Consider the following 48,840-nt stretch of genomic DNA (forward strand, 5'->3'; position numbering starts at 1 on the left):
AGAACAACCAACCATTGATTGAAGACATCACTCGTGAATTCAACAAAGGCATGTGGACGATCGGCTATACAGGCCAAAGCCCAGAGCGTTTGAAAGAGCACCAACAAAACTGGCACACGTTCCACAAAACCACGCTTGCTGCAGAAGGCGGCCCAGCGAATGGCGAAACTTACGGTCTGCCTTGGCCATGTTGGGGCAACCCAGAAATGAAACACCCAGGGACGCATATCCTTTACGATACGTCTAAACCTGTTGCTGAGGGCGGCGGTAACTTCCGTACTCGTTTCGGTGTGGAATTTGAAGGTCAAAGCCTATTGGCTGAAGACAGCTACTCGAAAGGCAGCGAAATCAAAGATGGTTACCCAGAGTTCAGTGACAAACTGCTGAAACAACTGGGTTGGTGGGACGATCTAACAGCAGAAGAGAAAGCCTCTGCTGAAGGTAAAAACTGGAAAACCGACGTTTCTGGTGGTATCCAACGTGTTGCTATCAAGCATGGTTGTATTCCGTTTGGTAATGCGAAAGCGCGTGCGATTGTTTGGACATTCCCAGACCGCGTGCCACTGCACCGTGAGCCACTTTACACACCACGTCGTGATCTAGTCGCTGACTACCCAACGTGGGACGACAAAGAAGCGATTTTCCGTGTTCCTACGTTGTACAAATCCATTCAAGACCAAGATAAGTCTGGTGAATACCCGATTATTCTTACGTCTGGTCGTCTGGTTGAGTACGAGGGTGGTGGTGAAGAAACACGTTCTAATCCTTGGCTAGCAGAACTACAACAAGAAATGTTTGTTGAAGTGAACCCGAAAGACGCAAACGACATTGGCTTCAAAGATGGCGATGATGTTTGGGTTGAAGGTGCAGAGAAAGGCCGCATCAAGGTGAAAGCGATGGTCACTCGTCGTGTGAAACCGGGTTTAGCGTTCTTGCCGTTCCACTTCGGTGGTAAGTTTGAAGGCGAAGATTTGCGTTCTAAATACCCTGAAGGCACTGATCCTTACGTTATTGGCGAAGCAGCCAATACAGCAACCACATATGGTTACGACCCTGTCACGTTGATGCAGGAAACGAAAGTAACCCTTTGTAATATTCGTAAAGCGTAAGGAGTCTTAAAATGGCTAGAATGAAATTTCTTTGTGACACCAAACGTTGTATCGAATGTAACGGTTGTGTCACTGCATGTAAGAATGAAAATGATGATGCTCTGGAATGGGGTATTCAACGTCGCCGCGTTGTCACACTGAACGATGGCGAACCGGGTGAAAACTCTATCTCAGTCGCATGTATGCACTGTACTGATGCCCCTTGTATGGCAGTTTGCCCGGCAGACTGTTTTGAACATACGGAAGACGGCATCGTACTTCACAATAAAGATCTGTGTATCGGTTGTGGTTACTGCTTGTTTGCTTGTCCGTTTGGCGCACCTCAATTCCCTAAACAGGAAGCGTTTGGTGAGCGCGGTAAGATGGACAAGTGTACCTTCTGTGCTGGCGGCCCAGAAACAGAGCCAGGTTCTGTTGAAGAGCGTCAAAAATACGGTGCGAACCGTATTGCTGAAGGCAAACTGCCAATGTGTGCTTCGCTTTGTTCAACTAAGGCACTGCTAGCGGGTGACGCAGAGAAAGTTTCTGATGTTTTCCGTCAGCGTGTTGTTGAACGTGGTGCGAAAGGTGCAGGTTGGACAGACGGCAACGACCTTTCTTACGATGCGACTAAGAGCTAAGTAGGAGAGACATATGCTTACAATGTTTAAGCGTCTCTTCCTTGTAGTGCTGCCAATGTTGGCAGCACTAACAATGCTTTCTCCTATGAGTCATGCATCTGAGACGAACTCATCACAAACTCAATCGAGCTCTGCTCAACGAGAAATCACACAACTTGCTGGCGCCGATTTTTGGCGACAAGTGAGAAACGGTGAGGAAGGTTACACCACATCTCAATCAGCTGAGCATGGTGTGTTGATCAGTACTCCAGGTCAAACGTGGTACATATTGAAAGAGAAGTGGATGTCACCAGCCGGTGCCGTCGCTATCTTTGGCAGTATTGCTTTCGTGACTTTGATGTACGTTGTGATTGGCCCGCTAATGCTAAGCGCGCCAAGAACAGGCCGTAAGATCAAACGTTGGTCTCGACTAGACCGTGCCTTGCACTGGAGTATGGCGTTTACCTTCTTAACACTGGCGTTCAGTGGTTTGATGTTGGTTTACGGTAAGCACTTCTTGAAGCCGTACATTCCAACAGACCTTTGGGGCTTCATCGTTCTATTGGCGAAGCAATACCACAACTACATCGGCCCGATTTTCTATGTGCTGTTGATGGCTGTTCTCATCAAGTGGTGGCGCAAGTCTATTTTCAAGATGGTCGATGTACAGTGGTTCATGAAACTGGGCGGTATGGTTGGGAAACATAAAGGTTCTCATCCATCTGCAGAGTTTTCGAACGCGGCTGAAAAAGCGCTGTTCTGGCTATTGATTGTAATGGGTAGTGTGGCTGCGATCAGTGGCTTGGTTTTAGACTTCCCAATCTTCGGTCAAACGCGTCGTGATATGGAGCTTTCAAACCTAGTCCACATGTTGGCTGCTTTGATCCTTATCTGTGGCTTTGTGTTCCACATCTACATCGGCTTGTTCGGTATGGAAGGGGCACTAGAAGGCATGGTAACAGGCGAAGTTGATGAGACTTGGGCTAAAGAGCACCATGATCTTTGGTACAAAGAAGTGATGGAACAAGAGAAAAACGGCGTTGAACAAAGCGCTAACGCAGCAACAGAGAAAACGGAAGGGGTGAATAAGAATGAACAAACCTCATAAAGGTATTTGGGTCGCTTACATACTAAGCTGCTTTACGCCATTTACTTGTCTTATCTCTGGTGTGATTGCGATTATCTACGCGGGTTATCGTTTAGACAAAGGCGAAGATGGTGAAGTAGTGGATACTCATTACTACGGATTAATTCGCTCTTTCTTCTTGAACCTGACGTTCTTCGTCGTTCTTATCGTAACGGTAGCGACCTCTAACGGGGTGTTAATCGGTGTGAACGATTACTGGTATCAAAACCATATTATCGATGACATCGCTTACTACATTCCGTATGTAGGCATGCTGTTTGGTGGTGTTGCGATTGTGGTCTGGTTTATCCGCATGTATCAAGGTATGCAGCGTTTAAGTCAAAACCTACCGCAAAACCCGACAACAGGTCCAAACTTGTAGTCGAGTATCGGCTCACTAGATAGCGAATTATCTAGCACAATAGTCCTTTTGAAAGCCCAATGATTTCGGTCATTGGGCTTTTTGTTTCTAATCAGCAACGAAACTTAATGAAGCATAGTATTGACCGCTTCAATATGGTGCAACTCCCTTAATTGGTGCAATTCTTGTTTCCATTTTCACGCTCATTAAGAACCAAGAAAGTGCACCGATAAATTTATTATCAATTAATCAGTAAGTTAAAAGAAAAACTGTTGCACGAAAATTACACCACACACTTGGAACGCATCTTGCGTTCACTGTTGAGTCTTTAATTAATTACAACATTGAATCGCACGATATCAGTGCAAATCAGATAAAGCGAAGGAGAATGCTTTAATGAGTGAAACGGTGACTCAAGTTCATAGTGCAGTACAAACCCTTACCCAAAGTTCAGATACTTTATTCCTATTACTCGGCGCAATCATGGTCTTCCTGATGCATGCTGGCTTTGCGTTTCTCGAAGTCGGTACCGTGCGAAAGAAGAACCAAGTCAACGCGCTGGTTAAGATCCTTTCCGACTTTGGTGTCTCCGCCATTGCTTACTTCTTTATCGGTTACTGGGTTGCTTACGGTGCACACTTTTTTGCAGACGCAGAAACACTTTCGCAAGGCAACGGATATGAACTGGTTAAGTTCTTCTTCCTAATGACATTCGCAGCGGCAATTCCTGCGATTGTTTCTGGTGGTATCGCAGAGCGTGCTCGTTTCTATCCAATTTTGATTGCGACACTGTTTACGGTTGGTTTCATCTATCCATTTTTTGAAGGCATCATTTGGAACGGCAACTTTGGATTCCAAGATTGGCTAGAAGGTCAGTTTGGTTACGTGTTCCATGACTTCGCAGGCTCGGTAGTGGTTCACGGCGTAGGTGGTTGGATTGCTTTGGTCGCAGTTTACTTCTTAGGGATGCGTAAAGGTCGAATCCGTGCAGGCAAACACACCAACTTCGCACCATCGAATATCCCATTCTTAGCACTAGGCTCTTGGATCTTATGTGTGGGTTGGTTTGGCTTTAACGTGATGTCAGCTCAAGCGATCAATGGCATCAGCGGTCTCGTGGCAATGAACTCTCTCATGGCCATGGTTGGCGGTATTCTTGCGGCTCTAATTGCAGGTAAAAATGACCCGGGCTTCATCCACAATGGTCCTTTGGCTGGTCTCGTCGCTATCTGTGCGGGCTCAGATTTGATGCACCCACTTGGCGCTTTGGTGACGGGCGGTGTGGCAGGTGCGCTGTTTGTTTACCTATTTACTTATATGCAAAACAAAACACAGATCGATGATGTACTGGGTGTATGGCCTCTACACGGCGTATGTGGTGCCTGGGGTGGCGTTGCTGCTGGTATCTTCGGCCAACAAGCTTTCTGGGGTCTAGGCGGCGTGAGCTTTGCTTCTCAGTTGATTGGTACAGTCGCAGGTGTTGCTGTTGCTTTCGTCGGCGCGTTAATCGTATACGGTGTGTTGAGCAAACTAACAGGCCTACGCTTAAGTGAAGAAGATGAATTCAACGGTGCGGATCTTTCTATCCATAAGATCTCTTCTATCAACGAAGACTAACGTTGTTCACTTGGTGGGGTAAAGCACATCAAGTAGACAACTGTTGAACAGAACTAAGCGGCTTCGGTCGCTTTTTTGTTTCTATGGATAGCAAAACAGAGAATTTGAGTAACAACAACCACAACTATCAAGCGAGTTATGTCACAAATAGCCAATGAATTCAGTTGCCTAAGACTATGGTCTAATCCCCAAAACTATTGTTGGAATTTGAACAGTGCTAAGCTGTTACAAAGTGACATATCTAAAAGGACGTTATATGCATTTCCCATATCGAAATATCGTAATTCTTACTGGCGCTGGCATCTCTGCAGAGTCGGGGATACAAACATTCCGAGCACAAGACGGGCTATGGGAAAACCACAAAATCGAAGATGTAGCGACGCCTGAAGGGTTCGCAAAAGATCCTGACTTGGTACAAGCCTTCTATAACAAGCGTCGTCACGGCCTGCAAAGTGAGAGCATTCAGCCCAATTCAGCCCACAAGGCGCTAGGAGAGCTCGAAGACAAGCTTGATGGCAAAGTTACCATCATTACTCAAAACATCGACAATTTGCACGAGAGAGGCGGTAGCAACAACATTATTCACATGCATGGTGAACTTTTAAAAGCGCGTTGCAGTGAATCCAATCAAGTTGTAGAGCACAAAGGCGATATTGAAACGGGTGAACTTTGTCATTGCTGCCAAATCCCTGCACAAATGCGTCCACATATTGTTTGGTTTGGCGAAATGCCACTAAGAATGGGCGACATTTATTCCGCACTGGAAGAAGCGGATCTGTTTATCTCTATCGGAACTTCAGGTGTTGTTTATCCAGCGGCAGGCTTTGTTCACGATGCGAAAATGCATGGTGCACATACTATCGAGATAAACCTCGAACCAAGTGCGGTTGAAAGTGAATTTGAAGAGAAGCGCTACGGCAAGGCGAGTATCGAGGTGCCCAAACTGGTTGGCGAGTTATTATGTACAGAGAAAGGTTCTTTAACGGCCTAAGCCTTGTCTTTAATAACACACATCAGTTTCTGAATCTGAAAAAATAAAGCGGCTTACGCCGCTTTATTTACTTAACTTCTTAACTAACAATAACTTAGTTGTTTACTTTAAGTTTTTGGAAGTACTCGTCATAAATAACGCTCGCTTCACCAACTTCATCTTGCCACACACCGTTATCCATCACTGATTGTGGTGGGAAAACGTTCTTGTCTTCAGCAAATTCTTTAGGAAGAAGAGGGTAAGCGGTTTTAACTGGTGTCGGGTAACCGATCTCTAGAGCAATTTTCGCAGCGTTCTCTGGGCGAAGAAGGAAGTCGATCATCTTATGAGCCGCTTCAGTGTTCTTAGCGCCTGCTGGAATTGCTAGGCTGTCCATCCAGAAGATAGCGCCTTTTTCTGGCCAGATAATGTCAATCGTTGCGCCTTCTTGGCGTGCCATGTAAGCAGAACCATTCCAAAGCATACCAAGAGACACTTCACCTGCTAGGTAAGGGTTCGCTGGGAAATCTGAGTTAAATACCAATACGTTTGGCATTAGCTTACGAAGTTCTTCGTAGGCTTCTTTGATTTCTTCAGGGTTAGTCGTGTTTGGAGAGTAGCCCAGTTTAGATAGAGCGATATGGAAAACCTCACGAGAGTCATCCATCATCATCAGTTGACCTTCCCACTGCGTATCCCACAGATCGCCCCAGTTTTTAACTGAAGACTTGTCTAGCATGTCTGAGTTGATACCAATACCCGTCGCACCCCAGATGTATGGGATTGAGTAGTTGTTATTTGGGTCAAATGGCTTATCTAAGTAATTTGGATCCAAATCTGCAAAGTGGCTTAGCTTGGTTTTATCAAGCTCTTGAAGCATGCCTTCTTTACGCATCTTAGAAACGAAGTAAGTAGAAGGAACCACTAAGTCGTAACCCGTACCTTGAGTTTTTAACTTAGCGTACATGCTTTCGTTAGACTCATAAGTTGAGTAGTAGACTTTAATGCCCGTCTCTTCTGTGAAGTCTTCTAGTACTTCATTTGGAATATATTCAGACCAGTTGTAAAAATACAGTTCTTGGTCAGCTGCGAAAGAGGGTGTAGAAAGTAAAGTAGCAGCACACAATGCGCCGGTATACAGTGTTTTTTTCATTACTGTTCCGTTCATTTGTTTGATTTGGAGCTGGGTAGTGAACCCAAGGTAAAGGATTTCGAAAAATCGCGCTATATTATAGCAGCGATATAATAAAATAGGCAGCCTAAGCTGCCTATTCATTGATATTCTTATTTTTAACTTATTGATTATCTACGTTGACCTGTTAAGTAAACTGGTTACTTAGCCACAGTTAGATAATAAGCTAAATTACTGACCTGCTTTAAGTTTCATGAAGTAATCTTCGTACTTCACTGTCTTATCGCCAACCGCAGCTTGCCATTCAACACGATCAAGGTCTTCTTGCGATGGGAATAGCGCAGGGCTATCTTTGAACTTCTCGTTAGACGCTTTAACGGCCGTTAGGTAGCCTGTGTCACGAGAAATTTGCTCAGCAATTTCAGGGCGAAGTAGGAAATCAATCATCTTATGAGCTGCTTCTACGTTTACCGCACCAGAGCTAATCGCAAAGTTATCAACCCAACCGATACCGCCTTCTTTAGGGAAAACCAGTTTGATTGGTAGACCTTCGTTTTGCGCTGCAGCAGCAGAACCGTTCCACAGCATACCAAGACCCACTTCACCAGACATGTAAGGCGCGCCTGGGTTGTCTGAGTTAAATACTAGAACGTTTGGCATAAGCTTTTGTAGCTCAGCGTACGCTTCGTCGATCTCTTTTTCGTTGGTTGTGTTACCAGAGTAACCTAACTTACGCAGTGCGATGTGGAACACTTCACGAGTGTCGTCCATCATCATCAGTTGACCTTCAAGCTCTGGCTTCCATAGATCAGCCCAGCTTTGGAAATCTTCTGGATCGTACATGTCAGTGTTAACAGCAAGACCTGTGATCGCAACTACGTGTGGAATAGAGTAGTCGTTGCTTGGGTCGTACGGCTTATCTAGATAGTTAGTATCTAGATTCTTGAAGTTGTTCAGCTTAGTTTTGTCGATCTTTTGTAGCATACCTTCGTCACGCATCTTAGATACGAAGTAAGTCGACGGCACAACTAGGTCATAGCCTTTGTTGTGTGTTTTTAGCTTTGCGTACAGGGTTTCGTTCGACTCGTAAGTCGAGTAGATCACCTTGATACCAGTTTCATCAGTGAACTGTTCTAGAATCTCACTGTTGATGTAAGGTCCCCAATTCATGAATACCAATTCTTTGTTATCTTTTGCAAATGATGGTGCAGATAACATTGAAAGCGCACATGCACTACCAGCTAATAGAGTAGCCCATTTTTTCATTGACGTTAGCTCCAAACTAAACGTTGCCCTAAGGCAGTAGATAGAAAAACAGAATGGCAATTTACCATTCTGTTTATGATTAACACTTTTTGTAAACTTCTTATCAAGTCAGCCTCATTAAAGAGTAGGAGACTTACTTGATTTTTTCTCTCGCTAATGACTGAGAAATGATCACCAGTATTAACGACACCACTAACATCACTGTTGCTAGGGCGTTTACCTCAGGAGAGATACCCACTTTAACCATTGAGTAAATCTTCAGTGGTAAGATTTCATACGTTGGGCCGGTTACGAAAGAGCTAATGATTACATCGTCCAAAGACAGAGTGAAGCTCAATAACCAACCCGCAGCAACCGCTGGCTTAGCAAGAGGCAGAATGATCTGTTTTAGAATCGTCCATTCACTTGCACCTAAGTCTTTTGCTGCTTCTAGCATCTTCACATCAAAGCCATTCAAGCGACTGTATACCGTTACTACAACAAACGGTAGACAGAAGGTAATGTGAGCAGCAAGTAGGGTAAAGAACCCAAGTTGAACACCCATTACCAAGAATAGCGCAAGAAGCGAAATCGCCATTACGATATCTGGAGACATCATTACGATGAACAGCATGCCATTTACGATGCCTTTACCTTTAAATTGGTAACGGAATAGGGCTACTGCTGTAAGGCTCCCGACAATCGTTGCGGCTGTTGCTGAGAACACCGCTACGTTGATCGAGTGCCACGCAGCCTGCATTAGGCTGTCGTTGTTAATAAGCGCGTCATACCATTTAGTGGTGAAGCCACCCCATTTCATACCAAACTTATTGGCATTAAACGAGTTAGCGATCAATACGATAATAGGTAGGTATAGAAAGGCGTATACCAGCGCCATAAAGCTGAACTTAACTGTGCGCCCCATTAGTCTAGCTCCACTTTCTTGTTCAATAGCTTACCTGCTCGGTAGTAGGCATACAGCATCACAGCCATTGCCATGGTCAGTGCGATACTCGTCGCTGCGCCAAACGGCCAGTCTCGAGCGTTGAGCACTTGGCTCTTAATCACGTTACCAATCAATAGGTTCTTAGCTCCGCCTAATAGGTCAGAGATGTAGAACATACCTAACGCTGGCAGTAGCACTAACAAACAGCCGCCAATAATGCCCGGCATTGTTAGTGGTAGTACCACTTTCAATAGCGTTTGCAGTTTGTTCGCACCTAAATCTTTAGCCGCTTCTAAATACGTATCGTCCAGTTTTTCAATCGCTGAATACAGCGGCAGAATCATAAACGGAAGTAGGATGTACACTAAACCGATCATTACTGCGGTTTCTGAGTACATGATACGTAGCGGTTTATCAATGATATCTAACGCTAACAAGCTTTTGTTCAAGACACCTTGCGTACCCAGTACAATTTTCAATCCGTATGTACGAATCAAAGAGTTCGTCCAGAATGGTACTATCACTAGGAACAACATGATTGGACGCCACTTCGCCGGCATTTTTGCTACGATGTAAGCGAATGGGTAACCAATAATCAAACAAAGTAGGGTTGCGACAATTGCCATATAGAAAGAGTGCATCAACACTTTAAAATACAGCGGGTCAGCCAAACGCACGTAGTTATCGAGAGTGAAGGTCATCTCGATCAAGTTCGCTTCATCACGAGTTAAGAAGCTAGTACCAATGATCATGATGTTTGGAATCATCACGAACAACACTAACCAACCTGTGATTAAAGCAACAATTGCGTTTTGTAAATTAAACTTCTTGCTCATCTTCTAATACCACTTCCCAGCTCTCAACCCAAGTTACTGCAACTTTTTGGCCCAGTGAGTGATCAACATCAGGGTCATCTTCGTTGAAGAATTCGCTAACCATGACACGCATACCAGATTCAAGTTCTACGACTGAATCTAATGTCATGCCTTTATAGGTTCGCTCGACAATGTGGCCAACAATACCGCGTTGCTCTGACTCTTTAATTTCTTCGATTCGAAGATCTTCAGGTCGAAGCAATACTTGCAGTTTTTGACCCGGTGTTACGTCTTTATCGTGATAGATAATGGACTCTTCACCTTCGATTGTCGCAACAATGCGTTTTTCATCTTGACGAGATTTCGCTGTCGCTTCGAATACGTTAATTTCACCAATGAAACGCGCTACAAATAGGTTCTTAGGCTCTTCGTAGATCTCTCTTGGTGTTCCGTCTTGTTCAATCACGCCATCACGCATAACAATAATACGGTCAGACATAGACAGCGCCTCTTCTTGGTCATGCGTTACAAAAATGAACGTGATACCAAGTTGGCGTTGTAATTGTTTCAGCTCGATTTGCATCTGTTTACGTAGTTTGTAATCCAGAGCAGATAGAGATTCATCCAACAAAAGAACTTTAGGCTTATTAACGACAGCACGAGCGATTGCGATACGTTGCTGTTGACCACCAGATAGCTGGTGTGGCTTTCGTTGTGCCATTTGTTCTAGGCGCACCATTTTCAAAGCATCCATTACACGAGGTTCAATCTCGCTGTTTGGAACTTTCTGCATGCGTAAGCCAAATGCCACATTGTCGAAAACGGTCATATGCGGGAATAGGGCATAGCTTTGGAATACAGTGTTTACATGCCTTTGTTCAGCAGGAACTTGGGTTACGTTTTGTTCAGCTAATAGTATTTGACCACTATCTGCCGTTTCAAAACCCGCAATCATTCTTAGCACGGTTGTTTTACCACAACCTGATGGGCCTAAAATCGTGAGAAACTCACCATGATTTACGTTTAAATCCAGATTGCCGATGACTTCCTTACCATCGAAACTTTTACTGATGCCAGTTAGCTGTACTACTGGCTTTCCTACTGATTTTTTAGCGTTCAACGTCTGTTTTTCTCCACCTTGGTTCTATTTGAGACCTGTTGCTATACACCTTTAAGGCGCGCATCATAATCACCAAAAACGTGAATTCAAAGCATTTTTTACCTTTCGAAGATAAAAAATTTCGCAGGTAAAAGTAAACATCCTTTACCATACTGTTATTTACTGGGTTTACACCCTAACAAGTGTCTAATTATTAACCATCAAGACGCAAAAGCAAGCCTTGTTACAGATTCATATTTTAGTTTGTATCCGACATATGAGTATAATGAAGGTAATTTTTTATCAATAAGTTAGGTGGCTTCGCTTAATCGGCACACCTAGGTATCAATATGAACAACGACATCGAAAAAGATTTTAATTTGGGCGGTAGTATCAACCGTGCACTTTCTGGCGATTATGAGCTCAAAGCAACGGCTGTATTCCAAGAAGCTTGGAAACATACGATAAGTCACTTTCTTTCGTTTTCCCCAGCGATTATTGCTTTGATGTTTGTGCAGCTCGCTATCTTTTATATCGCACTAAAACTACAGCTTGGTGATCCCGCGGTTATCTTAGATGCAGTTATCGACCCAGAGTCGTTTACGCCACAAATCGTTGAATCGATTTTTATCGCGAACTTTAGCTATGAAGTGATCAGTGCGCCTATCTATGCGGGTATCTGTTTAATGGCAATGAGTCACGCCGCTGGCCTACAAACCAAAGTACGCCACATCGGTAAAGGTTTGCAGTTTACGGTTCCGGTTATTCTAGTGACTTTGTTTAGCCTAATGCTTCAAGGCATCGCAGGTATGATTCTGCCGTTCTTGTCTATCTACTTCTCACTGGCGTTCAGCCATTCGATTCTGCTGATTTGTGATAAGAAAGTGCCGCCAATGCAATCGCTGCTGCTTTCTCTGCGTGCTGTCAACAAAAAAATCTTCACCGTTGCTTCTATCTACCTATTAGTAATGCTGATGTTCATCGTCGCGGCAATGATGTACGGCATTGGCTTAATCTTCGTTCTTCCATTCTTCTTCCACGTGAAAGGTATCCTTTACCGTGAAATGTTTGGCATCAAGTTGAAACTGATTGCTTCAGATCGTCCAAAGAGTGATGACGATAACAACGACAGCAATAACGACGACAATAACAAAAACCCACAGGTGTTCGATGCATAAAGAAACACAGACAAGCGCAAGCAAATCACTTGCGCTTAAAGTGACGGCACTGGCTCTTGTTGGCTCTATTTCACTAATTGGTCCTTATATTTACCAAGAAGAGGAGCGTCGACGTACGACAGAGCAGAGCGCCAATTCCACTGACCAATTTGGTGACTTGACGGTTTCTTCGAGCACACCAAACTTTGCGGCCATCGAAGATGTGAACGAGAAAAAGGACACATTTTTTTCGTTCCTACGTCCAAGCATCAATATTGAAAACAAACGTATCACCAAAGAGCGCGCGTTTTTAACTAAGCTCTCTGAGTCTGGTTTAAACAAAATTGATTCTGAAGACGCATCTTATGCGAAAAGGTTAGGGAAGTTATACAGCTTACCTGTGCCTAGTGAAGGTTTAGATCAGGCATGGCTGACAGAGATGCTTAATCGCGTCAATGTACTGCCAGAAGCGCTCGTACTGACACAAGCAGCGAATGAGTCAGCTTGGGGAACGTCGCGTTTCGCCACCAAAGCGAACAACTATTTCGGACACTGGTGTTACACCAAAGGTTGTGGCCTTGTTCCGCTACAACGTAACGAAGGTAGCTCGCATGAAGTCGCAACATTCTCTTCAAGCCAAGAATCCGTACATCGGTATTTCATGAACCTTAATCGTAATCGTGCTTACGCCGATCTAAGAGTGATTCGTGCAAAGCTTGATGCGCAAGGTGATGATCTTTTAACAACCGCAACGGCGACAGAGCTCACCAATGGCTTGTTAAAATATTCTGAGCGAGGTTCCGACTATGTGACTGATTTACAAGCTATGATCCGTCACAACGAGGTATACTGGAAAAAGTAACTCGATTTGATAGTCATTTGGCGAGCTTAAACGGTAAGTTTGACCAAATAACATCACATAAAGAGCAGCTCATTGGCTGCTCTTTCTATTTATAAACGCTCAACTTCGACAAGACTATAACAATGAAAAAGACAGCACTCGCTTTATTAGCTTCTCTAAGCCTAGGGATCTCTTTACCTGCTGCAGCGCAAGAATACATGTTTACCTATTCTAAGCTTTACACACAGCTTAAAAACAACACCAAAGAAGGGCATGATGACGTTAAAGTTGCAGTCTTCTTTGTCGATCAGCAAGCCCAAACAACCTGTCATATCAGCAAAGCTTGGATGGAAAAAGAAGAGCACTACGAGGAGCTGAAAGTCTCTCCAGCTAACGAGCTACTTCTACCTGTTGACCAAAACCTTCGTTCAGCAAACCCGCTTATTTTTGTGCAAACAAAAGAACAAGAGTGCGCATACTCCTTGGTTGTTATGACTAAAGCACCTTTAGCCGGAACGGTTGAGGTTGTACAGCTGGAAAACCTGTTACCACAGATGCAAGCAATGTTAGAAGACGTAAGCGGCATGTTCTCAAGCTGGTTCACACCGGACATCCAAGGGTTAACGCTTGAGTTTGCAGACAAGCTTGAAGGTAACATCACGCTTTCTAACGGCAAGCAGATCCCAATTACCCAAGGGCGCGCTAAGTTCACACTGGAAGAACTAGATGGAAGTGACAGCATCACGTTACCAGAAGCGACAACTCGTGTGTTACCTTACATTCCGGCTCAATACCTTGGGTTAGGCGACTGACCACACGGCGTTAATCTAAGCAAAACATCGTAAAGCAGCCAACTCAAACCAAGTAAGGCTGCTTTTCTTTTCCTACAACCAGCGTGGTTTGCGCTTTTGACGCTCATTTTTTATGAAAGATGAGCGGTTATCATTAGATAAAGTGGCATCTTTCAACCAGTCACCTTGTTTATCCTGCCGTTACTATTTCAACATCAAATAAAAATCCGTATAATCCACGCCCTAAAACAGTCCCACTAGCAATCTACAGTCGGTAATACGACGGTGTGAGAGTCGCAATGAACCAAAACGATAATAGAAAAGAAGTACTAGAATTCAACAAACTTCAGAAACGTCTGAGAAGAAATGTTGGAAATGCCATCATCGACTACAACATGATCGAAGAGAATGATGTGGTAATGGCATGTATCAGTGGCGGTAAAGATTCATTTGCGATGCTAGATATTTTGCTACGTTTACGTGAAGCAGCACCAATCAAATTTGATGTTGTTGCGGTAAACCTAGATCAAAAACAACCTGGGTTCCCTGAGCACATTCTTCCTGAATACTTTGAGACGCTGAACATTCCTTACTACATCGTAGATAAAGATACGTACTCAGTAGTGAAAGAGAAGATTCCAGAAGGTAAGACAACATGTGGTCTATGTTCTCGTCTGCGTCGTGGTACTTTGTACTCGTTCGCTGAGAAGATTGGCGCGACTAAGATCGCTCTTGGTCACCACATGGATGACATCGTGGAAACTATGTTCCTTAACATGTTCCACGGCGCTCGTCTAAAGGCTATGCCACCTAAGCTACGTTCTGATGATGGTCGTAACGTTGTTATTCGTCCACTGACTTACTGTCGTGAAACAGACCTAATCAAATACGCTGAACACAAAGAGTTCCCAATCATTCCTTGTAACCTATGTGGTTCGCAAGAAAACCTACAACGTCAAAGCATTAAAGCAATGCTGATTGATTGGGACAAGAAAACACCAGGCCGTGTTGAAAAGATCTTTAAATCAATTCAAAACGTTAGCCCAAGCCAACTGGCTGACCGCGAACTGTTTGACTTCGTAAACCTTCCACTAGACCGTAGTGGCGAGCGTGAAGAGTACGAATTCCAAGAAGCTGAAATTTCATCTTCTAACATCGATGAGTCAATGTTCATCGACGTAACAAACGTATAATAAGAATATTCGTTGTGGCGCAATAGATGCGCCTACAACAGACAAATAAAAACGCCTCAAGCAATGCTTGAGGCGTTTTTTTATAAGTTGAACTCGCCGTTAAGTTCGTCTGCTTAAACGCATTAACCTTTCGAAAGGTTAGGGTCGAGTGGGCTCACGTAACCAGATGGCTTAAGCGCCAAAACATCACAGTTAATCTTATCGATAACATGCTCCGCAGTATTACCGATGAACACCGCAGATAAGCCGGTACGACCGGTTGTACCCAAGATTACCATTGCAGCGTTGTTTTCAGACGCGACACGTGGAATCACATCTTCTGGTAAGCCTTGCTCAACAACGGTCTGCTCTTCACACATACCGTGCTTCTGACGCAGTGCCTTCATCGCCGTTAAGTGATGACCACGAACTGCATCGGTGTAAGACGTAGGATCGAACTCAGGCAGTTCGATAGTGATATTCGCCGGAGTGACTGGGTAAGCGTTAACTAAGAAAGGTTCCGCATCCAAACGACCAGTAATCTCAAGTAATCGATCGACCATAGTATCGTTAAGTTCTAAATGCGCTTCCGTCTCTGAGCCTACGTGAACGGACGCATAAATTTTTGCGTGCTCTGGCCAGAAATCGTTTTTAACGAGCAGTACAGGGCTAGGGCATTTTCTCAATAGGTGCCAATCAGTCGGCGTGAAGATAACCGACTCCAAGGTGTCGTGCTTGCGCGTGCCCTTAATCAAGATATCGTGACCACCGCTGTATACCTCTGCAATGATGGCTTCGTAAGGGCGGTTATGCCAAACCACTTGTACATTAAATTCAATAGAATCATCTAGGTAAGGTTCTGCGACTTTATTCATCCAAATTTCGCGTTGATGAATTACGCCTTTGCGCATTGCGTCTCTTTCATCGATAGAGAGCATAGATGTCATTTCATACGAGAAGTCGTATATCGACAAAAAGAAAGTGATGTGGCTTGTTGAGGTGCTTTTCTTAGCAAGTTGGATAGCACGAAATAGAGCAGGCTGCTCATCGTGATTAATGTCTGCGACAACTAAAATTTTGTTATAGATACTCATAACTAAGCCTACTTTTCAGACCGAACATATAAATAATGTAGCGTAGTTATGGAGAGATTAAGAGAAATATAAGAGGTTTTAAGAGAGAAACATGATGTAGCTCATTATTGAACTACATCATTGATATCTAGACTATTCTTTTGAAACGCCAGCAAGTTCCATCAACGCATCGTGATCTTCGATAGTGATATATTTGCCTTTAACGCTCAAGATGTCTGCTTTCTGGAAACGGCCTAAAAGACGGCTAATCGTTTCAACCGTTAAACCTAGGTAATTACCAATATCACCACGAGTCATCGTTAGGCGGAACTCACGCGGGCTGAAGCCACGTTGAGAGAAGCGAGTAGAAAGGTTGTAAAGGAATGCAGCAAGGCGCTCTTCCGCGTTCTTCTTAGAAAGAAGCAGAATCATTTCTTGGTCACCTTTAATCTCGTTACTCATCAGGCGCATAATTTGCTGACGCAATTTAGGCATTTTTCCTGATAGGTCATCAAGAATCTCATATGGGATTTCACATACCATAGAAGTTTCTAGCGCTTGTGCGAAACTAGGGTGTTGGTCACCAGTAATCGCATCGAAGCCAACAAGATCGCCCGCTAGGTGGAATGCAGTAATCTGCTCATCACCTTGCTCGGTAATCGTGTAGCTCTTGATCGTTCCAGAGCGAATAGCATATAGAGACTTAAGCTCGTCACCAGCTTTAAATAACTCTTGGCCTTTTTGAATAGGCTTTTTTCTCTCAATGATCTGATCAAGTTGGTCAAGCTCAGATTCATTCAAAGTAAACGGGATACAAAGCTGGCTAATACTACAATCCTGACAATGGATTGCACAGCCACCAGATTGGACACGTTTCGTTACAGGCTTTTCAGAAATCATAACAATCTTTCACTATTTGATATACGTCAATATTTTAGCATTCCTTTATCCAGTTGGGTAGTAAAAAAACCGGATTTAAAGAATGGCTATACGGTATAAATAATGAGCTGCAGCGCCATATATCCAGTGTAGAAACCGTAAATCAGGATTAAAATTGCTCCGAGTTGACGAAATAAGTCAGCTTGTTGCAATTTCTTGAGGAAATTAGCGCCCATACCAACCGTCAGCATCGCAGGAAGTGTGCCTAGACCGAATGCGAGCATAATTCCAGCTCCATTGTACCAACTTCCTGAAACCGCAGCCCACGTCAACATAGAGTAAACCAGACCACACGGTAACCAGCCCCATATGAAGCCAAATGGCAGAGCATGGCTTGGGCGCTTGAGTGGAAGGAAGGATTTACCAATTGGAGAAATATAACGCCATAGCCTCTGACCTACTTTTTCAAAGAACAATAAGCCGAACCACCACTTACCGATATATAGACCCAGAATGATCATAAAGATGGCAGCGAACAAACGTAGCCAATTAAGTAGCGCGTTGAAATCGCTAAGCTGGCCAATTGAAGATATAGCACCGCCAATCACGCCACCAATCACAGCATAGCTGAGGAGGCGACCAAGGTTGTAAAGTAGGGGAATAAGCGGGGAAGGTTTGGTATTGCCTATTGAAAGGAGCGACGCAATGCCACCACACATTCCCATGCAGTGGCCCGCGCCGATCAAACCGACAACAAAGGCTCCGAACCAATCAGGCGTCATCGGTCTTTTTATCTAAGTTAGTTTGGCTTTCTGTATTGGCTTTATCATTCTTAACAGGCTTGCTGTCAGAGTGATTGTGGGCCTTTTCGTCTTCATCAAACAAAATATTGTGACCTTGACGCTCCAGGTCTTCAAACTGTTCGCTCTTAACGGCCCATAGAAAGATACCAACAGCGATACACACGAGTACGATCGCAATGGGAATCAGAATGTATAAACTTTCCATTATTTACCTTGCTCTTTTAAAAGCCTTAACGAGTTAGACACAACAATAATAGAGCTTGCAGACATGCCAACAACGGCAATGTACGGAGCAACCAAACCAGCGACAGCCAATGGAAGGATGAGTAGGTTGTAACCCAATGACCATGCTAGGTTTTCGCGGATTATCTTACGCGTTTTTAGCGCCAATGTACGCGACTTAAGTAATCTATCAAGCTTGTCGCCCAACAAAACCATATCAGCCGATGCTTTAGCTACATCTGTACCACCGCCCATCGCAACAGAAAGGTGAGCCCCTGCAAGAATAGGCGCATCGTTAATACCGTCGCCGACCATCATGGTAATGTCCTTTTCGTCACGAGAATTAAGGTAAGCAAGCTTATCCTCTGGTTTCGCGTTCGCGACAATATCGGTGATCCCAATTTCTTCAGCCACAGGCTTCGCGTTAATCAAGGAGTCGCCAGTCAGCAGGGTAGTTTTAATACCCGCTTCTTTAAATTGCTTAATAAACTCGATGCTTTCTTTACGGATTGGATCTTCATAAGTAAATGTAGCGATATGACGACCCGCCATCGACAAGTAAATGCCGTTGCTTTCCGATGGTTGAGCTTCACCTAGAATGAATTCACTACTACCAATCGCAACTTCTTGGCCATTCCACTCACCAGTGATACCTGAACCAATCACGTTATTAACTGACTCTACTTCGATCTCATCAGAAAGATGAGTCTTGAACGCTTTAGCGATAGGGTGGTTAGCGTGTTGTTCCAGGCTCGCCGCTACTTTGAGACAAGTGTCTTTATCAAGTTCAGCGAAGGTTTCAACTTGGCTGATACGAATATCACCCTCAGTCAATGTACCTGTTTTATCGATGATCAAGTGATTCACTTTGCACAAGGTTTCGAATACGTGGCCTTTGCGCAGCAAAATACCGAAGTTACCCATGCGAGACGTTGAACAAGTAATCGCCGTCGGTGTTGCCAGTGACAGAGCACAAGGACACGTTGCTACCAATACCGAAAGCATGATCCAGAAAGCGTCTTCTGGTCGTGTTTGGTGCCAGTAAAACCAAGTACCGAATGAGATGATTAAGATCACCGCAACAAAGTATCGAGCCACAACATCAGCAATTTCTGCAATGCGGGGTTTAGACAATTGCGCTTCGTCTTGCAGGCGAACGATATTGGAAATAACCGAATCCGCTTTTGACGTCATTACTTCCAATTCAAATGATTCATCACCATTCAATGTACCAGCAAAGACGGTATCGCCTTCGTTTTTGACCACATGGATAGATTCGCCAGTCAGCATCGATTCATCGATATGAACTCTGCCAGACAATACTTTGCCATCGGCAGGAATGTGCTCACCCGGTAGAACGCGAATTTGGTCGCCAACTTTTAAGGTTTTGACTGGAACTTGTTCGCCATCTAACGTTGTTGCCATAGCAGGAACGAGCTTAAGCAGGTTACCACTAGCAGCGGCGGCTTTACGACGAGCGCGCATTTCAAGGAAACGACCAAGCAGAAGGAAGAAGGTAAACATCGAAATAGATTCGAAGAAAACTTCTCCTTTCTCTGTCACGGTTGCCACCAAGCTCGCAACGTAAGCAAACAGCAGCGCAATCGAGACAGGCACATCCATACCCAGCGTTCGCCCCTTAATACTGCGCCATGCATTGATGTAGAACGGCAGAGCAGAATAAAGCAATACCGGCGTTGCAAAGATCAAGCTTACCCAGCGGAAGTAGTTTTTAAACTCAGGCTCAAGATTGCCAAATACTTCAAGGTATAGTGCGACCGCCAGCATCATCACCTGCATGGTTGCTAAACCAGCAACGCCAAGGCGATAGAGGTAGTTCTTCATTGAGCGGTGATAGGCTGCTTCTTGTTGGTCAGCCTCGAAAGGCGCAGCTTTGTAACCTAAGGTATGGATCGCCGATAACAACTCACTCAATTTAACTTGCGTGTTGTCCCAGCTAAGTAAAGCGCGGTTAGTGGTGGTATTCACCCGAATACTACCCACACCTTGTTTTGAAGAGACTTGTTTCTCGATTAGCCATGCACAAGCTGCACATGAGACACCTTCAAGTGACAATGTCACCTCAGAGACGTTCTCAGAGTTTCTTACAAACTCCAGTTGAACGTCTTCATTATCATAATGACTGAGTGCCAGAAGTTGCTCTGGCACCAGATCCGCTTTCTCAGCAGGGGCGGTGCGGTACTGGTAGTAAGAAACCAAACCGCTATCAACGATTGTCTGAGCTACGGTCTCGCAGCCCGGACAACACATCTTACGAGGCGATCCTAAGATCTCGACTTCAAAATCCGTTTCCGCTGGTACATCTTCACCGCAGTGATAACAGGATTCACACATAAGCTTTAGTTCGTTAGTTGAGTAGGAGTTTCAATCGGGAAGTTCATGCGACCTTGCACTAGCCATTCTTCGTCATGTGGCGTCAGTTCAATGAACCACGGGCCTTCTAAGTAATGATCCAGAGTCAGTGTGTAGTTGCCTCTCGCATCAGCGGTTAGTAGCTGAGTGAAATCGCGATCTGGTAGTGTTCTGTGAACAAACATTGCGCTGATAGCAGGGAAGTGATCAAGTTTGCCTTTATCTAACGTGATGATAACTGAGTTACCTTTCTCATTAAGCGAAGCTGATAAACCCAGCTCTTTAGCGATATTTACTTTTGAAATGTCGACATTAATGCCTTTTCCTTTTTTATAGTAATCCTCAGTCACTAGGTCTACAGAGTTCTGTGTAAACACAATAACCGTCATAATGGTCCAAATAACTACTGTCGCTGGCAACGCGATTAAGAACCACGGCCAAAACTGTTTATACCAAGGCTTTACCATAAAAAAGATCTCAAAAAAGAATAAAAAGAAGAGGTTATAAAATAAAGGAAAGACAGCCTCTTAGAAAGAGGCTGTTATTGAAATGTTACTTATTATCTGAGTTGCTTAAGCTCCACACGTAAGATGAAACCAGTTGTACTTTGTCTTCGCCTAGAATGTCTTTCCAAGCAGGCATTACGCCAGAACGTCCGTACATAACTGTTTCAGTTACGTCTGCACGAGAATCGCCAAACAACCAATCGCGGTCAGTCAAGTCAGGTGCGCCAACAGCAGGGTTACCCTTACCATCAGTACCGTGACACGCTGCACACACAACAAAGCGAGCTTTACCAGCTTCTGCTTCACGTGCGTTTACGCTACGACCAGAAAGGCTAAGAGTGTAGCTAACTACTTCTTTTACGCCTTCTTCGCCAAGCGCGTCTTTCCAACCTGGCATTTGGCCAACACGACCGTGCATAATTGTTGTAACGATAGCCTCAGGTTCACCGCCATATAGCCATGCGTCATCAGTTAGGTTAGGGAAACCTTTCTGACCACGTGCATCAGAGCCGTGGCACTGAGAACAGTTTTGCAAGAATAAACGTTGACCCACTTTGATTGCGTCAGCATCTGATGCAATGTCAGGGATTGAACGTAAACCGTTTTCGTCGTGAGCTAGCTTTCTGAATGCTTCACCGAAGTAGGTGTCTGCATCATCAAGCTCTTTCGCGTACGCATCTAACTGTTTGTTTGCTTGCGCAGCAGCAATTGCAGAGCGAGACTCTTCTACGCTACGTACCGTTTGGTCTGAACTTGTCCAACCTAAAAGGCCTTTGAAGTTACCTAGACCAGGGTATAGAGCAAGGTAAACCGCTGCAAAAACAATCGTACTGATGAAAAGGTATGTCCACCATTTTGGTAGTGGGTTGTTAAGCTCACGAATACCATCGTATTCATGGCCCATATCTTGACCTTCTTCTACGCCTGTTTTGTCTTTAAAACACCAACGAAGTAAGACAGCACAACCAATTAGGGTACCAATCGTAATCGCACTAACCCAGATACTCCAGAATGTACTCATTACTTTGTCACTCCTTCATTTTTAGAACTTGTTGCTGGCTCGTCGTCAGCAAACACTAGGTTCGCGTCTTCGTCGAAACGTGATTTACGGTTCTTGCCATATGCCCACCAAACGATACCGATGAAGCAAGCAAAAACAGTCACAGTCCAAACACTTTGAAATGTAATAATGTCCATAATTATTCCTTATTTCATTGCGTGGCCAAGCGATTGAAGGTAAGCGATGATTGCATCCATCTCTGTTTTTCCTTCAACATCTTGTTTAGCGTTAGCAATTTGTTCGTCTGTGTAAGGAACACCAAATTGATTACGGAAGAGTTCAAGCTTCTGTTGAGTCAATTTGCCATCAAGTACATTCTCAGCAAGCCATGGGAAACCAGGCATATTTGATTCAGGAACAAGTTCACGAGGGTCGATAAGGTGAACACGGTGCCACTCATCTGAGTAACGATCACCAACACGCGCTAGATCAGGACCAGTACGCTTAGAGCCCCATAGGAATGGGTGTTCCCAAACACTTTCGCCAGCTACAGAGTAGTGGCCGTAACGTTCAGTCTCAGAGCGGAAAGGACGAATCATTTGGCTGTGACATACGTTACAACCTTCACGAATGTAGATATCACGACCTTCCATTTCCAAAGCAGAGTAAACACGTAGGTTTTCTACAGGTTCAGTTGTCTGCTTTTGGAAGATAAGAGGGGTAATCTCTACTAAAGCACCAAAACTGATAGCAATAACGATCAAGATCGCTAGTAAGCCAACGTTCTTCTCTACCAACTCATGGCGATTATTTGAATTTGAGCTCATTCTAAATCTCCTTAAGCCGGTTGAGGGATAGCTTTAAGGCTATCTTTAGGTGCAGAAACAGTTTTGTACGTGTTGTATGCCATTAAGAACATACCAGATAGGAAGATGAAACCACCTAGGAAACGTACAAAGTAGAACGGGTAAGACGCTTCTACAGATTCAACGAAGCTGTAAGTTAATGTACCGTCAGAGTTAACTGCACGCCACATCAGACCTTGCATCACACCAGAGATCCACATTGCAACAATGTAGAAAACCGTACCAATCGTTGCTAACCAGAAGTGAACATTGATTAGAGATACAGAGTACATACGCTCTTGACCAAATAGCTTAGGAACTAAGTGGTAAACCGAACCGATAGAAACCATTGCAACCCAACCTAACGCACCAGAGTGAACGTGACCGATAGTCCAGTCCGTGTAGTGAGATAGTGCGTTAACCGTTTTGATTGCCATCATTGGGCCTTCGAAAGTCGACATGCCGTAGAATGATAGAGAAACGATTAGGAAACGTAGGATAGGGTCGTAGCGAAGCTTATGCCACGCACCAGACAGAGTCATGATACCGTTGATCATGCCACCCCAAGAAGGAGCAAACAGAACCAAAGACATAACCATACCTAGAGACTGAGTCCAGTCTGGAAGTGCAGTGTAGTGTAGGTGGTGAGGACCAGCCCAGATATACAGAGACACAAGTGCCCAGAAGTGAACGATCGACAAACGGTAAGAATAAACAGGGCGACCAGCTTGTTTAGGAACGAAGTAGTACATCATACCTAGGAAACCAGCTGTCAATAGGAAGCCTACCGCATTGTGTCCGTACCACCATTGCACCATTGCATCAATTGCACCTGAGTAAATCGAGTACGACTTAAACGCAGATACAGGAACAGCTAGGCTGTTAACGATGTGCAACACGGCAACCGTGATGATGAAGGCTCCGAAGAACCAGTTTGCTACGTAAATGTGAGATGTCTTACGTTTAATCATGGTTCCGAAGAACACGACCGCATAAGCTACCCACACAAGAGTAATAGCAATATCGATTGGCCATTCTAGTTCTGCGTATTCTTTACCAGAGGTCAAACCTAACGGTAAAGTAATTGCAGCGGACAGGATAATCGCTTGCCAACCCCAAAAGGTAAAGGCTACGAGAGGGCCACCAAAGAGACGCGTCTGACAGGTACGTTGCACAACATAATATGATGTTGCAAACAGCGCACTTGTACCGAACGCAAAAATAACCGCATTAGTATGCAGGGGACGTAAACGACTGTACGTCAACCACGGCGTATCAAAGTTTAGCTGTGGCCAAACTAATTGAGCGGCAATCAAAACACCAACGCCCATACCGACAATACCCCACAAAATTGTAACCAGGGTAAATTGACGGACGACCGTATAGTTGTAGTTTTGTTCAAGCTGCTTTTCTTGGCTCATTTGCATGCTTCCAATTTCTTATTTACTACACTTTACTTCCAACACGACTCACGTCGTAATGCCACCCAAATTAGAAAAGGAAATTCAGCCTATTCAGGACCTTATTTCCACTTGCTGATTTTAAAAAAAAGTGGCATTTTCAACGCGACACTATACTTGAATTAACAAATCAATGACAGAGTAGTAACCTTACGCTTGGTCTGGAATTGGATTTTTATTTAAAAACTTTGAACTTTGTAACAAGGAGTAAAGATTATAATGGCGGCACAAAAGCTAACAAAAGGCAGGCTTGTTCAAATTATCGTCATGTTGGTTATTTTAATAGCTGCATTTACTTGGAGAACAGTGACATACGATAATAACGAGACAATAACCTGTATCGTTTCAAAACCTTGTGAATTTGGTATTGATAATAATAATGTTTTGATTTCAGACGATAGCCAGGGGTATTCGATCGAAACATCTAAAACTGGCAAATTTATCATTAGCTATGAAGGAAGCGGAGTTTTAGAATCGAAAGGGGCTTCATCTTGGCTTTTACAAACCGATGATAAGAGCGCCTCAATAACGGTTACATTTCCACAACAGGTCATGACGTATACAGTAAACCTATCCAAAGAATAAAATGGAAAACTGAGCAACACCTCGCTCTTTGATAGAAATGTTGACTAAACCAGTGAAACCTTGTGCATTAAAGTGTTATAAAGAAGACATTAATAAAGTTTCCAGAAATCTATGAAATTTCTATCAAAAGTCTCTTATTCCCTCGACGATAAAATCGCAGTAGATGAGTTGCTCAGCGGGGTGGAAAACCCTGACGATATTGCTTGTCTTATTTGCTACTGCACAGAAGAGTATTCGACACTCGCTGTGCAGAGATATTTCGTAGATGCTCTCCCGAACACTCCCATACATGGCTGTACTACTTGTCACGGCATTATGACCGAAACTGGTTTTCATTCTGGTCCGGTCATTGGTGTCCTCATTATTTATGACTCGGGGATCAACGCCTATGGTACGGGAATCGAACATTTCAGCGACTCCATAGGCCGCAGTACCTTCATCGCGATCGACAAGGCACTCAAGAACGCCAACCGAGAAGGTGAAATCCCTGATCTTATCTTATTGCATTCCACACCGGGTAACGAAGAAAAGGTGATGGCGGCTATCGATAAGAAATTTGGTACTGAAGTGCCAATTATTGGTGGCAGTGCTGCAGACAATCAGGTTTCAGGAAACTGGAGTATCTTCACCGAAGAGTCGCTGTCTATAAATGGCGTATCTTTAACGGTAGTGTTTGCGTCTCAGTCCATCTATTCCTCTTTCAGCGCCGGTCATACACCTACGCGCTATTCAGGCACCGTGACCAAAGTAAGAAACCGAATTTTGTTGGAGATAGACCACAGGTCAGCCGTCACCGTTTACAACGAATGGACAAATTTCCACTTAGGTGGCAGTGATGATGGTTATATCTTCGAAAAGTCGTCTGTCTACCCACTAGGCAGGAAAGTCGGCTCTTCATACGATTACCCATATTTCAAATTGTCTCATTCGATCAGAGAGACAGAATGTAATGGGATTGAGCTATTCACAGACATCAGTGAAGGTGACACCATCTACTTGATGCAAGGTTCTAAGCAGCAATTGATTAGCCGCGCCGCGAATATCATTCAGTCCTCATACTACAACGACATGGATCTTGAAGAGAAACTAGGGGCGATCAATATCTTTTGTGCAGGCCCAATGTTGAACCTTAAACAAGATATGGATGAGGTTTGTGAGCAAATAAATCAAGCACTTAATGGGCTTCCGTACATATGTCCATTTACGTTTGGTGAACAAGGCAGGCTCTCTGGTGGTGAGAATGCACACGGGAATTTAATGGTATCGTCTGCAACGTTTTATAGGTTGAAAAAGTAATGGGTTCTGAAGGTCAAGAAGCGCTGCAAGAAGCTCGTATTGAACTGCAAAAACTAAAAGCCCGTGAGCGAAAACTGGCTGAAGAGAACAGGGTGATCTTATCAACCATCTCTGCGATCAGTAAGGCAAGTAACATATCTGAGATATTCTCCAGTCTTGAGTTTGTGCTCAAAAAATACATTAAGTTTGATGACTTTATCGTGGTATCAAGGTTAGGGAACGAAGGCAGTTTCAAAACCCTGCTAAGTAATAACAAAGTCTTCGAACAGATGAATTGGAGCGATTGTGGCAAGCTATCGCGAGTCATCAATGGTGAATGCGCCATTCTTTTCGAACCCAAGTCTCTTGGAGAATTCAACTCTCTACATCCCATTATTCTCGACCAAATCAACTCCGTTCTGATTACAGGTATAGATAGCGGCCTAACACAATCCGTCATCATATTTATCCACTCGAATACCAAGCACTTTAGTATTGAAACCAAGGCCACACTAAACCGTTTCCGACCACTGATAGAGCGTGCTGTTTTCGATATTGAGAACAAAGAAAAGCTTGAAGCAACCGTTCGAGAACGTACAGCAGAGCTTGTCACAGCAAGAAAAGACGCAGAAAGGGCTAACAAGGCCAAGTCTGAATTCCTCGCAATGATGAGCCATGAACTAAGAACACCGCTAAATGCCATAATTGGCCTAATAGACACCCTAAGATCCACATCACTGGACGAAGAGCAACAGTCTATACTGCTTAATATGAGCACATCATCTGAGCTTTTGTTGGCAATTATCAGTGACGTGCTGGATTTTTCTAAGATTGAATCTGGATGCTTCTCACTAGCACCTCAATGGAGCAATGTAAGAGACACTGTAACTTTTGTATTATCTGAACAAAAGAAGACAGCAGACGATAAAGGTTTGGCGCTAACAGTAACCAGCGATATCCCTGAGGGTGAGCTTCATTACATAGACCCAAGCCGATTAGCACAGATCCTATTTAACCTGATTGGTAACGCGATTAAGTTCACTGAGCGTGGGCATGTCCATGTTTCTATCAAGTACCAGCAGAGCTCTTTCTATATAACAGTAGAAGACACAGGGATTGGCATTAGCTCGCAACAACTTTCGTCGCTGTTCAGTCCATTTGTGCAAGCTGATAGCACAATCACACGTAGATTTGGTGGCACAGGTTTAGGCTTGGCCATCACTAAAAGACTGGTTGAGCTGATGCGTGGGCGCATATCGGTAAAGAGTGAGCCTGGAAAAGGTTCCAAATTCGAAGTACAGCTGCCAGTGCTTACTAGAGTTACGAATAATCTGGCCAACAACGAAGATGAATCTTCTCGAGAGTTAAGAGGCCGTTATTCAGTGTTAGTTGTCGAAGACAATCCAACCAATCAAATGGTGATCAAATTAATCCTAACGCGACAAGGCCACGAAGTTTTCATCGCAAGCAACGGTGAGGAAGCTATTGGCTTTGTGGAAAGAGCCAATGACTCGATAGACATTATCTTAATGGATGTGTCGATGCCGGTCATGGATGGATTAACCACAACCAAATACATGAGAGACGCGAACATCAAAACACCAATCGTCGCGCTAACAGCACACACATCAGTAGAAGACAAATGTTCGTGCTTGGATGTCGGCATGAATGATTTCGTGACCAAGCCAGTAAGAACCAAAGAGATCACAGAAGCAATTGATCGATTAATGCTTGAAGTCTAATAAACGTATTCTTAATCGAAGATTAGGAAATATGTTTATTAGGTATTTTATGGTAAATAGCCTTACTGTTAAATAGAACGTCGATTTGATAGATAAACAAGAGGCAGGGCATCGCACAAAGATACCTACCTTATAAACGCCAAACTTTATTTAACATAATATACATAATACGCACTGAGGTAACGATTTTTAACATACTGAAATGGTTAGTAAAAACTTGGGGTTTGTTTTTGTAAGTCTTTGATAACTCTCACGCATTATTCTACTTGATGTCTATTCAAGTCGTTTGAGTTAGCTATGGTTGTCAGCGTTAAACTTTCGACGGTTATCGTTTTGCACCCCAAAATTGGACTGCTGCAAAATGTCGCGTTCGGTTTTACTTTTTGTAGCCGAAAATTATTTTTTGTTCGCTAGCCACTTTGCGAGGCGCTTCATGTTTCATCATTCGTTCAAGGAATTGTTCTGGCGTGAATTCAGTTCGATTCGTGAAGGCTCTGAGTACTTTCATGTCAATGTTGCGACCGTTCGTCGCTGGCTAGATGGCACCGTTGCGATAAACCCAATGGCTGAAAAACTGCTATTGATTAAAGCGCTTGGCTACTTACCTAATGATATTCGTTGGCGTGGATTTAGAATTGATGAAGCTCGTGGTGTCTTCATCACACCCGAAAACCGCGAGTTTAGCCCAAAAGAATTGGACAGCTTTGTGTATTGGCGTGATGAGCATCGTCAGCTTGTTGAATTACATGGCCGCATTGATAACCCAATCAAGCAGTCCGCCAAAGATAACCTACTGCCATTTCGTGGCGGTCGTCGGATGAAGTCAGCGCCGTGGATTCCCAGTAAGCATAAGTTTAAGTAGATATAAAAAGCCCGCAGTAGCGGGCTTTTATATAGTGGTCATATTATGCTGCGCTCAAGCACCACTCACTAACCTTGTGTGCTAGTTCCGTCTCAGTAGATTCACACTCGACCTTAATTGCATGCTTTTTCATCATCCAAACAAATTTGTCGATATCATTTTCAATTTCATGTTGCTTTTCAATATCAAGACCATCGCCGGGTAACATGAGAAAAATAGCATTATTCTTAGTTTTCAATTCATCCACAGCAATTTCCATATCCCTTGAGCCATCAAAAAGATTGCACTTAACACGCTGAGTATCTTTATACGCAGCAGAAATTAATGTGGCATTTCCTGTATCTTTCCTAAATGGCAAATAAAGGCGATGTACGATATTAGAGTTTGTTATTTCATGGTTTGGGTTTTCAGGTACATGCTTCGAGTAAGATAGGTTTAAATCTAATTTTAGTTGATTCTTTAAACTGTTATACAGTGCATCACGGTTTACTGATGTAAACGAACGCGTAGCTGCCCTGACTCGTTTTTTCTTACCTAAAGTTACAACTGATGTAAACAGGCGGCTTAGTACAGCGTGCTCAGATTTTCCTTGAGCGAACCCTCTTTCCTCACACGTGATTTGAGGTGCTATGTTTTTATCAAAACCGCCGCTTAAAATTTTGTATCTGGCAACCTCACACGCAAGTTCAACATGGAAAATCATCTCCTTAGAATACAAACATTCGATTCTATCGAAGTAATCTAACATTTGAACACTTACATGCCCTTCAGACGTCTTGTAGCCCACACCTATATTTAGAACTTCTCCAGTGGCGATATCCGGCCTCCACTGAATAGCAAACCAACTTCCTTTTATCAAGGCGGTCTGTTTTTTAGCTTCCAATAATTTTTTTAATTCGTTCATGATTACATTCCAACTAAACGATTAAGCTTTGTTGATATTCTAGTTGTCCCTAATTGCGCTCTTGCAGATAGAAATGACTCTAGCGCATCAATTTTAATTTGTTCTTCACCTAAAATTTTCCACCACCTTTTCAGCTCAGGAACGACTAACTGGTAGACCCCCACATGCTTAGCTGTTGCTTGTGCAATCCCATTGCTAATAGGTAAAGGGGCGTGTTGAAAATAAAATAGAATATCTGCAAATTTACTATTTGCATGCTTGCTTGCTACTAAGTCGCCTATATCCCAGTTTAGTTCAAAAGGCAGATTACTATGGTCGATTAATCTAATTTCATTTCGTCCAGCGATAACCATATTCCCAAGATTTCTATCTTGGTTTGCTACCCAATCATCAAAAGCAAGGGTGTCAGATAAGCGCGACCAACCTGCTAATAACTTAATGAGCGCTTCACACTTGATGTCGTCTTTATTGAAAAAACTTTGAGGTGTCTCGCCCTTTACAGAGCTCACAACAACACAATATTCGCAGAATGTCGAATTGTCGTGTTTATTTGAGTTTTGACCGCTAAAGCAATCATCGCTCAATTCGATTATCCCTATACGGTCTGGGATTGGTAAATCACAACCATCCGCAATTATGTAGCCCGTAATCTCATTCGTTAGAGCGACTTTATCTTCTAATGTAAATCGTTTTACATAAGAACGTAATTCAGTATCTTCATCCCACTGAATATCGCAGATAAATGTATCAGCCATTTGACCTTGGGCAGTTGTCCCTAGTACAGCTAACAGACAACTTTCATCAAGTACATCAATCTGTAGATTACTCATAGCTATTCTCATAATTAATATTATGTGCAAATGCTATCATTTGGGTGTTAGATTTCATATTAATTTGCTCGAAACATGTAGTTCATAGCAAAAAAAAGGCGAACTCAATCAATGAGTTCGCCTTTTGGGTTCCAGTGCAGCAAGCAAAGGAGCACTGTTTCGTTAACAAGGATACGAATAAACACAAGTAACGTATCAATCTGATTAATGCTGTGTAAATTATTAATAGGTAGGGTTTGAATCGGCTCGCATGCCCTAGCCCTTTATCAACACCACTTTACAAGTTAAGTGCTTTCATTTTGTTTGGTTTCTAGCACTAAAACGCGGTCAGATACGTTTCTCATGCCTTTGGTGATTTCTTTGATAATGTGGTTCTGGTTTCTCAAGTTCACCACCATCAAGCCTGCTAACGCTAAGAACTGAGGTGAAAAACCCCAGTCACTTAGGGCGCTAAATATCACGCTTTCCATACAAATCCCCTGCTCTTTTTCCCGGTTTCCATGAGTCAGGCAAGGCTTCCCATACACCAAGCACCGCAGGAATGGCCAAACCAACCGCACCGCCGTAATTAACGCCTGTTTCCGTCACTTCGACACTGAACAAATGACCATACCCAGTCACAGCAGCAACCACTGAACCCAGCAATGCCAAACCTTTAAAGGTCGAGTTTTCAAATATCATGTTGTACTCCTTATGCTAGTTTGACCCCTTGCATGGCGTCAGCTCGTGAGTAATGGTGACCCACTTCCATAATCGACATGGCATGAAGCACATCAGCTAAAAGCTCATCGTCTTGCAAGTTGATAGATTCATTCACGCCCACGCCGACCTGTTTCGCCACGAACTGCGCATAGTTCTTGGTGTCGTTTTCGACTGGCGGTGCAAAGCGGTTAATCATTTCGCCTAGGTTGTCTAAACCATGCAACCGTTGATAATTCCGCATGACCTTAGCGCCCGCTCGAAAACCGAACTTGTGGTGCTTGAACGTTTCAAATGCCGCATCTCGTGACATAGAGCTTTCACCTTGCCAGTTGTTACCTTTGCGAATGTTCAGCGGGTTGTTGTTACGAATACCGCGAATAGTTTTCTTAGTCATGACGAATAAGAACCCTCCAAATAGAATGAAAATGAGTAAGTACAAGCGCATGATTAGCTCCAGTTCTCTGCCACAAATAGCTGAATCGCGCTGTCTTGCGAGCCGTCAGAATGAGCCATGTTTTTAATGGCACTTCCTGATTCTTCATCCATTGGGAAATGGTGCTGCATGTCTCGGGTGTTGTAACGTAAGTCCCACGCCTTGATGTTCACGCGCATCATGGAATATTGCGTATCCCAGTAATCCAAGTGGTCGTCTTCGAGTGGTCGCTCTGGGTTTCTGATGTAGCGATACAGAAACTCATGCTCCGCGCCGTCTGTTGGTAGAACACTACCGGACGGCAGTTCAACACCATCAAGATAGATAATCTCGCGCCCTGTTTGATACCAAATGGTATTAGGCGTGGATTCGTTGTAGTTGCCGACTTGAGAGCCATACACCGCACCATCACGCAAAATCGTGATGTTTGGTGACATGATTAACAGCTCATCGGTGGCGCAATAGAATTCATCGGTGTTCGGCGCTTGGAAAGAAAACGAGATCTCATCATTTCGATAGATTCGCCCTTTGGTTTTGAGTTGAAAGTAACTGGTTGCCCATAAGTAACGCGCCACCATGGGTAATGGTTCGTTATCCAGCTGTCGCCATTCTGCGCCGTTAAAACCATAGAAGTGCTTATCTGTGGTATTAAAATAAACGACAACATCATCGTCAGCGGACACTGTAGGATGCTCGGGCAACTTTGGAATTAACGGCACTGTCGCCACGGTTTCCACAGTTTCTTTCAAATTCTCAATAAGGCTTGCCAGATATTCGATTTTGTTACGTTCATTGCCTTGCGGCATGTTTTCAATAATTGGATTCATGGTTGTCTCACACTTCAATGATGCTGATATGGTCGGTGGCGTCACCTGTAAACGTCACCGCTTCTCGCGTTGCCAACTCTAGCTTTTCGCCCGCTTCCAACTCATAACCGCCATTGACCACAATCACCCCGACATTACTTTTCGGCGCGGACAGCACCAAATTGCGGCGGTCATTATTTCTAGGCAGTGAAAACGGCATGACCTGTTTTTGGCTTGCCAGTAGGTTGGAGGCTTGAAAGCCAATCACTTGATTGGAAGCCATGCGCATGACAGGCATCGAATCAATTGCCACGCGCTGACCTGCCGCGAGTATCAATTCAGGTAAGCTATCAACATGGATGTGTTGGTCAGGCTGTAAACCAATTAACGGCAAAGCCTCAATCAAGGCTTTGATTTGTTGATTCTCGGCCAGTTGAATCGCTGGCATGGTACTCACCGTGACGGCTTGACCTTCCATAGACGGCGTGAAACTTCCTACACCGTGTTCAAACACCAAGCGACCAACGCCAGATACAAAAATGCGCCCAAATCGAGTGCCTGTGTATTTGTAGAGTGACTTTTGAGTTAGCGAAAAAATTTGACCTGTTGCTTCAATTTCAAACTGAACTTTACCTGTGGCGTGCTCAACGAAAATCCACTCAGAATCCAGCGTGACAGGGATTTTCTGCCCTTGAATCAGTTCAAATTCCATTAGCGCACCGCCTTATAGGTTACAAAGCCAAGCACCGCCGCAATGAACATCATCAAATACAAATTCATTTCACTTTGCTTACTTTGACCGCCGTCCTGATTGAACTTTGCAAGCTCCATAACAGCACCTAGGCTTTCAGAATTCTGCGCGGCTTGATTGCCCGCAAGCCCCGCCATCATCTGCAAGTTTTCGCTATTGGTTGCGCTGTATTCTTCCAATGAAGCGTTGGCAAATTGCATGCTTTGCCCGTTGAGTTTCGCTAGATACTCGGCGTTCGTTTCATGCATACTTTCAGCAGAAAAAATAATTTCCTCACCAAGTTTCAACGCACCTTGCACCGCGCCGTGGTCGACCGATTCCACGTTAATCGTTGAGTTGTTCACACCACTGATTGCGGTTCCAAGGTTGTCGCCGCTAATGGCATTTTGACCTGTGACATTGGTGGTATTACTTGAACTGCTTGATTTGGACTTACCGCCCATAACTAAACCCTCATTTCCATGCGAGTGACTTCCCCGCGTTCGTGTTCTTTGGTGCTTAGGCGGCGACACAATTTAGCCACCAATGGGAAATAGGTTTCTGCGCTGATAGACGTTAGACCGGACTCTTTGACGTACTTCGAGAGTTCACGCATAGCAGGTACAACCCCGCGACCTGATACGCCCCATAAGAAGTAAGAATCACCGTCAATCTCGCCCGCAACGGTTACGCGGTAACTATCACCACTTAACTCGTAAACGCTGACGCGCCCTGCTTTCACTTCTCTTTGCAACTTGGCAAAGTCTTGCGGGCAAGCTCTGAACGCGACTTTCAAACGCCTTAATGCGCTGGGATTATCAGAAACCAATTCAATCATTTTTTAAGCACCACATAAGCCAAAACCAGTGCGCCAATACCGCCGATTACCCAAGGATTAACACCGCCTCGATTGCTCGAACCCATGCTAATCCCGCCAACAGTTTGCCCCGCGTTGGTGGTATTGGTGGCGGTTGCCGTAGCGGCGCCGCCAGTAATAGGCATTGAGCCGCTGTTCGTCAAAGAACCTAGACCAGGTAGCATCTAAATCACCCCCGTTTTGAACAATCCGAACACCACTAAACCTAAAACAATCAGCCATGAAAGGCGCTTTGTACCATCACTGATGACAAAGCCGCCCCATAAGCCCGCCGCACCCGCAAAGACCGGAATTAATAAAGGCACATTAACCCCCTTTCTTTGCAGCTAAGTAAACCACGCCAAGCAGCAGCAAAACGCCACCGCCAACCGCTGCATACATCGCGTAATTAGGTTGCGCAATCACTGGCGTTACTACATCGCCGTTAGGTTGTTGATAGTTGTTTTCTTCAGCGCGGTGTGTGCTTGGGTCTGCCGATGTTGCGCGATTCGTTTCTTGTTGCAGTTTCAAATCAATGACACCACCCGCCAACTCGCCCACGGTATCGACAGCACCGCCAATCAGCTCACCGCCCGTTTCCAAAATATCGTTGAACCAATCCATGATTTACGCCCCTTGCGGGTTAATCTCGCCCACTTGTTCAATGGCTTCGATAATCACCGGAACACTACCCGCACTTGATTTTTCAAGTTCAAATTGAAGTTGATTAGCCGCGTTGGTTGGCAAGCGCCCCTCAACACCGAAACCCGTACGAATGAAGTCCAAAGAGAACCAACCCGTATTTTGCTCAAGACCAGCCACCGCCAAGTCATACGCGTTATCTGCTTTTGACACGTTGATTTCTTCACGCTCGTCACGCATCACGCGAACGCGTTCAATGGTTGAGTCTTTGAAGTGGATACGCTTGATTGAAAGGAACGGTGAACGCTCGGCAAAATCAAACGGTGTACGACCGGACGCCGCCGCGTACCAAGTCAGTGAGTAAAGGCGCGGTAAGTAAATACGGCGAGACTGAGCTGCAGTTGTATGTGCGCGTGCTTTGATGCTCGGAGCTGCGACACCTGATTTCGATTTAAGCTGAATGTAAAGCATCCAGATTTCACCCTGCAGCGTGACCAACTCACCCGTACGAACGCCTGCTTTGGTACGTAGCGTTAAATCAGCGAATGGGATGATGTAACGACCTGCTTGTGTGAACTGTTTGCGGTGCTCTTGGAAGTCCACTAAATCTTGACCAGTTACGCCAATGATTTCTTTACCGTTCAGTTTCAGCGTGATGCGCTCAATGTCGGCAGGGTCTGTAATGTCTGTCACCAGTTCAATGTTCTGGTAAGTAGGGCCCGTCACGACACGCAGCGTTGCTTGGTTGCCCCAATTAACACCTTCAACTGGGTCGAGTTCACGAGGTCGTGGATTAAATGGTGTGTTCATCATTTCCATATTAGAACCACCCCGTATTGCCGTTTACTGAGTCTTTCACGCCGCCCAGCGCCGATACGTTGTTAATCACAGCCAAAAGTGCAATTGTGATTGCGGCCGTTGCAAACATTGGAACAAGCGTGGTTTTGTTCATTTTCATAGAAAGTTATCCGTTTGTTGTGGGTTAAAAACGGATTTTAGTGTTGATGAGATAAGGGAAATTAAATAGAGGGATGAGCCTAATAGGTTTGGTGTTTAACCTATTAGGCTTAAAGCTAAGAATTGCAGTCGATTTCACCTCGCTCAACATTACCAATACCATCACGGAACAGCACATATTGAGCGACACCGCTATTGGTTTTAGCGGTTTTAAGTGCCACTAATTCACTGATGTCATGCTCCTTTTGCTTGGCGATATAGGTCGCATCAGCCATGGAAGATAAGCCGCCCACCCACCAAATCGGCGATTGACTGCTCACGGTTTTCGGTACCTCTTGCGTTCGTTGAAACATCGAATGAACAATCAACCCAAACTGGCGACCACCACGCCATAACTCACCCGATTTACCTTTCAGCTTTCCCGTAGTTTCGACGGTGCTCGCGAGTTCTTCAATGGCAACATACAGCGGGGGCTTACTCCCATCGCCACAACTCCACACGATAGACGCGAACGTTTCTAGGTTATCTGCGTTAGCTTCCTTGACCAACGCCAGTTTGAAACCTGTTTTCTTGTTGCGTGCTGCCACCAAAGCGCGAGCGAACGCGCCAAACTCGGTGAACATCTTCACTTTTTGCCCTTGAAAGACTTTACCCGCATAGTTTTGGTACGGGTCAAAAAAGGCCACTTGGCTCTTTTTCGGGATAAGTCCAAGCTTACGAACAGCGGTGGTTTTTCCGCTGCCCGTAGTACCAATATAAACGCAATGCTCCGCGTTTAAGGCGGTGTTGCTGTTTACGGGCATTGGTAATCTAAGCGGCGGCTTCTTTGGTTTCGCCATCGTTTTCAGCCTCCTTTTCCTGTAAAGCTTTCAGTCGCTTCACGGTATTAATACCGGAGTAACCCAAACCAAACGCAGCCACACCAAAAAAGATTTCTTCTTTGTAGGCATCAAACCAACTGAGCCATGTTAAACCGTATTTCTCAATCAGTGGGCCACTGGCTTCGAGGAACTTAGCTTTCGCTTCGGGGTTAAATTCGAAATCAACACCCGCCGCACCCGAAATGTATTGCTCTGACATGAACAAGCCCATACTCACCATACCAACAGCGGCGGCGCTATCCATGGTTTCGGCTTCCTGCTCAGGTTCGGCGGTTTGCTCAGGCTCACCATGAGCGACCGAATCCATTGAATCTAAATCTGCGAAGCCCGCTTGATAATCGAGTTCGTCGGTGGTCGCGCTTGATGCTTGTTGCTCGGCTTCAAGCGCTGGGTTTTCTGGTTTATCCATTGGCGGGTGTGTCCTTTTTATTGAGTAGGAAGAAAAGCCCAACTAATGCGAGCAATCCATAAATGTAAGGTTTAGCGGCTTGAAGCCTTGTTGTATCTGGCTTTAACGATATTTCCGAAGCCGTTACAATCGGTTTAACCTCTGGTTTAACTTCAGTTACAGGGTGACTTACTACAGCCTTTTCTGGTGTGGCTTCCTGCGGTTTAAGCTCGGCTTTGCTCGGTTTCATCTGGCTTTCAATGTGCGCTTGGAATGTCGCGCCCTTGCCTTGCTGAAAACCGCAACACGGGCAGTTGTAATAAAGTCGGCCTGTATTGCGCTTGTTTTTAGGGGGATTTCCCTCGGTCAAAATTCGGTGCTCACCGACTGCGTGAACCGTGGCGATGGCGCCACAGTCCGGCATATGACAGCGAATAAAGCCCTTTATGGGGTTTTTACTCGCCATGCTGCAATCGCTCACTGAATTGGCGCTCTAAATCCGCCATTCGCTGATTGTTGAGTTTCATCCACACCAAGAACAAACGCAGTGGAGACATGAGTTTGCTTGCGAACGGGTTCTTTGATGCGCTTTCGACTTCCTTTTCCAATTGGTCGGTAATCTGTGTTGCTTTTTCCATGTTGGTTTTCCTTTTCCTAGCCTAATGAGTGTTATTAAATTTCCGTGCAAGCAATCCCCAAAGGGGTTAATCGTGTGTTTTGTTGATGTAGTAGCTTTCAACCAATTCTAAATGATGGCTTTTCAAGGCTTCTAAATCGTCATGTTGTGGCGGTAACTCTTGATGTAATTGCGATTGCCAATTGGCGCGACTACATAAAAAACGCTCGTATTCATCGTTATATTTCATAATGGCTATGGCGCGTAAGTCGCCCAGCTCAACATCGTTTGTATTCATCGACCAATCACGCGCACCATGCGCCCACAATAAAAACTCGTCCATTTTTTCTGAGGCTGTTCCACCCTCAAAACAAATTGAAAAGGTGTTATCAGTGCGAGCAAATACACCACGACTCTTGATTTGCTCTTTGTAATCGCGAATTTCGCCATCGAGCATTTTGATGAGTCGTTGAAGCTTGAATTTCTGAGGGGTTTTGTCTTTGGCTATTGCGCTCGCTCGAATGGCTTCATCACGTTTAAATTGTTTGCGGCGCACTTCTTTTTCTAACGGTTTACGCCAGCGTTCTAAGCGGTAACCGCACTCTTTAATAATCGCGGCCATGTTGTCAGCATCAAAAGCCGCGAGCACTTCCCATTTAGGCGCGCGTGAGCAACGAGCGATGTTGTAGCGATTACCTCGAATTAACCCTTGATTGGCATTACCACCTTTGGCCGCGTAACCCACCGCCTTGATAAGATAAGAGCCTGCCGCTTTGGGTAACTTGATGCGCTGCAGATTCGCAAAGCCATGCCCCCAAATACTTTCTAGGCGCTGGGCCCACGTATCAAACACGCTTCTTTCCACCGACCAATCAAGCAAGATATGCACATGTGGATTCGGCTCACCATCTTCATTCATCGGGCATTCTGCCACCCAAATATAATGAAACGGTGCGGTGCTCCCCTCGATAATCTCGACTTGTTCACATTCATCAATATTGCGCTGTGAATGGTTATCTCGATTACTGCGAAGCGTGGCGGTAAACCCACGTTGAAAGAGTTTTTTCGCCCCGTCGAGAAAGCGTGAAACCTCCGAACCCAATGTAATCTCACCCGAAAAGATTCGGTCGCGTTGGACTTCATCAAACGTTAAGGTCAAAAAGGTTTTGAACCCACCATGACAGGCCGCGACATACGCACCCGATTCAAAGATTTGGCGAACGGCTCTTGAGGTGAGTTTGTCGGTATAACGCTCGCCATCATTGGCGCTCGGTGCATCACTCGGGCGCGGTTGGTAAATCATTTGCATCTTGACTTGCTCAGACCAAGGGCGGTGCATCAAATACGCGCGGGATTTTCCTTTCTGGTTAGCGTTTTGCGCTTGGTTATACATCGCATCATGGTTTTCAGCGCAAGTGCTTTGCGTCTTGTGACGAGGCTGACACTTGCGAGAACGCGTGATTAAGCGGTCAATCTGTTTGCGGCTTTTCCCTTGTCGGACTTTTGCGCCCTTTGACAAGCCTATGCCTTTCAGGGCTTCGCCCTGCGCTTCGCGCCCAAGTTTTGCGGATTTATTCGTCGCCACAAAATGAAATTGTTCGTACTCTTTGAGTTTTCGCTGCTCAGTTTCTAACCAAGAATTATCAATAGCACTAAAAAAACCGCTATCAATAGCGGCTATATTTTGATTAGTTTTCGTGACGTCTTGAGTGACGCCAGCAATGAAGCCCACATCCTGCGGGCTTAAAGTGTTGGGAATTTCTCGCTCTGGTTGAGCGTCATAGAGGTGATTCATTAGCAAGCACCAGAAAGGTGAGATTCAACGCCCTGTACGGGCGTATCCTCTTGTTGCTTGCGGGTTCTGTTAGCTTCGCGAATCTGATTTCTTAGCGATGGCTTGTACTTTTTTAATTTTTGGCGCAACCCAAAATTTTTACACAGTCTAGAAGCTTGAGTCTCTTCAAACCTTAAATCCCCACTACGATTGAGTATTATTTTATTAATTGCAATGTCAATGCGCGCGGCCTGCGCGGTGTGGCCTAGTTCTATTCCATGTGCAATATTAACAATTCTCAAGTAATGGTTTGTTTTTAATGCGCTTTCAACATCCAGAACCAAAAGTCTGAAATCTCTCGAACTTAAAATTTTCATGCGACACCCCCGCCAAGTCTTGCAGGAATGAAAGGCTTAGCTTTCTTTTTTAAACGCCCCTTAAGTTCGGCACGTAACTTTGCCACCATTGCGAGTGAGTTTTGAGTTAATTTAGGGTCTGGGTTTACACACCCTGCCATGTCTGGGCAAGGTAAGTGAATTGGGTTAGTGATGTGTTCCATGTCATAGCCTCCGCAAGCTGTATCTTTTTTGAACATGGAAACCATAGCGAAAGTTTTTTAAGCACTCAAACCGCCTGAGCTAATGAAATTAGGGGGTTAAACCTCTATAATTTAACAACTGTCGATTTTTCGAGCACTCACGGATGAATTACACAAATGCACTTTTAGACCGAGTCAAAGCCAAGTATGAACTGAGTTCAGACTACAAATTGGCTAAGAAACTGGGTATTGGTACGGGTCGCCTTGCGAACTGGCGTACTGAGGTGTGTTCTATGGATTGGGAAGTTGCGTTTCAAGTGGCTGATTTACTTGAGATGGATGATCAAAAAGTAGTGTACGGTTTACTCGATGATAAATACAAAAACTCCCGCCTAATCAATGCATTACAAGCGGGCGCCCCTGTCTAAAACTCTCTTTTTCTCGTTTACCCTGTTATACATAATACGCAGTTGGCTAGTGCTTTATTTGGGGTGGCTGCCATCAACGCTAATCCCGCGCAAGTCATTGAAATTGCTTTTAATCCTAGCCCGTTGTACTTTTTTGCAATGTGTTCCCACATCTGTTTAATCTCTGGATTTTCGTTGCGGTCAGCGTGACAACCAAGCAATGCAATCTCAGGGTCAATGCCTGAGTTCTCAGCCAAGAAAACTGCTTCTGAATCAGTAAGTTGGCGAACACCTTTTCTAATTTTACTTATCTTCGGTGGATCAAGGTTCAAGTCGTGTGCAACTTGCTTGTCTTGTACGTAGTTTTTCGCCTTTTTGTAGGCATTAATTAATTCTGATGAGTACATTTGGCACCTCCATTTTGTTCATTGTAGCTGCAAAGTTGCCATAAATCGCATCTTGTAATTGCCATTGGTCGCAACTACGATTGCCACATATCGCAACTCAACCTGCTTTGGTTGATTAATTATGGTGGCCTCTATGTTCCAAATTGAATCTATTGAATACGGCTCTGTTTTGAAATCTGAACACGTTAGCTTCTCTAACTACCCAGATTTCACACACGCGTCTGTGTCTCTTCATAATTCACCATTAGAAATCTGCTTCGAGTTCTTAGCTAGCGAACTTGAGTTTGGCCAACGCACTATTGGCGAAGAACTTTTTCATACTGTGTCGTTTACCAGTTCTCAAGCTAGCTGCTCTGACGCTTTCACTTTCACGTTTGATAACGACCAAGAACTCGAACAGTTCTGCGCGTTCTATAGCTTGGCACGTTAATCATGGATTCTATCTACTTCGACAACGAACCCAATCACGGTATCAACGCCTATTTCCCTTGGGGTCATAACTTCTTCAAGACTCCGCGTGATTTCTTCCAGTTCATGGAAGCTCACTACGGCATGGTGTCATTTCAAGTGGTTGAAATAACAGATGAGAACTACCAAGAGCTTTTGGTTAAGGGTGTGTTCCATGCGATCTAAAAAGCCTCATAAGTTCCATGATGAAATTCGTCCTGTTCAAGTGGATCACCTAGCGTTTTCATTTTCGTACGGTTCACTTAGACACTTGGACAGCTCGAATGAACAAGACTTTATCAACATGCAATTTCCTGAGTTTAAGAAACAAACCGTCAAAGGACGCCTTAACTCACCAGAAGCTATAGAGAAATCAATAGAGTTACACCGTAACAAGTGCCGTAAGGTTTTAGCCGATAGGTTTGATGAGTTCATGGCGAAAGTCTTTAACTTCCGTCTGTCACCTATGCGTGGCCGTGGCTTACATGGCTATGAAGATTCAATGGTGATTTACGATTCTACGGGAACGGTTGAATGTGGTTTGGTTGGTGTTGGTGGTAACAACGATACGGTTTACGTACAAATTAATGGTACGGGTTGCGCAAAGTTGTTCGACTTCACCACACACAAAAAGGTGCATTGGTGGTTGTCACTGTTGGGTATCACTCGCCTAGCCCGTTTGGATCTCTGCGTGGACGACTACACCGGAATCTTTGACTGTAAGTATGCTGAGAAATGTTTTTATGAGGGAGCATTTCGCACTGCTTCTCGTGGTCGTGGTCCGACAATGGTTCCTCATAAGCGCGTTTCACAATCCGGTGAATTATCAGAGGAAGCCGTTCTTGTTGGCTCTCGTACCTCTGCAATCTACTGGCGCGTGTACAACAAGAAATTTGAGCAAAACATCGCTGACCCTGAAGTGATTTGGTACCGCAATGAAGTGGAATTGAAGAAGTGTGATTTGGCACTACTCGCCTCGCCTGCTTCGGCCTTTGCTGGTCTGTGTGACTTCTCGGCCAGTATCGACCCTGCTGAACCAATGAAACTTGAGCTCAACAAAAAGAAAGCAGGTCTTGAGTTCTTTGCTCGTATTGCTTGGGTTCGTCGCCAATGTGGCAAAGCGCTATCTGAAGTTGTGGCTATGACTGAGGGTGATTTGGGTGAAGCCTTTGGCATGCTCATTCCTACGCATCATAGACGCGCCAACTTTGAAACCTCGTTAGGCATTCCTGACGAATACACTAAACAGAAAATCGAAATTTTGGAGTCAAGAATATGCCTACAATAACTGGTATCCTGATATTCCTTACAACAAACAAGCACTGAAAATTGATGTGGCTTATGCACGTCAGCTTATCCAATCTCGCGCTTTTGTTGCTAACCGTGAATACGAACTGAGCTTTGGTGCAAACCCAAATGATCCACTCGATATTTTGGTAAACAAACTTGTTCCTACTGATGCTGAAATCCAAAAGCATTTTGAAGCTTCTCTAAAGAAATAAATTCGGAATTGTTATGCCTAAGTGCGCTTTACCAAATGAAAATGGTTTTCTAGCTCTTGTTGATACGTCAGTTGAATCCTGTACAGGGGTCATTGTTATTACTGCTAGTGATTATGAATATTTGATGGGGTTTACTCAGGTTTCTGCAATCGAAGCTACTGCGGTTTTTAGTGGGGCTTTCTCACTAGTTTTCGTCAGCGGTTTCGCTATGTCATACGCCATTAAGATGGCTATTAAGTTAGTTAAAATTTTATAAGGATACAAAATTATGGAAGCTATTTGGGCTGCTGTGGATTTCGCTGATGTTGCAACTAAAGTAGGTGCTGCGGGTGTAGCTATCATCGGAATTACTATGGCTTACAAGGCAATCGGCCTTGCTAAACGTGCTGTTAAGTCTGCTTAACTGATGGGGGGTTCTGAGCGTGTTGATTGCCATACATGACCTGATACTTATGGTATTTGCTCTTTTGGGTGGCTTGTCTGGTTTTCTAGCCGCTCAGAATTTTCAAGGTTAATTATAAAGGGGCTTCGGCCTCTTTTTTTACAGGTTTTTTTTATGAAGAGAATGATTCTAGCGTCATTGATTGGTCTTTCAGCTTCTGGGGCCTACGCTTCGGATTTGAACTATGGCGGGCCGTATTCGCAAATGAAAGTTAAGCTATGTTCAGATACCCCACCTTCACGTTCCATTTTGCCTGACGGTAGCCTAATTTGTGACGATAACCCGCCCACTAACGATACATATTGCACTGGTGGTTTTGTCTATGCAGATACAGACATTTTTAATTGTGGCTCTGAGGTTGAGCAGGACGGGGATTTAAATAATAACGGCATACCTGACAATGATGAAGATTGGGACGGTGACGGGCTTGTGAATGGTGTTGACCCTAACCCCACTCTTAACGACAACGCGGAGCTTGATGAGGACAATAACGGAATACCCGACAAACTTGATCCTTTCTTTGATTTGTACAAAGCAAGCCGACCCGAGTTTATAAAATGCGATGCTCAGGACCGTGATTGCCAGAGCTCGAATACAGCTATCTACAGTCTTGCTAATGCCAATCGAGATTTAACGCGAATTATTAATCATATGGCTGAGGGTAATACTAGTAAGCAGTTCACAAGGACGCTTGAGAACCTACGCCAGACAATGACCTTTCAAGAAGTCGAGACTCGAAAAGAGCTAAAAGATTTGGAGCGCGCTATTAATAATATTGATGGTGGTGTCGATAACTCGGATTTAATCAAAAAGGAATTTAACGATGTCGACGCCCAATTCGCTAGCATTACCGCGGGCCTTAACTCAACTCAAATAAATGTTAATAGCGTTCTTGGTCAGGTTAATAACGTCAATTCACACTTAGACGCAACCCAATCCGAAATTATCGCTGCAATTAACAATAGCGGTGGTGGTTCTGGCGGCCTTACGACTACTCAAAAGAAACAACTTAAAAACGCAGCTAAGGCTAATACAAATCAAAAGCTATTAAAACAAGTGCAACAGGTCGTTAATGATTATGGCAATGCTTTTGATGTGATGGTTAATAACCAATCTGAAATCAAAAACGGTGTTGAAGTGGGCAACATAATTGCTGCATCAATTTCTGATGATGTTAATGAAAATACTGATGCAAAATTTAATCAATTAAGTGATCAAATTGCTGCCATTTCTGGTGGTGAATCAACAGTCGACTTGTCCAGTGTTGAAGATGGTATTAGTAACTTGTCAGCAAAAATCGATGGTTTGGGTGATGGTGACGGTACAGATTTAAGTGCTTTAACTGGTGCAATTAATGGTGTTGCTGATGGTGTATCCGATATTGGAGATTTATTGAAAAGTGTGGACGCTTCCAAAGCAGGGATAGACGGTACTTGTATTCAAGGTGGCACTTGTCAGGGCTTTTATGAGTCGGCTTATGAGGGCGATTTAAGCACTGTTGTGGGTGGTCAGTTAGATTCGATGAAAACTAGCATTGTTGATCCTTTTGTATCGAGTTTTGGCAATATCGATTTAAGTGGTGCACAACGTCCAAAGTTTGGTTTACCTGTGCCTTTTTACGGTTATATGTCATTTGATAATTACATTGATATGGACTGGATATTTGGATTTTTACGTTTCATTTTTCTAGCGTCTACGGCTTTCTATTGTCGTCAGATTATTTTCGGGGGTTAATGTATGGACTGGATAGTAACGTTATTTAATAAGCTCATTGAGTTCATGTACCAGTTGCTTTTGAGTCTTATTACCATGTTGAAAGATATGGTTTATTGGGTTGTTGAGCAATTTATGGAGGTCGTTAATTCTGCTTTATCTTCTGCTGTAGCTCTGTTTCAGCCTGTCGATGTCGGTCAATATTTACAATCTATTCCACCTAATGTCGCTTGGGTCATGGGCGCCGTTGGCCTACCTCAGTGTTTGAGCCTGATTATATCGGCCATTGCTTTGCGCATGATTTTACAATTGATTCCATTCACGAGGTTAGGTTCGTAATGATCTACTGTATCGCAGGACGACCACGTAGCGGTAAAAGCTATGAGAGTGTCGCTTTCCATATTATTCCCGCTATCAAGGCTGGTCGAAAAGTCGTTACCAATGTGACTTTAAATGTGCCCTATTTTCAGAAAGTCTTTGGTAATGACGTATTGGATTTGATTGAAGTTGTGGACGGTCAGTTAAACCAATACGGCTCTATGGATAGACCGTTTTCAAAGCTTGAGGACTACATAAACGATTGGAGGGATGCCGATAACAAAGGTCCCCTATTTGTGATTGATGAAGCTCATATGGTTCTGCCAAATAAGCAGCTAGATAGCAAAATACTTGAGTTCTATTCTCTTCATGGTCACTACGGCATAGATATCATCTTGTTAACTCAGAATCTAAGGAAGATTCACAAAGACGTTCGCGATATGGTTGAAATGACTTACTACTGTGCCAAGAATACCGCTTTCGGTAGTAAGAATACTTACACCAAGAAAGTGAGGATTGGTGCAACAACTGAAGTCGTCAATGAAGAACAGCGCAAATATAAGAAAGCGTTTTTTCCTTTCTATCAGTCTCATACGCAAAGCAGTGGCAGCGTGGCCGAAGCCATGAGTAATGACATTAAGCCAATCTGGCATCGATGGCCGTTTTGGATGGGTGGATTTTTACTTGTGGCGGGTGTCATTTTTAATATTTACGCGTGGTCTGGCAGTGATAAGGAATTAGAACCGGTTCTAAAGCCTGAACAAAACAATGTTGTTGAGCCTACCCAGGTTTCAGTTCCCAACGGTGTCCCAGGTCAAACCGTTAAGCCTGTAAAAAAGTCTTCTGGTTTCGGTCCCCTTGATGAATTTGATTTGTTTGTCACTGGTTATGCTCGTCAGACAGCTTGGCAAGATGTCACTCAAAACCTTGTCGATTTTCAGAACTCTTTTGTTCGTATCTATATCGAGGTTCGTCAGAATGACAGTAAGCTATTCACTTTTAGTCAGTCGGAGCTGATAGAAATGGGATATGGTTTTAAGGTTTTAGCTGATTGTGTTTATCGAGTGACTTGGGGTGATTCAGTTAAGATTTTGACGTGTGTTGAGTCCAAAGACGATAATCCTGCAAATGACCCTTTCGATTTCAGTAAGGCCGTCAAAATCTAATGACTTCTCAGTCATATTATTGATATTTCTCACACAATCTCCTGACTGATAAGATATTTTAATTCTTTTATCTTATGAGCCCTATGACATGGAGCATTTGCTTAACTTAATTTTTCCTATCTTAATGCTATTTTTTGCATTTGTGCTTTTATGGAGATTGGTAGGAATACTCACGCGCAATATATATTCCCCTAAGACAAGTATTGATACATCGACCTCTCATTATGAGTATCAACCTATCAGGAAGCTTGCCACATCGAATGAGCTAACCTTTTATCAAGCATTAATTGTCGTAACGAAGGGTAAACATACCGTGTTTACTAAGGTGCGAATTGCGGACTTGATGACACCAAAAAAAGGAGCTCATGACAAAAAGACATGGTGGCGAGCGTTTAACGCAATAGCCAAGAAACATGTAGATTTTGTACTTTGCGACCCATTGACGCTTGAAGTTAAATGCTTAATTGAGTTAGACGACTCAACTCACAATCGACCGGACAGGATAGCAAGAGATAAGTTAGTTGATATGGCCGCAGCTTCCGCAGGGATTGAACTGAAGCACTTCAAAGTTAAAAACAAGTATGACTATTTCGAATTAGAAAAAGAGCTCTATGGGGTGAGCGATGCGCCACAGCCTGAAAGTATTTATACTCAATAGATATCGATGAACAAGCCCCGCAGGGATAAGGGCACTCGATGTGGTTTTTGGGCATACAGTCCCAAATGCCCGATAAGCAGCGAAGCGTAGCTATCTTGTTGAAACCACATAACCGCCCTACCTCATTGCCAAGATCACCCTACCAGAGCCTCACAGTACCAGTGGGGCTTTTTGCCACTGCAACCCATAGAACTTTCAGCGTTGATGCTTTCGGTACTTTGGTTCGCAGCTCGTTGGGAGGGACCCGTTTCGTCGGGAGGGTCCCAACGAGTTGCGGGCCAACAACCCCCGTGTTGTATCACGGGGGTAAATTCGACCTATCTATCAGCACCTACACAACCCTGCTCTAGTTGCAAGCTTGCGCGCTAGCTTCATACTTTGATCTACAACAGAGTACTTCTAAATTTTTCATTCAATGTTTCTATTTCTATCGATAAGTAATTGTTAACAAATAAAAAAAACTAGTAGAATCGAGCCAATAGAGAACGAGACAGAAGCTTCTGTCTTTTAGCTGAATAGTACGTAAAAGGAAGTATCATGATTTTTTTATCTCATAATTACAACGACAAACCAGTAGTAGAGCAAATAGCAATTAGATTAATGGACCTATTTGGTCAAGATAAAGTATTTTATGATTCATGGTCTATTCAACCCGGAGACGGAATAATTGACCGCATGAATCAAGGGCTTGGTGATTGTGAATTATTCTTGTTTTTTGTGTCTAAGAACAGCTTGCAAAGCAAAATGGTTGAATTGGAATGGCAGAATGCTGTGATCAAATCTTCTCAGGGAAAAACAAAAATAATTCCTGTGAAACTAGACGATTGTATGATGCCACCAATACTCATGCAGTCACTATATATAGATTTATATGGTCAAGGTTTAGAAGTCGCACTACGTCAATTGGTAGATGTTACAAGTGGCCGCAATACTTTTCAAAAAGGCCCTCAAGAATTTTCAAACATGAGAGCGTACACTTATCAAAAAGATGGAAAAACCTACGTTGAGTGTCACGCCGAATTTTATTTGGAGCCAATATCAAGTTTCCTGATTCTCACTCACAACTCTGAAAGTGAAGTTCAATTTAATTGCTTAAGTAGTTCAATGACATATGGTGGCTTCAATCCAAAAGTGAAGCTAAATGATGGTAGAGAGTACAACGCACAATCTATTAGAATTGAAAGAAATACAGCCCCGGGATTCCCGTTTGTAATGGAGTTATCTCCTCAGAACGGAGCCGAAGTTAAACTAGCTGGTGTTATGCACGAGAAAAAACAAGGAGAGTTTCGATTGTTACCTTTAGTTTATGGGCAAAAAGCCATTTAAATAAACAACGCAATTAAGACTAACTTTAAATAAAGTTAAATGTTTAAGGTTATGCGTTTATAAAAAAGCCGAACCCACTCGATATAGGTTCGGCTTCTTTCTCCTTGATATGACCAAAAAGGAGGACTGGTTCATCCCACAAGGAACATCTCGTGCCCAGTCGTAGTGACTTTAACACCTAATTATCGCACCACGCAGTTGATCACTATAAACCTTTGCGATGCGCCTGAAAAAGCCATACTTTTCTAACCCTATTTCTTGATATTGGCTATCGCCCTAGCAAGTCCAAGTAAATGAGTCGAAGTTTTAATCTCTAGCTCAGACTGAATCCCCAAAAGCGCAATCCCTGCTAATATTTGTTGCGGCCTCACTACTTGGCCAGTTGGCAACTCCATACTGTCGTATAACATTTTGAACTGTTCCCAATCATCACTTACGCTCAGTTCCCGACCTTTTGCCATACGCATAAGCCTTTTACACTCAGGAGGTATCGGTTTCCCTTCATCCCAACCCGTGACAGTCCTCACAGTTTTAAAACACAGTTCAGCAACCTCTTCCTTGGTCATTTGGCACTCTAACTCTCGAAAAATGTAATTCTTACTCATTTCGCGATACTTCAATGATAAAACCTCTAAATACAAGAGGTTGCACTGATTTTATAAGATATGCACCATTAAACATAATCAGACATAATACGCACTTGGGCTAGTTTGCTTTTGAGGGGCTTTCTGGGCTCATACAGAGATTCTGAACGTTGTTACTGACAAGGTTTTACGTGCATGCTCCATTGCT

Annotated in this window: 63 protein-coding genes and 1 pseudogene (1 of these 64 cut by a window edge); 26 read left to right on the forward strand and 38 right to left on the reverse strand. The window is 43.9% G+C overall.

Translation table 11 applies throughout. The features are described 5' to 3' along the window. From F0229_RS13115 to cobB, 6 genes are all read left to right on the forward strand, one after another. Positions 1-1,109: the end of a formate dehydrogenase subunit alpha gene (locus tag F0229_RS13115; RefSeq protein WP_171733011.1), read on the forward strand. Its footprint begins 1,747 nt before the window's first position; only the last 1,109 of its 2,856 coding nucleotides appear in the window; its start codon lies off the left edge, out of view; it ends in the stop codon at positions 1,107-1,109. An 11-nt stretch (positions 1,110-1,120) separates the two neighbouring features. Next, positions 1,121-1,729: a formate dehydrogenase FDH3 subunit beta gene (fdh3B, locus tag F0229_RS13120; RefSeq protein ID WP_004742271.1), complete on the forward strand. Its 609-nt coding sequence runs from the start codon at positions 1,121-1,123 to the stop codon at positions 1,727-1,729. 13 nt (positions 1,730-1,742) lie between these two features. Beyond that, positions 1,743-2,816: a formate dehydrogenase subunit gamma gene (locus tag F0229_RS13125; protein WP_171733012.1), complete on the forward strand. Its 1,074-nt coding sequence runs from the start codon at positions 1,743-1,745 to the stop codon at positions 2,814-2,816. Then, on the forward strand, positions 2,800-3,216 hold the full coding sequence (locus F0229_RS13130) for a hypothetical protein (RefSeq protein ID WP_017112083.1): 417 nt from the start codon (positions 2,800-2,802) through the stop codon (positions 3,214-3,216). The genes F0229_RS13125 and F0229_RS13130 overlap by 17 nt, the downstream gene beginning before the upstream one ends. A 375-nt stretch (positions 3,217-3,591) precedes the next feature. Further along, complete coding sequence (locus F0229_RS13135; protein WP_017059625.1) at positions 3,592-4,812, forward strand: ammonium transporter; 1,221 nt, start codon at positions 3,592-3,594, stop codon at positions 4,810-4,812. Between the two features lie 256 nt (positions 4,813-5,068). After that, the gene (gene cobB, locus F0229_RS13140; RefSeq protein ID WP_017063867.1) at positions 5,069-5,803 is read left to right on the forward strand and encodes a Sir2 family NAD+-dependent deacetylase; all 735 of its coding nucleotides are present in this window, start codon (positions 5,069-5,071) and stop codon (positions 5,801-5,803) included. A 94-nt stretch (positions 5,804-5,897) separates the two neighbouring features. Here the strand turns inward: cobB and F0229_RS13145 are convergent, their stop codons facing one another. The 5 genes from F0229_RS13145 to potA form a co-directional block, all read right to left on the reverse strand. Then, complete coding sequence (locus tag F0229_RS13145; protein ID WP_017059627.1) at positions 5,898-6,935, reverse strand: extracellular solute-binding protein; 1,038 nt, start codon at positions 6,933-6,935, stop codon at positions 5,898-5,900. A 210-nt stretch (positions 6,936-7,145) separates the two neighbouring features. Beyond that, positions 7,146-8,180: an extracellular solute-binding protein gene (locus F0229_RS13150; RefSeq protein WP_017059628.1), complete on the reverse strand. Its 1,035-nt coding sequence runs from the start codon at positions 8,178-8,180 to the stop codon at positions 7,146-7,148. Positions 8,181-8,313: 133 nt separating this feature from the next. Next, on the reverse strand, positions 8,314-9,084 hold the full coding sequence (gene potC, locus F0229_RS13155) for a spermidine/putrescine ABC transporter permease PotC (protein WP_017059629.1): 771 nt from the start codon (positions 9,082-9,084) through the stop codon (positions 8,314-8,316). Further along, a complete protein-coding gene (gene potB, locus F0229_RS13160) occupies positions 9,084-9,941 on the reverse strand; it encodes a spermidine/putrescine ABC transporter permease PotB (protein ID WP_017059630.1) in 858 nt (285 codons plus the stop codon). The genes potC and potB overlap by 1 nt, the downstream gene beginning before the upstream one ends. Further along, a complete protein-coding gene (potA, locus tag F0229_RS13165; RefSeq protein ID WP_017059631.1) occupies positions 9,925-11,040 on the reverse strand; it encodes a spermidine/putrescine ABC transporter ATP-binding protein PotA in 1,116 nt (371 codons plus the stop codon). The genes potB and potA overlap by 17 nt, the downstream gene beginning before the upstream one ends. A gap of 329 nt (positions 11,041-11,369) precedes the next feature. Here potA and F0229_RS13170 point away from each other — a divergent pair, with 329 nt between their 5' ends. From F0229_RS13170 to ttcA, 4 genes are all read left to right on the forward strand, one after another. Next, positions 11,370-12,197, forward strand: a complete 828-nt coding sequence (locus F0229_RS13170) for a hypothetical protein (protein ID WP_017059632.1) — start codon at positions 11,370-11,372, stop codon at positions 12,195-12,197. Next, a complete protein-coding gene (locus F0229_RS13175; RefSeq protein ID WP_171733013.1) occupies positions 12,190-13,038 on the forward strand; it encodes a glucosaminidase domain-containing protein in 849 nt (282 codons plus the stop codon). The genes F0229_RS13170 and F0229_RS13175 overlap by 8 nt, the downstream gene beginning before the upstream one ends. Before the next feature lie 122 nt (positions 13,039-13,160). Next, on the forward strand, positions 13,161-13,829 hold the full coding sequence (locus tag F0229_RS13180; RefSeq protein ID WP_171733014.1) for a DUF2987 domain-containing protein: 669 nt from the start codon (positions 13,161-13,163) through the stop codon (positions 13,827-13,829). 278 nt (positions 13,830-14,107) lie between these two features. Next, a complete protein-coding gene (gene ttcA / locus F0229_RS13185) occupies positions 14,108-15,001 on the forward strand; it encodes a tRNA 2-thiocytidine(32) synthetase TtcA (protein ID WP_008221945.1) in 894 nt (297 codons plus the stop codon). Between the two features lie 122 nt (positions 15,002-15,123). Here the strand turns inward: ttcA and uspE are convergent, their stop codons facing one another. The 10 genes from uspE to ccoN form a co-directional block, all read right to left on the reverse strand. Continuing rightward, positions 15,124-16,074 (reverse strand): universal stress protein UspE, encoded by a 951-nt coding sequence (uspE, locus tag F0229_RS13190; protein WP_171733015.1) that lies wholly within the window; start codon positions 16,072-16,074, stop codon positions 15,124-15,126. A 132-nt stretch (positions 16,075-16,206) separates the two neighbouring features. Next, the gene (locus tag F0229_RS13195) at positions 16,207-16,953 is read right to left on the reverse strand and encodes an FNR family transcription factor (RefSeq protein ID WP_017059637.1); all 747 of its coding nucleotides are present in this window, start codon (positions 16,951-16,953) and stop codon (positions 16,207-16,209) included. Between the two features lie 86 nt (positions 16,954-17,039). Beyond that, complete coding sequence (locus F0229_RS13200) at positions 17,040-17,714, reverse strand: sulfite exporter TauE/SafE family protein (protein ID WP_171733016.1); 675 nt, start codon at positions 17,712-17,714, stop codon at positions 17,040-17,042. Beyond that, on the reverse strand, positions 17,704-17,940 hold the full coding sequence (gene ccoS / locus F0229_RS13205; RefSeq protein WP_116870580.1) for a cbb3-type cytochrome oxidase assembly protein CcoS: 237 nt from the start codon (positions 17,938-17,940) through the stop codon (positions 17,704-17,706). Before ccoS ends, F0229_RS13200 begins: the two co-directional genes overlap by 11 nt. Beyond that, positions 17,940-20,312 (reverse strand): heavy metal translocating P-type ATPase metal-binding domain-containing protein, encoded by a 2,373-nt coding sequence (locus F0229_RS13210; protein ID WP_171733017.1) that lies wholly within the window; start codon positions 20,310-20,312, stop codon positions 17,940-17,942. The genes ccoS and F0229_RS13210 overlap by 1 nt, the downstream gene beginning before the upstream one ends. Positions 20,313-20,317: 5 nt before the next feature. Further along, entirely contained in the window at positions 20,318-20,797 is a 480-nt protein-coding gene (locus F0229_RS13215; protein WP_171733018.1) for a FixH family protein, read from the reverse strand. Positions 20,798-20,882: 85 nt separating this feature from the next. After that, positions 20,883-21,857, reverse strand: coding sequence for a cytochrome-c oxidase, cbb3-type subunit III (ccoP, locus tag F0229_RS13220; RefSeq protein ID WP_061033419.1), 975 nt, complete (start codon positions 21,855-21,857; stop codon positions 20,883-20,885). Beyond that, positions 21,857-22,033: a CcoQ/FixQ family Cbb3-type cytochrome c oxidase assembly chaperone gene (locus tag F0229_RS13225; protein WP_004742291.1), complete on the reverse strand. Its 177-nt coding sequence runs from the start codon at positions 22,031-22,033 to the stop codon at positions 21,857-21,859. Before F0229_RS13225 ends, ccoP begins: the two co-directional genes overlap by 1 nt. 9 nt (positions 22,034-22,042) lie before the next feature. Then, complete coding sequence (gene ccoO / locus F0229_RS13230) at positions 22,043-22,663, reverse strand: cytochrome-c oxidase, cbb3-type subunit II (RefSeq protein WP_004742292.1); 621 nt, start codon at positions 22,661-22,663, stop codon at positions 22,043-22,045. An 11-nt stretch (positions 22,664-22,674) separates the two neighbouring features. Further along, positions 22,675-24,108 (reverse strand): cytochrome-c oxidase, cbb3-type subunit I, encoded by a 1,434-nt coding sequence (gene ccoN, locus F0229_RS13235; RefSeq protein ID WP_009846707.1) that lies wholly within the window; start codon positions 24,106-24,108, stop codon positions 22,675-22,677. A gap of 252 nt (positions 24,109-24,360) precedes the next feature. Here ccoN and F0229_RS13240 point away from each other — a divergent pair, with 252 nt between their 5' ends. The 4 genes from F0229_RS13240 to F0229_RS13255 all read left to right on the forward strand — a co-directional run bounded on the left by F0229_RS13240 (position 24,361) and on the right by F0229_RS13255 (position 28,605). After that, complete coding sequence (locus tag F0229_RS13240; protein WP_171731158.1) at positions 24,361-24,726, forward strand: hypothetical protein; 366 nt, start codon at positions 24,361-24,363, stop codon at positions 24,724-24,726. 111 nt (positions 24,727-24,837) lie between these two features. Next, on the forward strand, positions 24,838-26,022 hold the full coding sequence (locus tag F0229_RS13245; protein WP_171733019.1) for an FIST signal transduction protein: 1,185 nt from the start codon (positions 24,838-24,840) through the stop codon (positions 26,020-26,022). Beyond that, the gene (locus F0229_RS13250; RefSeq protein ID WP_171733020.1) at positions 26,022-27,743 is read left to right on the forward strand and encodes an ATP-binding protein; all 1,722 of its coding nucleotides are present in this window, start codon (positions 26,022-26,024) and stop codon (positions 27,741-27,743) included. Before F0229_RS13245 ends, F0229_RS13250 begins: the two co-directional genes overlap by 1 nt. A 433-nt stretch (positions 27,744-28,176) precedes the next feature. Further along, entirely contained in the window at positions 28,177-28,605 is a 429-nt protein-coding gene (locus F0229_RS13255) for a phage protein (RefSeq protein ID WP_171733021.1), read from the forward strand. A 43-nt stretch (positions 28,606-28,648) separates the two neighbouring features. On the opposite strand, the gene F0229_RS13260 is transcribed toward F0229_RS13255, so the two are convergent. From F0229_RS13260 to F0229_RS13360, 21 genes are all read right to left on the reverse strand, one after another. Beyond that, entirely contained in the window at positions 28,649-29,509 is an 861-nt protein-coding gene (locus F0229_RS13260; protein ID WP_171733022.1) for a hypothetical protein, read from the reverse strand. 2 nt (positions 29,510-29,511) lie between these two features. Then, the gene (locus tag F0229_RS13265) at positions 29,512-30,339 is read right to left on the reverse strand and encodes a hypothetical protein (protein WP_171733023.1); all 828 of its coding nucleotides are present in this window, start codon (positions 30,337-30,339) and stop codon (positions 29,512-29,514) included. A 284-nt stretch (positions 30,340-30,623) separates the two neighbouring features. Next, positions 30,624-30,809, reverse strand: a complete 186-nt coding sequence (locus F0229_RS13270; protein ID WP_016789813.1) for a hypothetical protein — start codon at positions 30,807-30,809, stop codon at positions 30,624-30,626. Next, a complete protein-coding gene (locus F0229_RS13275) occupies positions 30,790-31,017 on the reverse strand; it encodes a hypothetical protein (protein ID WP_171733039.1) in 228 nt (75 codons plus the stop codon). Before F0229_RS13275 ends, F0229_RS13270 begins: the two co-directional genes overlap by 20 nt. Before the next feature lie 13 nt (positions 31,018-31,030). Continuing rightward, positions 31,031-31,486: a structural protein gene (locus tag F0229_RS13280; protein ID WP_171733024.1), complete on the reverse strand. Its 456-nt coding sequence runs from the start codon at positions 31,484-31,486 to the stop codon at positions 31,031-31,033. A 2-nt stretch (positions 31,487-31,488) separates the two neighbouring features. Next, positions 31,489-32,301, reverse strand: a complete 813-nt coding sequence (locus F0229_RS13285) for a hypothetical protein (RefSeq protein ID WP_171733025.1) — start codon at positions 32,299-32,301, stop codon at positions 31,489-31,491. 7 nt (positions 32,302-32,308) lie between these two features. Further along, complete coding sequence (locus tag F0229_RS13290) at positions 32,309-32,992, reverse strand: hypothetical protein (RefSeq protein ID WP_016793504.1); 684 nt, start codon at positions 32,990-32,992, stop codon at positions 32,309-32,311. Then, the gene (locus F0229_RS13295) at positions 32,992-33,474 is read right to left on the reverse strand and encodes a hypothetical protein (protein ID WP_016793505.1); all 483 of its coding nucleotides are present in this window, start codon (positions 33,472-33,474) and stop codon (positions 32,992-32,994) included. The genes F0229_RS13290 and F0229_RS13295 overlap by 1 nt, the downstream gene beginning before the upstream one ends. 2 nt (positions 33,475-33,476) lie before the next feature. After that, complete coding sequence (locus F0229_RS13300; protein ID WP_016793506.1) at positions 33,477-33,848, reverse strand: hypothetical protein; 372 nt, start codon at positions 33,846-33,848, stop codon at positions 33,477-33,479. After that, on the reverse strand, positions 33,845-34,051 hold the full coding sequence (locus F0229_RS13305) for a hypothetical protein (protein ID WP_016789806.1): 207 nt from the start codon (positions 34,049-34,051) through the stop codon (positions 33,845-33,847). Before F0229_RS13305 ends, F0229_RS13300 begins: the two co-directional genes overlap by 4 nt. Next, complete coding sequence (locus tag F0229_RS13310) at positions 34,052-34,192, reverse strand: hypothetical protein (RefSeq protein WP_171733026.1); 141 nt, start codon at positions 34,190-34,192, stop codon at positions 34,052-34,054. Position 34,193: 1 nt separating this feature from the next. After that, complete coding sequence (locus F0229_RS13315) at positions 34,194-34,490, reverse strand: hypothetical protein (RefSeq protein ID WP_016793449.1); 297 nt, start codon at positions 34,488-34,490, stop codon at positions 34,194-34,196. 3 nt (positions 34,491-34,493) lie between these two features. Then, on the reverse strand, positions 34,494-35,327 hold the full coding sequence (locus F0229_RS13320; protein WP_029203143.1) for a major capsid protein P2: 834 nt from the start codon (positions 35,325-35,327) through the stop codon (positions 34,494-34,496). 1 nt (position 35,328) lies between these two features. Beyond that, positions 35,329-35,466 carry a hypothetical protein gene (locus F0229_RS13325; protein ID WP_016793451.1) on the reverse strand — a complete coding sequence of 46 codons (138 nt, stop codon included), beginning with the start codon at positions 35,464-35,466 and terminating at the stop codon, positions 35,329-35,331. Positions 35,467-35,581: 115 nt separating this feature from the next. Continuing rightward, the gene (locus F0229_RS13330) at positions 35,582-36,304 is read right to left on the reverse strand and encodes a hypothetical protein (RefSeq protein ID WP_171733027.1); all 723 of its coding nucleotides are present in this window, start codon (positions 36,302-36,304) and stop codon (positions 35,582-35,584) included. Then, the gene (locus F0229_RS13335; protein WP_171733028.1) at positions 36,276-36,755 is read right to left on the reverse strand and encodes a hypothetical protein; all 480 of its coding nucleotides are present in this window, start codon (positions 36,753-36,755) and stop codon (positions 36,276-36,278) included. The genes F0229_RS13330 and F0229_RS13335 overlap by 29 nt, the downstream gene beginning before the upstream one ends. Beyond that, positions 36,748-37,200, reverse strand: a complete 453-nt coding sequence (locus F0229_RS13340) for a hypothetical protein (protein WP_016792842.1) — start codon at positions 37,198-37,200, stop codon at positions 36,748-36,750. The genes F0229_RS13335 and F0229_RS13340 overlap by 8 nt, the downstream gene beginning before the upstream one ends. Continuing rightward, on the reverse strand, positions 37,190-37,372 hold the full coding sequence (locus F0229_RS13345; RefSeq protein WP_016789798.1) for a hypothetical protein: 183 nt from the start codon (positions 37,370-37,372) through the stop codon (positions 37,190-37,192). Before F0229_RS13345 ends, F0229_RS13340 begins: the two co-directional genes overlap by 11 nt. A gap of 66 nt (positions 37,373-37,438) precedes the next feature. After that, the gene (locus F0229_RS13350; RefSeq protein ID WP_171733029.1) at positions 37,439-39,145 is read right to left on the reverse strand and encodes a hypothetical protein; all 1,707 of its coding nucleotides are present in this window, start codon (positions 39,143-39,145) and stop codon (positions 37,439-37,441) included. Then, a complete protein-coding gene (locus F0229_RS13355) occupies positions 39,145-39,501 on the reverse strand; it encodes a hypothetical protein (protein WP_171733030.1) in 357 nt (118 codons plus the stop codon). Before F0229_RS13355 ends, F0229_RS13350 begins: the two co-directional genes overlap by 1 nt. Further along, entirely contained in the window at positions 39,498-39,683 is a 186-nt protein-coding gene (locus F0229_RS13360; RefSeq protein ID WP_171733031.1) for a hypothetical protein, read from the reverse strand. The genes F0229_RS13355 and F0229_RS13360 overlap by 4 nt, the downstream gene beginning before the upstream one ends. A 143-nt stretch (positions 39,684-39,826) precedes the next feature. On the opposite strand from F0229_RS13360, the gene F0229_RS13365 reads away from it, so the two are divergent. Then, complete coding sequence (locus F0229_RS13365; protein ID WP_102292125.1) at positions 39,827-40,090, forward strand: transcriptional regulator; 264 nt, start codon at positions 39,827-39,829, stop codon at positions 40,088-40,090. A gap of 17 nt (positions 40,091-40,107) precedes the next feature. Here the strand turns inward: F0229_RS13365 and F0229_RS13370 are convergent, their stop codons facing one another. Beyond that, a complete protein-coding gene (locus F0229_RS13370; protein ID WP_171733032.1) occupies positions 40,108-40,476 on the reverse strand; it encodes a DUF3693 domain-containing protein in 369 nt (122 codons plus the stop codon). A 133-nt stretch (positions 40,477-40,609) separates the two neighbouring features. Between F0229_RS13370 and F0229_RS13375 the strand changes: the two genes are divergently transcribed. The 11 genes and pseudogenes from F0229_RS13375 to F0229_RS13420 all read left to right on the forward strand — a co-directional run bounded on the left by F0229_RS13375 (position 40,610) and on the right by F0229_RS13420 (position 48,048). Continuing rightward, entirely contained in the window at positions 40,610-40,906 is a 297-nt protein-coding gene (locus F0229_RS13375) for a hypothetical protein (RefSeq protein ID WP_171733033.1), read from the forward strand. A 2-nt stretch (positions 40,907-40,908) separates the two neighbouring features. Further along, positions 40,909-41,109, forward strand: coding sequence for a hypothetical protein (locus F0229_RS13380; protein ID WP_016786329.1), 201 nt, complete (start codon positions 40,909-40,911; stop codon positions 41,107-41,109). Then, the gene (locus tag F0229_RS13385; protein WP_171733034.1) at positions 41,099-42,211 is read left to right on the forward strand and encodes a replication initiation factor domain-containing protein; all 1,113 of its coding nucleotides are present in this window, start codon (positions 41,099-41,101) and stop codon (positions 42,209-42,211) included. The genes F0229_RS13380 and F0229_RS13385 overlap by 11 nt, the downstream gene beginning before the upstream one ends. A 10-nt stretch (positions 42,212-42,221) precedes the next feature. Beyond that, positions 42,222-42,425 (forward strand): annotated as a pseudogene (locus F0229_RS13390) (DUF1293 family protein); the annotation flags it as partial. Between the two features lie 13 nt (positions 42,426-42,438). Continuing rightward, the gene (locus tag F0229_RS13395) at positions 42,439-42,681 is read left to right on the forward strand and encodes a single-stranded DNA-binding protein (protein WP_050654216.1); all 243 of its coding nucleotides are present in this window, start codon (positions 42,439-42,441) and stop codon (positions 42,679-42,681) included. Positions 42,682-42,693: 12 nt separating this feature from the next. Beyond that, positions 42,694-42,828, forward strand: a complete 135-nt coding sequence (locus F0229_RS22000) for a membrane protein (protein ID WP_016786325.1) — start codon at positions 42,694-42,696, stop codon at positions 42,826-42,828. A gap of 153 nt (positions 42,829-42,981) precedes the next feature. Beyond that, the gene (locus F0229_RS13400; RefSeq protein WP_171733035.1) at positions 42,982-44,601 is read left to right on the forward strand and encodes a hypothetical protein; all 1,620 of its coding nucleotides are present in this window, start codon (positions 42,982-42,984) and stop codon (positions 44,599-44,601) included. A 3-nt stretch (positions 44,602-44,604) separates the two neighbouring features. Next, the gene (locus F0229_RS13405; RefSeq protein WP_048612095.1) at positions 44,605-44,919 is read left to right on the forward strand and encodes a DUF2523 family protein; all 315 of its coding nucleotides are present in this window, start codon (positions 44,605-44,607) and stop codon (positions 44,917-44,919) included. After that, positions 44,919-46,064, forward strand: a complete 1,146-nt coding sequence (locus tag F0229_RS13410) for a zonular occludens toxin domain-containing protein (RefSeq protein ID WP_171733036.1) — start codon at positions 44,919-44,921, stop codon at positions 46,062-46,064. Before F0229_RS13405 ends, F0229_RS13410 begins: the two co-directional genes overlap by 1 nt. A gap of 88 nt (positions 46,065-46,152) precedes the next feature. Then, a complete protein-coding gene (locus tag F0229_RS13415; RefSeq protein WP_171733037.1) occupies positions 46,153-46,722 on the forward strand; it encodes a DUF2726 domain-containing protein in 570 nt (189 codons plus the stop codon). A 537-nt stretch (positions 46,723-47,259) separates the two neighbouring features. Continuing rightward, positions 47,260-48,048 carry a toll/interleukin-1 receptor domain-containing protein gene (locus F0229_RS13420; RefSeq protein ID WP_171733038.1) on the forward strand — a complete coding sequence of 263 codons (789 nt, stop codon included), beginning with the start codon at positions 47,260-47,262 and terminating at the stop codon, positions 48,046-48,048. A 251-nt stretch (positions 48,049-48,299) separates the two neighbouring features. Here the strand turns inward: F0229_RS13420 and F0229_RS13425 are convergent, their stop codons facing one another. Then, the gene (locus tag F0229_RS13425; RefSeq protein ID WP_065608080.1) at positions 48,300-48,668 is read right to left on the reverse strand and encodes a phage protein; all 369 of its coding nucleotides are present in this window, start codon (positions 48,666-48,668) and stop codon (positions 48,300-48,302) included. Between the last annotated feature and the right edge of the window lie 172 nt (positions 48,669-48,840).

Source organism: Vibrio sp. AIC-3, from assembly GCF_013114515.1.
GTDB lineage: Bacteria > Pseudomonadota > Gammaproteobacteria > Enterobacterales > Vibrionaceae > Vibrio > Vibrio crassostreae_C.

Coding starts and splice junctions, on each gene's coding strand:
- F0229_RS13260 (WP_171733022.1), bottom strand. CDS start 29,509: ATGAACGAATTAAAAAAATTATTGGAAGCTAAAAAACAGACCGCCTTG.
- F0229_RS13400 (WP_171733035.1), top strand. CDS start 42,982: ATGAAGAGAATGATTCTAGCGTCATTGATTGGTCTTTCAGCTTCTGGG.
- F0229_RS13255 (WP_171733021.1), top strand. CDS start 28,177: ATGTTTCATCATTCGTTCAAGGAATTGTTCTGGCGTGAATTCAGTTCG.
- F0229_RS13145 (WP_017059627.1), bottom strand. CDS start 6,935: ATGAAAAAAACACTGTATACCGGCGCATTGTGTGCTGCTACTTTACTT.
- F0229_RS13420 (WP_171733038.1), top strand. CDS start 47,260: ATGATTTTTTTATCTCATAATTACAACGACAAACCAGTAGTAGAGCAA.
- F0229_RS13175 (WP_171733013.1), top strand. CDS start 12,190: ATGCATAAAGAAACACAGACAAGCGCAAGCAAATCACTTGCGCTTAAA.
- F0229_RS13370 (WP_171733032.1), bottom strand. CDS start 40,476: ATGTACTCATCAGAATTAATTAATGCCTACAAAAAGGCGAAAAACTAC.
- F0229_RS13395 (WP_050654216.1), top strand. CDS start 42,439: ATGCCTAAGTGCGCTTTACCAAATGAAAATGGTTTTCTAGCTCTTGTT.
- F0229_RS13250 (WP_171733020.1), top strand. CDS start 26,022: ATGGGTTCTGAAGGTCAAGAAGCGCTGCAAGAAGCTCGTATTGAACTG.
- ccoN (WP_009846707.1), bottom strand. CDS start 24,108: ATGCAAATGAGCCAAGAAAAGCAGCTTGAACAAAACTACAACTATACG.
- F0229_RS13340 (WP_016792842.1), bottom strand. CDS start 37,200: ATGGCGAGTAAAAACCCCATAAAGGGCTTTATTCGCTGTCATATGCCG.
- ccoS (WP_116870580.1), bottom strand. CDS start 17,940: ATGGAAAGTTTATACATTCTGATTCCCATTGCGATCGTACTCGTGTGT.
- F0229_RS13410 (WP_171733036.1), top strand. CDS start 44,919: ATGATCTACTGTATCGCAGGACGACCACGTAGCGGTAAAAGCTATGAG.
- F0229_RS13195 (WP_017059637.1), bottom strand. CDS start 16,953: ATGATTTCTGAAAAGCCTGTAACGAAACGTGTCCAATCTGGTGGCTGT.
- F0229_RS13240 (WP_171731158.1), top strand. CDS start 24,361: ATGGCGGCACAAAAGCTAACAAAAGGCAGGCTTGTTCAAATTATCGTC.
- F0229_RS13225 (WP_004742291.1), bottom strand. CDS start 22,033: ATGGACATTATTACATTTCAAAGTGTTTGGACTGTGACTGTTTTTGCT.
- F0229_RS13380 (WP_016786329.1), top strand. CDS start 40,909: ATGGATTCTATCTACTTCGACAACGAACCCAATCACGGTATCAACGCC.
- F0229_RS13360 (WP_171733031.1), bottom strand. CDS start 39,683: ATGGAACACATCACTAACCCAATTCACTTACCTTGCCCAGACATGGCA.
- F0229_RS13415 (WP_171733037.1), top strand. CDS start 46,153: ATGGAGCATTTGCTTAACTTAATTTTTCCTATCTTAATGCTATTTTTT.
- F0229_RS13125 (WP_171733012.1), top strand. CDS start 1,743: ATGCTTACAATGTTTAAGCGTCTCTTCCTTGTAGTGCTGCCAATGTTG.
- F0229_RS13180 (WP_171733014.1), top strand. CDS start 13,161: ATGAAAAAGACAGCACTCGCTTTATTAGCTTCTCTAAGCCTAGGGATC.
- F0229_RS13300 (WP_016793506.1), bottom strand. CDS start 33,848: ATGATTGAATTGGTTTCTGATAATCCCAGCGCATTAAGGCGTTTGAAA.
- F0229_RS13325 (WP_016793451.1), bottom strand. CDS start 35,466: ATGAAAATGAACAAAACCACGCTTGTTCCAATGTTTGCAACGGCCGCA.
- F0229_RS13315 (WP_016793449.1), bottom strand. CDS start 34,490: ATGGATTGGTTCAACGATATTTTGGAAACGGGCGGTGAGCTGATTGGC.
- potB (WP_017059630.1), bottom strand. CDS start 9,941: ATGAGCAAGAAGTTTAATTTACAAAACGCAATTGTTGCTTTAATCACA.
- F0229_RS13270 (WP_016789813.1), bottom strand. CDS start 30,809: ATGGAAAGCGTGATATTTAGCGCCCTAAGTGACTGGGGTTTTTCACCT.
- F0229_RS13135 (WP_017059625.1), top strand. CDS start 3,592: ATGAGTGAAACGGTGACTCAAGTTCATAGTGCAGTACAAACCCTTACC.
- F0229_RS13345 (WP_016789798.1), bottom strand. CDS start 37,372: ATGGAAAAAGCAACACAGATTACCGACCAATTGGAAAAGGAAGTCGAA.
- fdh3B (WP_004742271.1), top strand. CDS start 1,121: ATGGCTAGAATGAAATTTCTTTGTGACACCAAACGTTGTATCGAATGT.
- F0229_RS13150 (WP_017059628.1), bottom strand. CDS start 8,180: ATGAAAAAATGGGCTACTCTATTAGCTGGTAGTGCATGTGCGCTTTCA.
- F0229_RS13365 (WP_102292125.1), top strand. CDS start 39,827: ATGAATTACACAAATGCACTTTTAGACCGAGTCAAAGCCAAGTATGAA.
- F0229_RS13320 (WP_029203143.1), bottom strand. CDS start 35,327: ATGGAAATGATGAACACACCATTTAATCCACGACCTCGTGAACTCGAC.
- F0229_RS13245 (WP_171733019.1), top strand. CDS start 24,838: ATGAAATTTCTATCAAAAGTCTCTTATTCCCTCGACGATAAAATCGCA.
- F0229_RS13330 (WP_171733027.1), bottom strand. CDS start 36,304: ATGGCGAAACCAAAGAAGCCGCCGCTTAGATTACCAATGCCCGTAAAC.
- F0229_RS13335 (WP_171733028.1), bottom strand. CDS start 36,755: ATGGATAAACCAGAAAACCCAGCGCTTGAAGCCGAGCAACAAGCATCA.
- F0229_RS13350 (WP_171733029.1), bottom strand. CDS start 39,145: ATGAATCACCTCTATGACGCTCAACCAGAGCGAGAAATTCCCAACACT.
- ccoP (WP_061033419.1), bottom strand. CDS start 21,857: ATGAGTACATTCTGGAGTATCTGGGTTAGTGCGATTACGATTGGTACC.
- F0229_RS13305 (WP_016789806.1), bottom strand. CDS start 34,051: ATGCTACCTGGTCTAGGTTCTTTGACGAACAGCGGCTCAATGCCTATT.
- F0229_RS13170 (WP_017059632.1), top strand. CDS start 11,370: ATGAACAACGACATCGAAAAAGATTTTAATTTGGGCGGTAGTATCAAC.
- F0229_RS13355 (WP_171733030.1), bottom strand. CDS start 39,501: ATGAAAATTTTAAGTTCGAGAGATTTCAGACTTTTGGTTCTGGATGTT.
- F0229_RS13215 (WP_171733018.1), bottom strand. CDS start 20,797: ATGGTAAAGCCTTGGTATAAACAGTTTTGGCCGTGGTTCTTAATCGCG.
- F0229_RS13265 (WP_171733023.1), bottom strand. CDS start 30,339: ATGAGTAATCTACAGATTGATGTACTTGATGAAAGTTGTCTGTTAGCT.
- F0229_RS13200 (WP_171733016.1), bottom strand. CDS start 17,714: ATGACGCCTGATTGGTTCGGAGCCTTTGTTGTCGGTTTGATCGGCGCG.
- F0229_RS13210 (WP_171733017.1), bottom strand. CDS start 20,312: ATGTGTGAATCCTGTTATCACTGCGGTGAAGATGTACCAGCGGAAACG.
- F0229_RS13130 (WP_017112083.1), top strand. CDS start 2,800: ATGAACAAACCTCATAAAGGTATTTGGGTCGCTTACATACTAAGCTGC.
- F0229_RS22000 (WP_016786325.1), top strand. CDS start 42,694: ATGGAAGCTATTTGGGCTGCTGTGGATTTCGCTGATGTTGCAACTAAA.
- uspE (WP_171733015.1), bottom strand. CDS start 16,074: ATGAGTATCTATAACAAAATTTTAGTTGTCGCAGACATTAATCACGAT.
- ccoO (WP_004742292.1), bottom strand. CDS start 22,663: ATGAGCTCAAATTCAAATAATCGCCATGAGTTGGTAGAGAAGAACGTT.
- F0229_RS13280 (WP_171733024.1), bottom strand. CDS start 31,486: ATGCGCTTGTACTTACTCATTTTCATTCTATTTGGAGGGTTCTTATTC.
- ttcA (WP_008221945.1), top strand. CDS start 14,108: ATGAACCAAAACGATAATAGAAAAGAAGTACTAGAATTCAACAAACTT.
- F0229_RS13285 (WP_171733025.1), bottom strand. CDS start 32,301: ATGAATCCAATTATTGAAAACATGCCGCAAGGCAATGAACGTAACAAA.
- F0229_RS13375 (WP_171733033.1), top strand. CDS start 40,610: ATGTTCCAAATTGAATCTATTGAATACGGCTCTGTTTTGAAATCTGAA.
- F0229_RS13290 (WP_016793504.1), bottom strand. CDS start 32,992: ATGGAATTTGAACTGATTCAAGGGCAGAAAATCCCTGTCACGCTGGAT.
- F0229_RS13295 (WP_016793505.1), bottom strand. CDS start 33,474: ATGGGCGGTAAGTCCAAATCAAGCAGTTCAAGTAATACCACCAATGTC.
- F0229_RS13385 (WP_171733034.1), top strand. CDS start 41,099: ATGCGATCTAAAAAGCCTCATAAGTTCCATGATGAAATTCGTCCTGTT.
- cobB (WP_017063867.1), top strand. CDS start 5,069: ATGCATTTCCCATATCGAAATATCGTAATTCTTACTGGCGCTGGCATC.
- F0229_RS13405 (WP_048612095.1), top strand. CDS start 44,605: ATGGACTGGATAGTAACGTTATTTAATAAGCTCATTGAGTTCATGTAC.
- potC (WP_017059629.1), bottom strand. CDS start 9,084: ATGGGGCGCACAGTTAAGTTCAGCTTTATGGCGCTGGTATACGCCTTT.